Source organism: Paracoccus sp. R12_2, from assembly GCF_017744015.1.
GTDB lineage: Bacteria > Pseudomonadota > Alphaproteobacteria > Rhodobacterales > Rhodobacteraceae > Paracoccus.
Genome location: NZ_JAGHRA010000005.1, coordinates 1 through 55,122, shown reverse-complemented (window position 1 = coordinate 55,122; position 55,122 = coordinate 1). Strand labels below are relative to the sequence as shown.

The window sequence follows — 55,122 nt, the reverse complement described above, 5'->3', positions numbered from 1 at the left end:
ACCGCCCGCATCGACATAGCGGCGGGCAAGGCGGTCTATCTGTTCATGAACCGTCGGATCGCTGATCGGCGGCAGAACCAGTTGCGGGTTGGGCGCCATTCGGGGCCTCTCTGGGATGTTGGACTTCGGTGCAGTCCGATCCGATATGGGAAGCCGAAGCAAGTTCAGCCAGACCCGCCAGAATCTCGGGGGTTTCCTCACGCGTGACCAGACCTGTGACATCAACCCACGCCCCGGTCCGAAGTTCCAAGCCAAGCACCCGATCGGGGTTGGTCGGGGGCGGCATCTCGACCCCGTCCAGCTTGTGAAAGCCGAAGCGCGAATAATAGGGTTCGTCCCCGACCAGCAGCACCCGGCCCCAGCCCATCCGCCGCGCTCGGGTCAGGCTGTCGCGCATCAGCAGCCCGCCCAGACCCTCGCCCTGCGCGGTCGGATGCACGGCGATCGGCCCCAGAAGCAGCACGGAATGATCCCCGACGCGCGCCGGCCAGAACCGGATCGCGGCCATGACGTTCCCACCCGGATCGCGCAGGACCAGACACAGATCGGCGACGCGTGGCACGCCCTCTCGCAGGCGGTACGAGGAAAGCGCCGTGCGCCCCGGCGCGAAGCACAAATCGTAAAGCGCCTCGACCTCGTATTCGTCGGCGGGCGTCTCGGGGCAGATCTCGTACATCGCGCCTCCTGGTCTCGGCGCGCCCCTTAGCACGGGCGCGAAGCAAGCGGAACATTGCAGAGGCTGAAAAGCGGTGGCAGGTTGGGCGCGAACAAGACAAAGAGGCCGCCCATGTTCTACCGCCCCGAAGCCGGTCACGGCCTGCCCCACAACCCGTTCAACGCCATCGTAGCGCCGCGCCCCATCGGCTGGATCTCGACCCGGGGGCGCCAAGGCGACAACCTGGCCCCCTATTCCTTCTTCAATGCCGTGGCCTATGTGCCGCCGCAGGTCATGTTCGCCTCGACCAGCGTCAAGCCGGACCGGCAGGGCACCAAGGACAGCGTCGCGCAGATCATCGAAAGCGGCGTGTTCTGCGTCAATATCGCCAGCGGCGACATGCGCGATCAGGTCAACGCCAGCTCGGCCCCCCTACCCGCGGGCCGCAGCGAGTTCGAGGCTGCAGGCATTCGCGCCGCCGATTGCGACACAATCGACTGTCCGCGGGTGGCCGATGCCGTCGCCGCGCTGGAATGCCGGATGACGCAGGTCGTGCCGCTGGCGGGCGATGCAAATTTCGTCGTTCTGGGTGTCGTCACCGGCGTTCACATCCGCGACGATTGCGTGATCGAGGGCCGGTTCGACCCGCGCCCGGCGGGCGGCTGGATCTCGCGGCTGGGATACCGGGACTACGCCGCCGTCCATGACCTGTTCGAAATGGAGCGCCCCACATGAACAATCCGAATGTGCGCGACTATATCCGCACCATCGCGGATTTCCCGCATGAAGGCATCATGTTCCGCGACGTGACCACGCTGTTCGCGGACGCGCGCGGCTTTCGCATGGCGATCGACCAGTTGCTGCATCCCTATGCCGGCGTCCGCATCGACAAGGTCGTGGGGCTAGAGGCGCGCGGCTTCATTCTGGGCGGCGCTGTCGCACACCAGATGTCCACCGGCTTCGTCCCGGTCCGCAAAAAGGGCAAGCTGCCCGGTCCGGTGATTTCCGAAGCCTATCAGCTGGAATACGGCGAAGCGGTGATGGAGATCCATGACGACGCGCTGAAGGCGGGCGAAAGGGTGCTGATCGTCGACGATCTGCTGGCCACCGGCGGCACGGCCGAAGCCGGTATCGCGCTGTGCCGCCGTCTTGGCGCTGAAGTCATAGGCTGCGCCTTCGTGATCGATCTGCCCGAGTTGGGCGGTCGCGCGCGGCTTGAGGCAATGGGCATGCCGGTCCACACGCTGTGCACATTTGACGGCGACTGACCGCGCGATGCCGGGCGCACCGGTGCAGGGTTTACTGGGGCTTGGCGATCTCCAGCGCGATTGCCGAATACCATTCGGCCGCCGCGCGCAGCTGCGCATCATCCTGGCCTGAGACGATATCCTGCATCACCTCGCTTTGCCGGTCGCCCCGCTGAAAGGCCTTCACTTGCGCCAGAAGATAGGTGCTGTTTTCCCCGGCCAGGTTGGGCGCGCCATCTATCACCGCCATGCCGTCCGCACCGTGGCAGGACACGCATTCCTGCGGCGCGTCCGCCGGGTCTGCCGCCAGCGTCGCCGTCGCGTCCTGCGACGAATACCAGGCGGCCAAATCGGCGATTTGCTGATCCGTAAGGGCTGCGGCAACGACGGACATCATTTCGTTGCGCCGCTCGCCATCCCGGAAGGCGGTCAGCTGACCTCGGACGTATTCGGCGGATTCGCCACCGATATGCGGGGCCACCGGGATCCTGGCATAGCCTTCCAGCCCGTGGCAGGTCCGGCACTGTCCCGCCAGCTTCCGTCCCGATGCGGCATCGCCCTGCAGATCCTGGGACGACGCGGCGCCGGCGAGAATGATCCCGCCGGACGCCAGCAACAGACTTATACCCCTCATTCTTCGTAGCTGATCCGGTACAGCGCACCGGCCAGATCGTCAGAAACAAGGATCGACCCGTCGCGCAGCTGCGCGACATCGACGGGACGGCCCAGATACTCGCCGTTCTCGTCGATCCAGCCTTCGGCGAAGGGTTCCGTCGTGGCCATGCCCTCATCATCGACATGGGTGACCATGACCCGTGCCCCGACGGGCGTCGTGCGGTTCCATGACCCATGCTGGGCCGAGAAGATCGCACCCCGGTATTTTTCGGGGAACATCGACCCGGAATAGAAGGTCATTCCCAGATCGGCTGCATGCGCGACGGTCTCGACGGCGGGCATCACGACATCTGCCGGGATTTCCGCATCCTTGTATTCGGCCGTCCGGACATCGCCGCCGCCATACCACGGAAAGCCGAAATTCTGGCCCGCAGCGGTGATATGGTTGATCTCGCCGGGCGGAATGTCGTCGCCCATTCCGTCCACCTGATTGTCGGTGAACCACAGATCGCCGGTGTCCGGGTCGAAATCCATCCCGACGGAACTGCGGATACCGCGTGCGAAGACCTCGCGGCCGGTGCCGTCCGTGTTGATCCGGATGATACCGCCGATGCCCGCCTCGTTGTACTTGTCCAGCTTCTCGGGCGCGGGAACGTTGAAGGGCTGACCCAGCGCCACGTAAAGCTTGCCGTCAGGCCCGATATCGCAGACCCGCGCGGTGTGGTTGAAGCTTTCCTCGTCCGGCGGGATCAGATCGCCCTGTTTCAGGACATTGAATGCAGCGACATCGGGGCTTTCATAGAAGAACTCGGCTGCTGGAAACAGCAGGACGCGGTTCTGTTCGGCAATATAGAGAAACCCGTCCTTCGAGAAGCAGGGCCCGTTCGGAATGGTGAAGACCAGCGACGGGGCGAAGTCCTTGACCTCGTCTGCGACGCGATCCTTGTTGCGGTCGGTGACCGACCAGACCTTGTCCTTTCGTGTGCCGACAAAGGTGACGATGCCCTGCGGCCCCACCGCCATGTGCCGCGCATCAGGAACGACCGCATAAAGTTCGATCTTGAAGCCCGGCGGCAACGTGATCTTTTCCAGCGTCTTCCTGATCCCCTCCGCATAGTCGCCGGACTGCTCGATGAAGGTGAAGTCCGTCGTTCCAGTCGACTGGAAATTCGACAGCTTCTCGAGGTTGTCCGGCACTTCGGCATTCTGCGCGAATACACCGGTCGCGATCAGCGCGGCCGAAGCCGCCCCGAGCAATAGCTTGTTCATGGTTTCCCTCCCTGATGCCATCCCCATGGCGAGGGAAGGATGGGCCTCACCTGTCGTTACGTCAACGATTTCATACTCATACGAAAGTGTGGTGTGCCCCCGACCATCCCTCAGCCTTTAGTACGCATGTCGCCTAAGGTCTTGCCAGACCGGCCTTTTGAATTGCAGACTTGGTCACACGGTCACGAGAAGGGCATGAGGAGAGGCCCGGACCGAATGGGGAGGAAACAATGATGACGATGAAGAACGACACCGGCAGTGCCGTGTCGCGCCGCTCGTTCCTGCGGCGCGGCAGCGTGATGGCGGGGGGTGCGGCAGCCAGCACACTGGTCGCGGCACCCGCGGTCCTGGCGCAGTCGCCGATGGTGCTGAAGATGCAGACCAGCTGGCCCGCATCCGACATCTGGCAAACGATGGCGCAGCAATATGTGGAGCGGGTCGAGGCGATGTCGGGCGGCCGGCTGAAGATCGACCTTCTGCCCGCGGGCGCGGTCGTCGGCGCGTTCCAGGTCATGGACGGGGTCAGCGACGGGGTGATCGACATCGCCCATTCGGTCTCGGCATACTGGTACGGCAAGAACAAGGCAGCTTCGCTGTTCGGAACGGGTCCGGTCTTCGGCGGCGACCCGACCAACATGCTGTCATGGTTCTATCAGGGCGGCGGCAGGGAACTGTACCGCGAACTGACCCAGGACAACATGGGGCTGAACGTCATCGGCATGATGGGATTCCCGATGCCGGCGCAGCCATTCGGCTGGTTCAAGAACCCGATCAACAGCGCCGAAGACATCAAGGGCATGAAATACCGCACCGTGGGACTTGCGGCGGACCTGCTGCAATCCATGGGCATGTCGGTGGCGCAGCTGCCCGGCGGCGAGATCGTGCCCGCGATGGAACGCGGGGTGATCGACGCGTTCGAGTTCAACAACCCGTCCTCGGACATGCGTTTCGGCGCACAGGACGTGGCAAAGAACTATTACCTCGGCAGCTATCATCAGGCGTCAGAGGCGTTCGAGTTCCTGTTCAATCGCGACATGATGGAAACGCTGGACGAAGACCTTCGTGCCATCCTGGAACACGGCGTCGAGGCGGTCTCGACCTACAACACCGCCTACGCGCTGGACAATTATTCGTCCGACCTGCAGAAGCTGCGCGATTCAGGGGTCACGGTCCACAAGACGCCGGACGACATCCTGTCGGCACAGCTGACCGCATGGTCCGACATGATCGGCACGCTGGAAGAGGATCCGTTCATCAAGAAAGTGCTGGACAGCCAGCGCGACTGGGTCAAGCGCACGGTCTTCTATGAACTGATGGACAAGCCCGACTACACGCTGGCCTACGAACATTTCTTCCCCGGCGAACTGAAGCTGTAATCGGCAACAGGCCCTGCCCCGCCATGGCGGGGCAGGGCTGACCGAAAGGAATATCATGCGGTCCTTCATCCGGTTCGCCGACGGGCTGTCGGCGTGGTTCGGCAAGACGTTCGGCTGGCTGATCCTGCTGATGACCTTCGGCGTCAGCTATGAGGTCTTCGTGCGCTATGTCCTGAATAGCCCCACAAGCTGGTCGCTGGACGTGTCCTTCATCATGTACGGCACGCTGTTCATGATGGGCGGCGCCTATACATTGTCGCGCGGCGGCCATGTGCGCGGCGATTTCCTGTATCGCCTCTGGCCCGTGCGGGTCCAGGGTGCGGTGGATTTCGCCCTGTATCTGCTGTTCTTCTTTCCGGGCATAACCGCCCTGATCCTGTCGGGGTGGAAATATGCCAGCCGGTCCTGGCAATACGGAGAGGTCAGCGTCAACAGCCCCGCCGGCATCCCGATCTATCAGTTCAAGTCGGTCATCGTGGCGGCGGGCATCCTGCTGTTCATCCAGGGGCTTGCGCAATTGATGCGCAGCATCATCGCGATGCGTGACGGTGTCTGGGTTCAGGCCGAAGAGGATGTCGAGGAAACCGAACAGTTGCTGCTGCGCGAACAGGCGCCGCGGGCCGGCGTGCATGTCGACTGACATGCCCCACATCACCACGGAGACGCGCGCGTGACCGATCCGCAGATCGCCCTGTTCATGCTGGGCATATTCATCTTTCTGGTCTTTCTGGGCTTTCCCATCGCCTTCACGCTGATGGCGCTGGGAATAGGCTTTGGCTACTACGCCTATTTCGACGCCGCCCGCATGTGGCGCGGCATGGATCGCCTGCCCGAGGATGCCAGCTGGTTGACCCAGAAATGGGCCTGGCTGGAGGGCTTCTACAACAACCGAATATTCGATCTTTTCATCAACCAGACCTATACGGTGATGTCGAACGAGGTGCTGACGGCGGTGCCGCTGTTCCTGTTCATGGGCTATATCGTCGAGCGCGCCAATATCGTGGACCGGTTGTTTTCGACGCTGGCCATCGCGTCCCGCCGGATGCCGGGTTCGATGGGGGTCGCGGCACTGATCACCTGCGCGCTGTTCGCGACCGCGACCGGGATCGTCGGTGCGGTCGTGACGCTGATGGGCCTGCTGGCGCTGCCGGCGATGCTGAAGGCACGCTATGATCCCCGCTTCGCCAGCGGCATCATCTGCGCGGGCGGCACGCTGGGGATCCTGATCCCGCCCTCGATCATGCTGATCGTCTATGCCGCGGCGTCGGGGGTGTCGATCGTGCGTCTTTACGCAGGCGCGATGCTGCCGGGGCTGGTGCTGGTCGGCCTGTATCTGACCTATGTCATCGGCCGGTCGATCCTTCAGCCCTCCGTTGCCCCACGACCAAGCGAAGAAGAAGTGCCCTCGGTTCCGACCGGGAAACTGCTGCTGATGCTGGCGACGTCGTTCTTCCCGCTGGCCTTCCTGATCCTGGCGGTGCTGGGGTCGATTCTGTTCGGCCTTGCCACACCGACCGAGGCCGCCGCCATCGGCGCGTTGGGCGGCATGGTCCTGGCCGTGGTCTATCGCGCGATGACCTTTCAGCGGCTGCGCGAATCCGTCTACCTGACGGTTCGGACCACGGCGATGGTCTGCTGGCTGTTCGTCGGGTCCTACACGTTCTCGTCGGTCTTCTCGTATCTGGGCGGCGAACAGGTGATTTCCGAATTCGTCCGGGGAATGGACCTGACGCCTCTGCAATTCCTGCTGCTGGCGCAACTGATCATCTTCCTGCTCGGCTGGCCGTTGGAATGGTCGGAAATCATCATCATCTTCGTGCCGATCTTCCTGCCGCTGCTGGCGATGTTCAATATCGACCCACTTTTCTTCGGCATTCTTGTCGCCTTGAACCTGCAGACCTCGTTCCTGACGCCACCCATGGCCATGTCGGCCTATTACCTGAAGGGGATCGCCCCGCCCGAGGTCAAGCTGACCGACATCTTCTCGGGCGTGATGCCGTTCCTGCTGATGGTCTTCATCGCGATGGCCCTGATGTATATCTGGCCCGACATCGTCTACATGCTGCCAAGGATGATCTATGGTTCTTGATCCCGCTTCTCTGGGTGCGGTCGCGCTGCGCGACCTGATCGCCAGCGGCGCGCTGACGGCCGAGGCCGCGACCGCCGCCTGCCTGAAACGCATCGCCGAGACCGAGCCGCAGTTACAGGCCTGGGCCTATGTCGATGGCGAGAACGCGATCGCGCAGGCCCGCGCCCTGGACGCAAGGCGCAAGGCGGGCGCCGCGGTCGGATTGCTGCACGGCGTGCCCGTCGGCATCAAGGACGTGATCGACACCGCGGGAATGCCGACGCAATACGGCAGTCCGCTGGCCAAGGGCCGGGTGCCGCAGACGGATGCCCAACTTGTCGCGCGGCTGCGCGCGGCCGGCGCGGTCATCATCGGCAAGACGGTGACGACGGAACTGGCATTCCTGCAGCCTTCGGGCAGCCGCAATCCGCATGACCCGGCGCGCACGCCCGGTGGATCGTCGGCGGGATCGGCGGTCGCGGTCGCCTCGGGTCAGGTGCCGCTGGCGGTCGGAACCCAGACCGGCGGCTCGGTGATCCGGCCCGCATCCTATTGCGGGACGGTCGGCTTCAAGCCCAGCTTCGGGCTGATCGGTCGAACCGGCGTCCTGCCGCAATCGCCCTTCCTCGACACGGTCGGAGGCTTTGGACGGACGATCGAGGACGTGGCCCTGCTGGCCCAGGCGATGGCCGGGCACGATCCACAGGACGATGCGACGGACATGTGGCCCGTTCCGCGATTGCAGGAGGCCGCCGGCCAGCACCCCCCCCTGCCGCCCCTTCTGGCATTGGTGAACCTGCCCGGCGTCGAAGCCGTCATGGCCGATGCGATGTCCGAACTGGAAGGCGCGCTTGGCGATCGCGTCCACCGGGTCGATCTGCCGCCCGCGTTCACCGACGCAGAGCCGGCCCGGCGCCGGATCAATTTCGCCGAGATGGCGAAATGCTATTATTCGTTCGAACGACGTGGCGCCGCGCAGCTTTCGACGCAGATGCGGGACGCGCTTGAGGAAGGAAAGCAGATCCTTGCGCGCGACTATCTTGCCGCGCTTGACTGGCGGCAGGTTCTGAACGCCGGGATCGAGGAACTGCTGACCCGTTGCGACGCGATCCTGTGCCCCGCCGCCACCGGCCCGGCGCCGCTGCTGTCCGACAACACCACCGGGTCGGCGGCGATGAACGGTCCATGGACGTTGTGCGGCGTTCCCGCGATCACCCTGCCGCTGATATGCAGCGATGAAGGGATGCCGATGGGGGTGCAGCTGATCGGACGACGCGGCGATGATGCGCGGCTGCTGCGTGTGGCCTCGTGGCTGATGTCGCGGATGGCTGAAACGGATGATGCCGAACAAAGGAGAGTGGGGTAATGGACAGGATCATGGCGCTGGTCGCCTATGCCGTTCTTGCAGCCTTCCTGATCATACTGGTCTGGCATGTGCCACGGTTTGATCTGGGCGGGGTCGTTCTGCTGACGCTGGTCTTCGCGGGATTTGACGCCGCCGCCGTAATGCGCAGCCATCGCAAATCCGGTCATGTCGCAGGGGACGACGCGCAACGGCCCTGACAGGACCATACGTGCTGCCCGCGAAAGGCCAGCCATGACCTGAAACCCGACGCTATCTCCCGATTTTATTGGTGACCCCGGCAGGATTCGAACCTGCAACCTGCCCCTTAGGAGGGGGCTATTCAACACCATCTTTTCCTTTTCTTGTCATCAGCTTATGGGATTTCCGGCTTTGCTTCTGTTTAGGTTTTGTTCGAAACCGACGGCGAATTTCCTCTTCATCGGTCTCAGAATGGGCATAGATGCTTAGAGGAAGTGTTGGGTCTGACCATCGGCCAGCCTTGGCTGCTGTGACGGGATCAACCTTTTGACGCACCACCAACTCAGTGAAAAATCCATGACGCCCTGCGGCGTGTGCCGACAGATATGGAATTCCCGCCTGCTTACAGATTGTTATCCAACGTTTACGATACCCCGTGGGGGTTCCGTATCCAAAGAGACGCTCGTCTAACAGCTTGCCAGTTCGAGGATTCCTTGTACGCTTTGGCGGCAGAGCTTCAATTTCTGCCATCATCTCTTTGGTTACTGCTACCCAAACCTCTTTGTGGCCCTTTTGCGACTTTAGCCGTATTCTTAATTCTGCGGCGTTCACGTCGACGACAGGCCTGATGCTGATTGCCTGATCTATTCGAGCAGCGGTTTCGAACATAAAGCGGACAAGCGCCGCGTTGTGCGGGTCTGCAGCAGCACAAAATGCATCGACCCAAGCTTTGTTCGAAGGCTTTCTTTCGACCCGACTATTTTTCCCGCGCTTCTTGTCTTGGTAGTTACGTTCCTCAGGCGTGTAGTGACTTACCCGTATGGGAGGCGTTCTCTTCAGTTTATGCAAATTGTTTATGACGGCTCGTGCTGGCGTAACAATTTCACGCCACCAGGTATCTGTTGCGGCGTCTGGCTTAATGTCTGCCCCCAGCTGCTTTAGTTGCTCCTCGGTTATGTCAGCGACAGGTAAGTGCCCGATTATCTTGGTAATCGGAATTAGCTGCTTTGCCGACTTCTTGGTCGCGCGATAAGCGAGTACTGCTTCGGCAAACGTGAACATCTTTTCTTCTCCGAAAAGATGTCGGCGAATCTGAATTTCAGTTTCCCGGGCTATCCAGTCCCATGCGCCAGCTTCCGTAAGTGAGCCAGTGCTTTTGTAGTATGAGCGGGTGATTGGTCTTCCGTTATATTCGACTCTACCCTTCGCATAGAAGTATTTACTGTCTTTGCGGACGCACGGCTCGAGAGACATTCTGTACCTTCCGTCAAAATCGTATCCATTTGAGATGACGTAATAATCATCGCATTCCCGAGCTTGAGGCGTGCGCCCAGTCGGTTCGCATAGGCCCTCAGCGTACGCTCCGTAGTGAGAATGCCGCGCGTGGCCAACTCCTCTACCCACTGAGCAGGCGTCATGGCATTATCGAGAACTTCTGAGCTGACGCGAATGCGCTCCGATCCCGCTGTCTCTGGCCGCACGGAGGTCATTCGGTCGTCCCTCCTGTTCCGCGCGCAAGGTAGTGTTCCCATGCGCCAATCGGAATCTTGGGGTTTCGTTTCCCCGGTGATGTGAAAACGTGGGCCAGTTGCCCGGTCTTGATCAAATAGCGAACATTGCTCACGGGGATGCCGATGCGTTCCGCCATTTCCTTTGGTGTTTCGACCTTCTCCGTCGCCTTGAGTTGCTCTTGGGCCAAGCTTCTTCCTCCGATGCAAAGGTCATCAGACCACCAAACTAATGGCAGCAGAGGTTTCCGCTTTGCTCACAGTAGAAAGCAAAGCTACTCTAGAGATGACTGATTCGACGCTCAGAACGTCGTATGGCGTCTAAATGAGATAAATGACCACAAATGGGGTCATGTCAAGCATGGAGAACTCCTTTGGGAGACATTTCTGCACTAGGGGATCGACTATCAACGCTCCGAAAGGCTGCTGGTCTGTCGCAAAGCGAGATCGCCGAAAAGCTGGGTATCAGCCGAAGCAGTTATCAATACTACGAGCGGAACGAACGGGACCTGCCCGCTTCACTTCTGTTCAAGCTTTGCGAGTTCTTCGATGATGACGCCCATCGTATTTTAACTGGGCAGCCTTCTAAGCTCATCATGCGGCGGATCGAGGAGATTTTTACCTTGATCGACGAGTATGAGGAAGATGTCGATGTCGAGTTCAAACCCGACGCAAGGCTGCGGGTGCTGGTGAAAGTGCTGCGCGATGATTTTCGCACGCACCCTTCCACGACTCGCGGCGAAGTCAAAGACGAAATAGACAGCTTGTATAGGATGCTGAAATGATTGTTTTTCAAAAACTTACACGACTAGCCAATCGCGCAGTTTTTACCGAAACCGGCCCGAAAAGTGTCAAGCGAGGGCCCGGTGAAGCCAAGCCGCTAAGACCGCAAGCCAGCAGATTGCAAAAGGAACTCACATCCAGAAGGCTGCGCCATCATTACGTAGTGGCTCAGGTATGTATGGTGACGACTTTAGCACTTTGGGTAGCCGCTCCGATTTTGCCAAGCTCAAGTGAGCATCTCGATATGTCCGCAATACGCCTCAGCCTCCATTTAATCGCGCTGATGACAACTTTCGGAGGCTTGTTTCAGGCTTGGGCAATGAGCAGGACCACGATTACTCTCGATGCAATATGAACAGCACTTTCCATATATAGCCATTCAAATGCGGAAAGTTCCCAAAAAATCCCACGACTGACAGGAAGATAATTTGAAAATCATCGATAATATTTCTGTCCTCTTGGGAGATGAGCTGAAAGCAGGGTCTGAAGCGGGTGCAAAAGTTCGAGTGGCGGCCAGTTGTTTCTCAATATTTGCATACGAAGCGCTTCGGGATGAATTGGAAAACGTCGAAGAGCTCGAGTTCATTCTGACAGATCCGACATTTATTCCGAACGAAGCTCTCGGGCGTTCGAGAAAAGAGAAACGAGAGTTCTTTATCCCGAAACAGCTCAGGGAAACCGCGCTGTACGGCACCGAATTTGAAATTCATCTTCGGAATAAATTGACCCAAAAGGCCATTGCAAAACAGTGCGCGGACTGGATCCGGAGGAAAGCCACCTTCAAATCCAATGCTACTGACGCCCCGATGCAGCAATTCGCGACTATCGAAGCGCGCAAAGGAAACAAGGTTTTCTCGCCTATCAGTGGGTTTTCAGCGGTCGATTTGGGCTACCAGCCTGGCAACGCTGTTTCGAATTTCACGCATGCCTTCGAGGACGACCTTTCGGCAAGAACTTATCTTTCGTTATTTGATCAGGTCTGGGCCAACCCCGCAAACGTTCAAGATGTGACGGATCAAGTCCTTCAGCACATTGAGGCCGTTTACCAAGAGAATTCGCCGCAAAGGATTTACTTCCTGATCCTGTATAACATCTTCAGGGAATTCCTTGAGGAGGTCGACGAGGATGTGCTGCCCAATGATCAAACGGGATACTTGGATAGTCTCGTCTGGAACAAGCTGTTCAACTATCAACGAGACGCTGCAACCGGGGTAATTAACAAGCTGGAAACCTATAACGGCTGCATCCTTGCGGACAGCGTCGGCTTGGGAAAAACGTTCACCGCGCTCGCTGTCATCAAATACTATGAGCTACGGAACAAATCTGTCCTGGTTCTCTGCCCCAAAAAGCTTGCTGACAATTGGCGCAACTACAACACGAATCTCAAGACAAACCTGTTTGCAGCCGACCGCTTCAACTATGATGTCCTCTGCCACACCGACCTCTCCAGAACATCGGGTGAGTCACTGGGCATCCCACTCGATCGGGTCAATTGGGGTAATTATGATCTGGTCGTCATCGATGAGTCTCACAACTTCCGAAACAACGACGTCTACAAGGATCGAGAAACTCGGTACCAGAAGCTGATGAACAAGGTCATCAGATCCGGCGTGAAGACAAAAGTTCTGATGCTTTCCGCGACCCCCGTTAACAACAGGTTCACCGACCTTCGCAACCAGCTCGCATTGGCATACGAGGGGCATTCTGACACGTTGAGCCGCAACCTGAAGACCAAATCCAGTGTTGAAGAGATTTTCCGGAAGGCTCAAGCCGCCTTCAACACCTGGTCAGAGCTCCCCCCAGCGGAACGCACGGCACAATCCATTCTTAGAGCGTTGGATCTTGATTTCTTCGAGCTCTTGGACTCGGTGACAATTGCGCGTTCTCGCAAGCATATTGAGCAATTCTACGACACTGCCGACATCGGGCAATTCCCCGAGCGTAAGAAGCCAATTTCCCATCACCTCCCGATCACGTTCCGCGAAGATGTCGTGGGATTTGACGAGATTTACAGCGACCTATCCCTTCTAAAAATGGCTGTCTACGCACCGGTGAACTACATACAACCGAGCCGCCTTAGGAAATATGAGGAGCTCTACGACACCAAGACAGAAGGCTCCAAAGGTACGCTGCGCCAGGCCGATCGCGAGCGCAGCCTGCAAGCGCTGATGACGACGAACCTTCTGAAGCGCCTTGAAAGTTCTGTAGAGGCATTCCGCCTCACATTGGGTGCGCTGGACCGAAACATTGGCGCTATGCTGGAGGCCATCGACCGGTTCGAGGCGAGTGGCGGCAATGGCAGGATCGAAGATGTCTTCAATGACATGGACAACTTGGATACCGACGATGATGACCTGTCGGGACTTGGCGAATTCACGATCGGCAAGAAGATCCAAATCGACCTCGCTGATATGGATATCCCGACGTGGAAAGCTGACTTGGGCGGTGACCGTGAGATCATTCAGGGCCTCTTGGCTGAGATGGAAAAGGTTGGCGTTGAAGAGGACGCCAAGCTCCAGCACCTGATTGACGTCATCAAACAGAAGATGGCCTCCCCCCTGAACCCAGGCAATCGCAAGGTTCTGATCTTCACCGCCTACGCGGATACCGCCGAATATCTTTATCGCCACGTCGCGCCCGCTCTCAAAGGCGCGAGGGGGTCCGAGACGGGCATTGTCACAGGCTCAGGGAACCCCAAGACGACCTTGAAGCCACATTACGACTTCCAGTCGGTTCTGACGCTCTTCGCCCCCAAAGCGAAAGAGAAGGCGCTGATCATGCCAGAGGTGCCAGAAGAGCTGGACATCCTCATCGGCACCGACTGCATCTCCGAAGGGCAAAACCTTCAGGACTGCGACTACCTGATCAACTACGACATTCACTGGAACCCGGTTCGCATCGTCCAGCGCTTTGGCCGGGTTGACCGGATCGGCTCGCCCAACACCGCCATTCAGTTGGTCAACTACTGGCCCGACATCTCGCTCGACGAATACATCAACCTCAAGGAACGCGTTGAAAACCGGATGCATATTGTCGATCTGACTGGCACTGGCGAAGACAACGTGCTGACGGCGAAAAGCAGTGACGTCGCCTATCGCAAGGACCAGTTGCAGCGCCTACAGGAAGAGGTGATTGAGCTCGAAGACGTCAAAACCGGCGTTTCCATCACAGACCTCGGCCTGAACGATTTCCGCATGGACCTGCTGAACTACACCAAGGAACATGGCGATCTGGCGGGCCAACCCAAAGGCCTGCATGCCATCGTCCCGTCCAATCCTGCCAAGGGACTGCGATCCGGTGTGATCTTTGCTCTGCGCAACATCCACCCTGATGTGAACGTCAACCAACAGAACCGGCTGCACCCCTACTATCTGATCTATCTCGACAACGACGCGAACGTCATCGCCGACCACACCGAGGTGAAGCGCTTGCTCGACCTGATCCGCTCAAGCTGCAAGGGTCTGGACAAACCGATCAAGGCGCTCTGCGACGCCTTCAACGCGGAAACCAAGGATGGGCGTGAGATGGGCAAGTATTCCGAACTGCTCAGCGACGCGATCAAATCCATGATCGAGGTGAAGGAAGAGCGCGACCTCGACAGTCTCTTTTCCGGCGGGCACACCACGGCGCTGACCCACACCATCGCAGGGCTCGATGACTTTGAACTGCTCGCCTTCATTGTCGTGAGGGATCCTGCATGACCGCGCTCTACGACTACCCCAAATCGACGCTTCTGAAACGTGTCGTGCCCAAAACGCGGATCTACGACCGCGTGCAGGCCACCACCGCGCTCAAGGACAAATTCGTCGCGCAGGTGGACCAGATCACATGGCGCGCCAAACTGGCCTCGGAAACGATCAACCTGCCCGCCACCAAATCCGTGCCGGAAATACAGGTCTTCCGCGTAACGCTGAAAACCGATGCGGTGCAGGACGATGTGCTGAGGGCCATCGACCGCGCCATCCCCTTTCCGATCCTGTTCGAACTGGAACAGGACGGCCAGATCCAAATCGCCGCCGCCCATAAACGCCCGTCAGAGGCGGACGCGGGCAAATGGGTGCTCTCGGACTATCTGCGCTCGGATCGGTTGCCGATCGATACGCCGCGCAGCCCATTGCCAGTGGCGCTGAACCTTGGCGTGCTTTATGAACAGATCCTGACGGCGCTCATGCCGATTGTGCCGCAAACGGCGGAATCCTTGAGCGCGCGGATGGACCGGACGCACGCGCTGAAAACCAAAGAGCGTGAGATCAGCCAGCTGAAATCCAAGTTGAAACGCGAGACGCAATTCAACATCAAAATGACATTGCACGGTCAACTGCGTGAGGCGCAGGCAGACTTCGAGCATCTGAAAAAGCCGGAATAGGCCCAAGAAACGAACGTGGGGACGAGAATGAGTGACGAGATCGAAAAGCTGAAAATGCACAGCCCTGACCTGACGCAGGACAACATCGCCAAAATCCGCGCGCTCTTCCCCGGCTGCGTGACCGAGGCGGCGGGTGAGGATGGCAAACTGCGTCTGGCGGTGGATTTCGATCAGCTGCGGCAGGAACTGTCGGACAGCATCGTCGAGGGGCCGCAGGAACGCTATCACCTGAACTGGCCGGGCAAGCGCGAGGCGCTGATCACCGCCAACGCCCCCATCGCCAAAACCCTGCGCCCCGCGCGCAATGAGTCCGTGGATTTCGACACCACCCAGAACCTGTTCATCGAAGGCGACAACCTTGAGGCACTGAAGCTGCTGCAAGAGACCTATCTGGGCAAGGTCAAGATGATCTACATCGACCCGCCGTATAACACGGGGAATGACTTTGTTTACGATGATGAATTTACGGAAGAAGCTTCAGAGTTCTTCCGTAAGTCTTCGCAGATTGATGAACAAAGCAATCGTCTCGTTGCAAATCCGGAGTCGAAAGGCCGGTTTCACTCTGCTTGGTTAAGCATGATGTATCCACGGCTCCGTTTGGCGAGAAACCTCTTGTCCGATGACGGGGTAATCTTCGTTAGCATTGATGATGGCGAAGTCTCCGGCTTGAAGAAGATGTGCGACGAAGTGTTTGGCCCACAGCTGTTTATTGGGTGCTTCGTTTGGAAAAGTCGCCAAAATAAAGACAACCGAAACGTCACCAATGCCTCGATCGATCACGAGTACATTCTGTGCTACGGGCAGGCCATTCGCGGCGAAGCGCGAAACACGTCACAATACTCAAACGAAGACAATGATCCCCGAGGGGCTTGGACCAGTGCAAACATGGTCGGCATTGCTACCGCTGATCGCCGACCAAACCTTCATTACGACCTAATCGATCCTGCAACAGGAACAAATTACGGCTGTCCCCAAATGGGATGGAGGTATGATCGTAAGACAATGGCACGTCTCATCGAAGAGGAGCGCGTTCTTTGGCCTTCTTCTGCAGATGGCAGACCAAGACGGAAAGCGTTCCTTGACGACCTTACTTCTGACTTTACTGGGTTTTCGTCCTTGATTGCGCCGGGTGTCTACACGAGAGATGGCACCGCCGACATAATGGACCTATTTAACCTTAGGGTTTTTGATTTCCCCAAGCCCGTAGAGTTGATGCGCATTCTGGTTGAGCAAGCCTCGGGGCCGGGAGACATTGTGGTCGACTTTTTTGCTGGTTCTGGAGCAACCGCTCATGGCGTTCTTGCCCAAAATGCCTCTGATCATGGAAACCGGAAGTTTGTTTTGGTCCAACTGCCGGAGGTACTCGATCCTGAGAACGGGAACCAAAAAACAGCCGCGGATTTCTGCGTGTGTCATAGCCTTCCACAGAATATCGCCGAACTAACCAAAGAACGCATCCGCCGCGCGGGTCAGAAAATCCTCGAAGGGGAGTGTCACCCTGATTGGAACAAGGATGTCGGCTTCCGCGTGCTCAAAATCGACAGCTCCAACATGGCCGATGTGTTCTACACGCCGGATCAGACCGCGCAGGCCGATCTGCTGTCGCGCGTGGACAACATCAAACCCGACCGCACAGCCGAGGATCTTTTGTTCCAGGTCCTGCTCGACTGGGGCGTTGACCTGACCCTGCCCATCCGCCGCGAAACCGTTCAGGGCAAAACCGTCTTCTTCGTCGACGACACCGCCCTGATGGCCTGTTTCGACGATGATATCTCTGAGCAGCTGGTCAAAGAGCTGGCAGGCCACGCCCCCATGCGGATCGTGTTCAAGGACACCGGCTTTGCCGACGACCAGACCAAGATCAACGTGCGCCAGATTTTCAAAGCCATGTCGCCCGACACCGAAGTGAAGGCGATTTGAGTTCATGGACGCCACCGCCCTGAATCAAAAACTGACCGAACTGATTGCCACCTGGGAGAACGAGGTGGTCGAGTTCAAGGAAGTGTCGAATGACTATGACACCGACAAGATCGGGCGTTACTTCTCCGCCATGGCCAATGAGGCTAACCTAAGTGATGTCAGTACGGGATGGCTGGTGTTCGGTGTCAACAACAAGACCCGCTCTGTGGTTGGGACCGGCTACCGCCCCGAACGTGAACGCCTTGACGGATTGAAGCAGCAGATCGCCCAAGATGCCGACCCTCGGACAACCTTCCGGCAAATCCATGAGGTTGAAGTGGATGGTAAGCGGGTCGTCATGTTTGAAATTCCCGCCGCGCCGCGTGGTATCCCAATTGCGTGGAAAGGGCATTATTACGCGCGTTCCGGCGAAAGCCTCGCGCCATTGGGTATTCCGAAGCAGGACGAAATTCGTTCTCAGGCGTCAGCTGGTGACTGGACAGCACAGCTGGTCGAGGGGGCTACGCTGGATGATCTGGACCCCGCCGCAGTCGAGCGCGCGCGCGCGAACTTTGCGCAAAAGCACCAGAACCGCATTGATCCGGAGGACGTCCGGGGATGGCCCGTCGCAACCTTGCTGGACCGGGCCAAGGTAACTCAACGCGGACAGGTGACCCGCGCAGCGCTATTGCTGTTAGGGCGCGCCGAGAGCGCCTATTTGCTTTCCCCACACCCTGCGCAAATGACATGGAAACTGGTGGGCCAAGAAACCGCGTATGAGCATTTCGGCCCGCCCTTTCTTCTGACGACATCGCAACTCTATCAACGCATCCGCAACATCCAGCTGCGGCTCTTGCCCGATGATGAGCTGCTGCCACATGAGGTATCGAAATACGATCAGAAGGTTGTGCTTGAGGCGTTGCATAACTGCATCGCCCACCAGGACTATGGCCAAAACCAGAGGGTCATAGTTACCGAAAAGCCGGATCGGCTTGTGCTCGAAAATGCTGGCCGGTTCTTTGAAGGTGAACCCGAAGACTATGTTCGCGGCGACAAGACACCACGCGGATATCGAAACCCGTATCTGGTGCAGGCGATGGTTGAGCTGAACATGATCGACCAGATGGGCTATGGCATCCAACGGATGTATGAAACCCAGCGCAAACGCTACCTCCCCATGCCAGATTACGAGGTTTCCGGCGATGCCGTCGTGATGACACTCTATGGTGGCGTGGTTGATCCAGCTTATACCCGCGTACTGATGGAAAACGGCGGGTTGCAGCTGACGGACGTGTTGGCTCTGGATCGCGTACAGAAAGGCCTGGAAGTGCCGGACGCAGCGATTCAAGCGCTTAGGCGCAAGAAATTGATCGAAGGACGTAAGCCTCGTCTTCGGGTATCAGCAGCTGTCGCAGCGGCTTCTGCAAAGAAAGCCGAATACATCAAGACTCGTGCATTTGATGACCAGCACTACGCGGACATGGTGGTCGAATTTTTACGAAAGTTTGGTAGCGCTTCACGAAAGGACATCGACGCTCTGCTCTGGGACAAGCTGAGCGACGCTTTGGACGACAAGCAAAAAAGAAACAAAATTGGAAACCTTCTCAGCAACTTACGCGCAAAAGGGGTGATTTCCAACGCGGCCTCCAAGACTTCGCCGAAGTGGGAGCTACAAGAATGAAACAAGAACACCCTACGAAAGAAAGTAAGAAAGAAACGCTGAATTTAAGAAAGCGTCGCTCATGAAGATCAAGTTCAAGTCGCAACCCTATCAGACAGCGGCGGTCGAGACCGTGGTCGATTGCTTCGAAGGTCAGCCCAACACGGCGGCCCAAGTCTATCGGATCGACCCCGGTGTCCGCGCGCAGATGCGCTCCGACGAAGACGGCTTTCGTAATGCTGACATCGCACTGCCTGCGAGCCAGGTTCTGGAGAACATCCGTAAGGTACAACAGCGCCAGAACCTGCCCCTGTCCGAGAGCCTGAGCACCTTTGTCGATGACAAGGGCAAGCCCAAGAAGGCGAGCTACAAGGCGGGCGCGGCCATCAACCTCGACATCGAGATGGAGACCGGCACGGGCAAGACCTATTGCTATATCAAATCCATCTTCGAGATGAACAAACGCTATGGCTGGTCCAAGTTCATCATCATGGTGCCGTCGATTGCGATCCGCGAAGGCGTGGCCAAGTCACTGGAGATGACGGCAGAGCATTTCGTCGAAAGCTACGGCAAGAAGGCGCGTTTCTTCATCTACAACTCCAAGCGGCTACACGAGCTGGAGAGCTTTTCCTCGGACGCGGGCATCAACGTGATGGTGATTAACGTGCAGGCGTTCAATGCGTCAGGCGCTGACAACAGGCGGATTTATGAGGAGCTGGATGATTTCCAGTCCCGCCGCCCCATCGACGTGATTGCCAAGAACCGCCCCATCCTGATCCTGGACGAGCCGCAAAAGATGGAAGGCACGGCAACCCAGAACGCTCTGCCCAAGTTCAACCCGCTGTTCATCCTGCGCTATTCAGCAACCCACAAGACCATCCACAACAAGGTGCATCGTCTGGATGCGGTTGATGCATTCAGCCAGAAGCTGGTCAAGAAGATCGAAGTGCGCGGCATTCAGGCCAAGGGTCTGACAGGCACGAATGCGTATCTCTATCTGGAAGGCATCCAGATTTCCAAAAGCGACCCAGTTGCGCGAGTCGAAATGGAGGTGAAAACCAACTCGGGCATCAAGCGGGTGCTGCGGAAGATTGAGAAGGGCCGCAACCTATTTGATCTGTCCAAGGGGCTCGATCAGTACCGGGACTTCGTTGTCTCTGACATCGACGCGCGCGTGGATGAGGTGCATTTTACGAACGGAGCGGTTCTGAAGGCCGGTGAAGCCAGCGGCGACGTCACGGAGCGCGACATCCGCCGCATTCAGATCCGCGAGACCATTGCAGCCCATCTCGAGCGCGAAAAGCAGTTGTTCGCCAAAGGCATCAAGGTGTTGTCGCTGTTCTTCATCGACGAAGTGGCGAAGTATCGGGACTACGATGCTGAGGACGAAAAAGGCGAATATGCCCGCGTCTTCGAAGAGGAATACGAAGCGCTGAAAGCCGAATATCTTGGCGAGTTGCCCTTGGAGGATGAGGCCTACCGAAAGCACCTGGACAGCATTGACGTCGGCGCGACCCACAACGGCTATTTCTCGATCGACAAGAAGGGCAAGCTCGTTGATCCAAAGGTCAAAGCGCGCGGTGAGTTCGCCGGATTGACGGATGACGTTTCAGCCTACGATCTGATCCTGAAGGACAAGGAGCGGCTGCTTTCCTTCGAAGAGCCGACGCGGTTCATCTTCTCCCACTCTGCGTTGCGCGAGGGCTGGGACAACCCGAACGTCTTTGTGATGTGCATGCTCAAGCACAGCGATAATACCATATCGCGTCGCCAGGAGGTTGGCCGGGGTCTGCGCATTTCGGTCAACAAGAACGGCGACCGCATGGATCACGCAGCAACCGTGCATGACATCAATGTCCTGACCGTGGTGGCTAGCGAAAGCTACAAAGACTTTGTTGGCGGCCTTCAGAAAGAAATCGCCGAAAATCTGTCGGAGCGCCCACGCCAGGCGAACGCCGAGTACTTCGAAGGCAAGTCGATCACGGTCAACGGCAGTGAAACCACTGTGTCAAAGGACATGGCCAAACGCATCGAGCGGTATCTCGTCAAGAACGACTACATCGATGACAACGACGGCATCACAAAAGCGTATCATGAGGCGCGTGAGGCGGGCACGCTGGCTTCATTGCCCGATGAACTTCTCGACCAACAGGAACAGATCCTGCAGCTGATCGATACCGTCTTCAACGGAAGCCAGCTCGAGAACATGATGGGCGATGGCCGCAAGCCCAAGGCCATCCCGCGAAACAAGAACTTCGAAAAGAAGGAGTTTCAGGAGCTTTGGCAGCGCATTAACCGGAAGGCAGTCTATCAGGTTGAATTTGACTCCAACGATCTGGTCCAACGCTGCGTCAATGCTTTGGATCGGGATCTCGTTGTATCGCCTCTGCAATACGTCGTCACCGAAGGCAAACTTTCAGATGAGCTAACTGAGGCCCAACTTCGAACCGGAGCTGCATTTAAACAATCGGGTATCCGTAGTGAGGAAAGCAGCTCTGCTCACTCGCTCGTTTCATATGACGTCATCGGCAAACTTGCTGAAGGAGCGGATTTGACGCGTGGGACGATCGGGAAAATCCTGACCGGAATGAGCGCTGCGAAGTTCTCGACGTTCCAGGCCAACCCCGAACAATTCATCTCTGAGGCCTCACGCATAATCAAAGAGCAGAAGGCCACGACTGTCATCGAGCATCTTACCTATGATGCAACTGCCGACAGATACGACACCGATATCTTCCCCGCGACCCAGACTGGCACTGATCTGACGCAAGCCGTCGGGAAGTTGCGAAACCACATCTATGACTATGCCGTGGTCGACTCTGGGGTCGAACGCAAATTTGTCGAAGACCTGGATACAAGCGATGAAATCGTCGTCTATTCGAAGCTACCGCAGGGGTTTCTCATCCCCACGCCTGTCGGGGATTACAATCCCGACTGGGCGATAGCTTTCAAAGAGCAATCAGTCCAGCACATCTATTTTGTTGCGGAAACAAAGGGCTCCCAGCCATCCCTCAAGTTTCGCGAGTTGGAGCTAGAAAAAATCAAGTGCGCCAGAAAGTTTTTCGAGGAAATTGCAAACAGCGTCCCGAATGATCGGGTACAGTATGATGTTGTGTCAGACTTTTCTGAGCTCATGTCTGCAGTTCGGGGAAGATAATGCTAGTGAACGAGTGGGCTGAGTTAAGGATATATCCTGATTTTAAACGGAAGCAGGATGAAACTTGCTCATCCTTACCTCAGTATCCTTCATCTTCTTCACTGGGGATGACCAACTCAACATGACTGACCCCAAGCGCCTGCGCCAGCTCGTAGAGCGTGATCACGGTCGGGTTGCGCTTTCCTCGTTCCAGGCCACTCAGGTACTGCTGACTGAGGCCCGAGCGTTCCTCGATCTGCTCCTGCGTCAGGCCCTTCTCCCGACGCAAGCGTGCAAAATTTCGACCGACCAATTTGCGCATATCCATGCGCGACAAGGTCGCGGTTTACATACTTTATTGTTATCAACTATAATATGTAATTGATTGATTTTCTCGTTTATGGAAAGGCCGCCACATGATCCTCAAACATCTATCTGTGAGCCTGATTGCTGCCCTAGTCGCCCTGCCAGTCCACGCAGAGGACTCACTTGTGGTCATGCCCGCCCCTGCCGAACGCCCGTACCCATACGAAATCCTCGGCCTGCAACCTGGCGACCCACTGGACGATGTTCTGGCCGCCTACGCAGAACGCAGCGACGCTGCTCCAACAAGCGAGAGCGAAGTTCTGCGGGTGCAATCTCCGGATGGCTCTGTGTTCGAGTTTACCTATCAGCTTTTCACACGGATCGGGGATGTCGGCATCAATGGGCGGCTCGCCAAGGTCGCACAGGACCAGGTGACTGCCACGCTGTCTTCGGATGTCATGGAACAACGTCCGATGGCGATCCATCGCAGTATTCGCCAGCCAAGCGACGAGTTGCCGGAGCCACTGGCGCTCAAAGCGCAAATCGAAGAGACCTATGGCCCGCCTTCACGCGTTGAAATCAATGGACGTGAAATGGTTCTCACCTACGCCTGGAGCACAGAAGGCTTTATCGCTGATCTTGATGCACTTGGTTCGATCACTCACGAGGAAACAACGTCCTCGGGTGGCAAGAGCATCACGGAATACGAGCTTTGCGGCTCGGCCAGTCACTATCGCAACACTGTCGAATATCGCTTTGAGTATCCGCGCGACAAGCTCATCAAACCGGGCTGCCTCGCCACATTCACCGTCAGCTATCACGGCGATCCCGGCATGACCTCCATCGGCTTTTCACTGGTGGATTACGAACTTGGCCGTCAGCACATGGCAGAGCTGGATCGTCAAATCGTCGAAGCCCTGACCGGCAAAACGGTCGAAGCCTCAGACATGGACCTGTAGTCGTGGATGGCCAAATCTCTCGAACTGCGCTATGAAGCCCACATGATCACAGTACGCGCACATATCACCCTGATTTAGCGCCCGCAAAACGGCGGGCGGCTTCGAGCTGTTCGCCGAGAGATGATCTGCCATCACCGCAACGCTTCTGACGCCGCCGCCATCGGGTATGACGGAGGCAAGGACATGACCAACTGGTACACGGCAGACACCCATTTCGGGCATGAGAAGGTCATCTCGCTTTGCGGGAGACCTTTTCGTAATGCTGGTCACATGGACACGGTGCTGATTGAAAACCTTTGGTCCAAGGTCCGCCCAGAGGATGACCTCTGGATCATTGGCGACTTTGCCTTCGGCCCAAAGGCCAAAGAGACCAGCTATCTCGAAGCCATCTTCGGGCAGCTTCCCGGCGCGCGCAAACATCTGGTCGTTGGAAATCACGATCTGGAACCGACGCTGGCCTTACCCTGGGACAGCATCTCGCAACTTGCGGAGGTCAAGGATGGCCCCGACAATCAGGCGCATACCCTGTGCCATTACCCCATGATCACCTGGAACCGCGCCCGGCGTGGCGCGCTTCAGATCTTCGGGCACGTCCACAACAATTGGAAAGGCTCGCGCAACAGCGTCAACGCGGGCGTCGATGTCTGGGATTTCATGCCCGTTCGTTTCGAGGATATTGCCCGCCGCGCCAAAACCCTGCCCGTGAACAAGCATTGGGCGGATGTCGAGCACAAGGCGAAGGATTTCTGATATGTCCCGGTCCTACCGAAAAACCCCGATCTGTGGGATGACCATCGCCGCGAGCGACAAGGTATTCAAGAAAGCCGAGCACAAACGCGCCCGCCGCGCCGTGAACGCGCGCGACCTGACGCTGGATGACGCCCCGATGGGCAAAGAGTTTGGCAACCCATGGGGCGCACCTAAAGACGGGAAGCAATGGATCGACGCCAGTCGCTTCCCCAAGATCATGAGAAAGTAAGAGCTATGGCGAGGTTTCTGGTCTGGAGCGACCTGCATGACGAATTCTGGGAAGGTTTCGATCTGCCCGACCTGTCCGCGCCAGTGGACGGCGTGCTGATTGCGGGCGACACCCATACGATGGGCCGCCATCTGGAAATCCCTGCAAGGGCGGCGCGCAAATACGGCTGCCCGGTTGTGGTGATCTGGGGCAACCACGAACCTTACGGCTCGGTCTGGTCAGAGTTGTTGGTCGAAGAAGAACGGCAGCTTGCGGTGTTCCGCGCCGAAGGTCTCGATATCCGTGTGCTGCATGGCGCGGCTACCGAGGTCGCAGGGGTGCGCATCATCGGCGCGCCGCTCTGGACGGACCTGAAGCTCTATCCGGAATTGGAAGAACTGGCCTATCGGGTCGTGACGCAGGGACTCAATGATTACCACAATATTAGTATGTCGCCGGGCAAACTGATGACCGGCGAGGATATGTTGGCCTTACACAAGCAAGACAAGGCGGCGGTTTTCGATGCTTTGCGCCGCCCCTTCAGTGGTACAACGCTGGTCATGACCCACCATCTGCCCATCAGCAAACTGGTCCACCCAGGCCGCACAATCGGACGCGCCGAAAAGCGCGCCATGAACGCGGGCTTTGCCAGCGATCTTTGGGACGAGATCAAGCAGTTCGATATTCATAGTTGGATATGTGGGCACAGCCATGACAACCAAAATCGTGTTGGCGATGGCGATCATGGTTCGATCCATTTCGTGATGAATGCACGTGGCTACCCGGGCGAGGGCACGCCGTTCGACCCGGCCTATGTTCTCTCAACGGACATAGACGGCCCCGGATTGCCAAAGCCGCCACATAAAGCAAAGTCTGTTCGACCTGCGCCGGACGAGACCTATTTCGGGTTGGAGATCGTCAACGACAGATGCGTGCGTCAAGCAGATATTGCCAAACTGCCATTCTACGACTTTTGGCGTCAAAGCTCACTCGGATCGGGGCACCCCATGGACCGCGAAACGGGCGAACCTCTGGTCTGGCTGCACGATTGGGAATCCTTTTGCCGGATGTTCATCCTGACCGGGCGGCACCGGCTCATGAAGGATGATTGTAAACGATAGGCGGACACTTTAGTCCCGCCGGAAACCCCACAATCGCTCGATACCTGGCGTCTCGCTCATGTGGATTTTCCGGCTACCGTTGCACCCGGCCTCGCCTGACATCGCCCCCCATAAGGCAGGGGAAGGCGTGGCCCGGTGTTGACATGATAGTCAATGAATGTCCGCTTCACGACTAATCACGCTGGCGGTCCGTATCCTGCGGCGCCTCCGTTTCCTGTGCCTGCGGCGTTTCCGCCTTCTCTGGCGCTTTGGCAAGCTCTTCCAGAAATCCAGAGTCTTCCATGTCTCGCACGGTGTCCTGGATTTGCGCCACGATCTGATCGATGAAGCTCTTTTCGGTGCTCATGGTCATGTCCTTTCGTTTGCTTAGAATTTCGGGTCATAAGAGAAGGGCGCGGATGTCGTGCCTCTCGGCTTAGGTTTGCTCTGCTTAACTTCGTTCCGCTGCGCAGATCGCAGGGTCAGCCAGTCTCCAACAGCCGCCGCAACTCCGCCTGCTGCCGCTCCAAGGCGGTCAAGCGTTTCTCCAAGTCGATCGCGAAGCGATTGAATGCGCGATGCAAAGTCTCGAACTCGCTCGGTGAAGCGCTGGCGCTCCTCAAACCAGCCTCGAATGTCGTGTTCAGTTCTTCGACAGCGCGCAGCAATGCGGTCTCGAAGGGCGTCAGTTGCGGGTGTGCCATGGTTTACCTCGTTACTGCGGTCTCGACGCAGATTTCGCCGCCGTTCAGGTTGGGGATCGGACAATCGGCCAGCGTGACGCCACGCGGCAGGCTCAGCACCCGGCCCAAGCCGCCAGGGCCACGGCTCACCCTCGCCCCTTCCAGACCGAACATCGCCAGCCCCGGCTCGGGCGTCGTGTTCTGCGGCTCGGGAAAGGTCAGTTGCACCGCCATCAAGAGCACCCAAGAGGTCAGCAAGACCCCGGCCAGATAGCTCGGCAGCATGGTCTTCCATGTCACCGTGCGCCATTCCTTCCGGCTGGCTTCCAGTTCGGCTGTCGCTTGCCGTATTTTGCGCGCCTGTTCCTCGACCTGGGCGGCCGTCCGGTCGCGGATCATCTCGCTCAGCTTTTCGAGGTCGCGCATATCGCGCATGATTTTTTGCTGCGCGGCGCTCAACGCTTGCGACAAATGTTGCTCGAAGCCGTTCAACATCTCCTGGGTCTGGGCTTCGGTCGCGTTGGTTTGGGTCGCGACCTTCGCTTGCAGGCTTTGAAGCAAAGTATTCATCTGCGGTCCAGTCTTCATGGAATATCCTGTCCTCAAGGCGGAATGTGTTCTGGCTGTCCGAGGTGCCCGCGACGCGCATGGTGATGCGAGTGTCGTGCCTGCGGGGCTTGCCTCCTCGGGCCTCTTCCGCATCGGCCTTGCGGCGTTTCTCAAGCTGTTTTTCGGTCAGCGGTTTGAATTCGAGGCCGTCCAATTCGGTGAGGGCCGAGCGGACATCAGCATGGTTGCGAATATCGCCAGCTTCGATCTGCTGGACGATCAGCGTCTGGATTGTTTCCTTGATCTGCTTCCGGTCGCCGAAATCGAACACCGGCTTCACCATGCGCTTTAGGGAGTGTTCCTCTGGGCTAATCCAGCCCTCACGGGTGTTCCAGTAGTCTCGAAAGGCGTTGAAATACGCTTCCGATCCCGGCGGTGCCGGGTTGAACGAGCGGTTGCCGTAAAGTTCGACGCGCGGGATCAGGAAATGCAGCTCGACATTGCCCATATGTGTATGGCGCACCCAGAGAGCATTTGCCTGATCCCTCTCCAATCCTGCGAAGGCGGCTTTCTCGAAATCTGCCATCACAGCCGCCTGCTGTGCTTCGGAGGGATCGTCGTCAGCATGGAAGGCCACCACGCCGCTGGTGTAACGCCATCTCCGGCTGTTGCTGTCGATCAGGTGGCGGGTGAGGTCAGGGGGGCCCGCCAGAACCTCTGGCAGCACATCGCGGCGAACGGTCTGGCCCGCGATGCGTTTGCGGTCTTCGGTATAGGCGGCGACCTCCTCGGCCAGCAGGTACTCGACCGCCGCCCCACCCGAGCCATCACCATGGGCAAAGAAGCGCACCATCATCGCGAATGCTCCGCGACGATCTCGGCAAGCTGCCGGTCCAATGTCATCAAGAGTGTGCACACCGCGAGCAGGTCGATAGCGCGCCCCGCCTTGCGGTCTGTGTTGATGGCGCGAGCGATCTGGTTCAAATTGCTGCCCGCACGCCCAACCGCCGCCAGCAGCACGGGATCGACCTCTGGAGGTCGCGCCCGCCGCTGCATCGGTTCAGCGGACAGAACATGGCGGGCATACTCGGACAAGGATCGCTCTTGGGCGCGGGCTTTGCTGAGCCACGCCGCCCGCTCATCCGCAGTACAGCGCACCCGCAAAACCAGATCACGCACCGGACGCTGTGTCGTCTCTCGCGGGCTCATGCCAGCCACCTGAGGCGCTCTGCGCCGGGCTTGGGGTCGAGGGGAAAGGGCCTGCCCATTCCCTCGCAAGGTGCATGTCGCGTAGCTACATGCGTAACCTTGCTCTCTTTCTCTGAGGACAGACTGGGGCAATTCATGGGTTGCCTCCCGAACGAAGCAACGCATGTGTCAGCTCTCCTACCAAGCCGTCGAGAACGGCGATCTGTCTGGCTTCTTTTCGGGCCATCCCTGCAAAGGAAGCGGCTGCGTTCTTCCTGCCAAAAGGCCCATCTCTCTGCGAATTTCGATCTGCCACGATCAGGCAAAGCGCGGTCCTTGCCTCGCCAATCTGCGTGCATCTCTCTCGCCACAACCGGCTGGAAATGCCTAACTCGTAGACCCGATCAAGCACCGCCCGCATAACTACGTTCCAATCGGGCGGCCTACCGCAGGCATAAAAATCGATATACTCGCCCAGCTTCGTTCCGGCCAAAAGCCGGGCATGGGCCGGGCTGGTGTTCAACCGCCTCTCCTCCCTCGGCTTCTTGGCGATACGAGTTTTGTTTTTCTTTTCTTCATTCGTATTGAGTCGGACATTTTCGTCTGACTCGACGGTCAACTCTGGCTGACCGCCAACTGCCGAAAAATCTGCAAGCACGGCTTCCAGCGCCTCAGCGACTTCCTGCATTTTTTTGATGTCACTCAGCTCGGTGGGCCGACGACGCGGCAGAATGCAGGTCGCCGCCGCATCCGCATCAGCGCTATCCAGATCCCGTATTTGCCGAAAGAGGCCCTGAATATGCTCGCGCAACCGCTTGCGGTCTTCATCGGCCTGCATCTGACGGCTGACCAGCAACCGAATGTACTCCGCCTTCTCGATAAGCGGGGCCAGGTTGATGCCCGCTGCACGCTTGATCATACCATCAACGCGATCACCGGAGCGGCTTTTGCGCTCCGGGTATGTGCGTTTGATCAGGCCTACGTCAACCAGTTCAGCTTCAATCCTGGTAATCTGGCGCTTCGACAATCCAAAGAGATCGGCAAGCCGCTCCAGCGAATGCCAGATGGCGCAAATCCTGCCTTGCTGGAAATCGGACGGTTGGCAGTTGTCGATTGCGAATTCGAGATACTTGAGCGCGCCGCTCGACAGGCCAAGAGCGATCCTCGCCTGTAGTAGTAAAGGCTTCAGTCGGTAGGGTGTCATGTCGGCAGGTAAGCCGTTGTGCGTCAACCGAATACTCATGACGCGCCGCCCGGCAGCAGTTTGCGGCCTCGATTACTGGTTGCTTCAACGTCGAGATTTGGGGTAAAGTAGAGAAGAACGCTGGAGGCTTTTACTGTAGATTTGATCCCGGTTTCGGTTGCCGCCGAACCGGGATTTTTCTGTTCGATTGGCAGGTAAGAACCAGCGCTAGGCAAACTTGGCTGTAGAGGTTTTGTAGCGACGTTCTCTGCATGTTCTCGGAAAAAAGCCGCAAGATACTGCACAATCTTGCAGAGTGCGGGATTTGAATTCCCGCAAGTAATTGTATTTATTGGCAGGTTTGGTGACCCCGGCAGGATTCGAACCTGCAACCTGCCCCTTAGGAGGGGGCTGCTCTATCCAGTTGAGCCACGGGGCCTTGATGCCTGCCGTTTAGACCGTTCGCGACGCGTTTGGCAAGGTTGTCGCCGCCGTTGGCGTCCGCTAACATTCGCCATCGCATTCTCATTCCCGGATGGCCATGACAGTCCCACGTCCCCGACGCCCCCTGACCCTGCGTGATGTGTCCGAGGCGTCGGGCGTGTCAGAAATGACCGTCAGCCGCGTGCTGCGAAATCGCGGTGACGTGTCCGCGGCAACCCGCGAAAAGGTGCTGACCGCAGCCAAGTCGCTGGGGTACGTGCCCAACAAGATAGCGGGCGGGCTGGCCAGCCAGCGCGTCAATCTGGTCGCCGTCGTCATCCCATCGCTGTCGAACCTGGTCTTTCCGGACGTGCTGGGCGGTATTTCGGCGGAACTTGACGATACCGGACTGCAGCCCGTGATCGGCGTCACCAACTATTCCCCTGCGCGCGAAGAGATGGTGCTGTATGACATGCTGTCCTGGCGCCCCTCGGGGGTGATCCTGGCCGGGCTGGAACACAGCAATGCCTCGCGCGCGATGCTTGCGAATGCGGGCATCCCGGTGGTCGAAATCATGGACACCGATGGCGACGGCATCGATACACTGGTCGGCATCTCGCATATTCGCGCGGGGCGCGAGATGGCCGCGCGGATCGTGGCCGCAGGCTATCGCCGGATCGGCTTCGTCGGCACCCACATGCCCGAGGACCATCGCGCCCGCAAACGGCTGGTGGGGTTCGAGCAGGGCCTGGCAGAAGCCGGGGTTCAGCTTGAGGCGCGCGAATATTATCAGGGCGGATCGTCGCTGCTGAAGGGCCGCGAACTGACCGAACGCATCTTGGCCCGCGCGCCGGACCTGGATTTCCTCTATTATTCCAATGATATGATCGGCGCCGGAGGGCTGCTGCACTGTCTGGATATCGGCAAGGACATACCGGGGCAGCTTGGTCTGGCGGGCTTCAACGGCGTGGATCTACTGGACGGGTTGCCGGTGCGGCTGACCACCACCGATGCGCGTCGCGTCGAAATCGGGCGGCGGGCCGCGCGGCTTGTGGCGGGCAAGGATGCGCCTCCGCCCGATCGGCTGATCGCGCTGACGCCGACCTTCATACCCGGCGACACGATCCGTGCCCCGAAGACCTGAGCGGGAACATGATAAGGCGGCCTTGCCGGACGCAGGCCGCGGCACTATCTGAGGTGCCATGCAGATCCCTTTCCTGAACCGCCTTCTCAAACGCGGCCCACGCGTCTCAGTCATCCGCCTGCACGGGGCGATCGGCATGGCGGGGCGCAGCGGTGCCCTGTCTGACGCCGCATTGGCATCGGTGATCGAACGGGCCTTCCGCAAGGGCAAGCCCGCAGCCGTCGCGCTGTCCATCAACTCGCCCGGCGGATCGCCGGTGCAATCGTCGCTGATCGCGGCGCGCATCAGGCGGCTGGCAGTTGAGACGGATGTTCCCGTCCATGCCTTCGTCGAGGATGTCGCGGCGTCCGGCGGTTACTGGCTGGCCTGCGCCGGCGACCAGATCTGGGCCGATGACAGTTCGATCCTGGGGTCCATAGGGGTCATCTCGGCCGGGTTCGGCTTTCAGGATCTGATCGACCGCTGGGGGATCGAACGGCGTGTTCATACCGCCGGTCGGTCGAAATCGACGCTGGATCCGTTCTGCCCGGAAAACCGCGAGGATGTCGCCCGCCTGCACAATGTGCTGGAGCCGATCCACATCGCCTTCAAGGATCATGTCATCACCCGGCGCGGCGACAGGCTGAGCCGGGATCGCGACCTGTTTACCGGTGAATTCTGGGCCGGACGCGAGGCCGTCGCGCTGGGTCTGGCCGACGGGATCGGCCATCTGGTCCCGAAGATGAAACAGATCCATGGCGACAAGACCCGCTTTACCATCCACAGCCCGCGCCAGTCGCTGTTCCGCCGACTGGGCCTGTCCGCCGGAACACTGATCGACAGTGCCGCCGAACGCGCCGCATTCCAGCGCTTCGGGGCCGGGGGATGAGCGTTCGTATCGTCGTCCTGTTTCTTCTGGTGATCGTCGCGCTGGCCTTGTTCAGCGGTCCGGGCTTTCGCAAGTTCCTTCTCAAGCTGCTGGGGATCAATCGCCGTGATCGTTGACGTTCTTCTGGTGGCGGCGGGGCTGGGCCTCTTGGTCTTCGGTGGCGATCTGCTGGTCAAGGGCGCCGTCAACATGTCCCTGCGCCTGGGCATCACGCCACTGGTCGTCGGCCTGACGGTGGTCGCATTCGGCACGTCGGCGCCCGAATTGCTGGTATCCATGTCAGCCGCGCTGAAGGGATCGACGGACATCGCGATGGGCAATGTCGTCGGATCTAACATCGCCAATGTCCTGATCATTCTGGGCGCGACCGCACTGGTTTCGGGGATCGTGACGCGCGGCCACGATCTGCGGGAAAGCTGGGCGATGATGATCGCCGCGACGGTGCTGCTGATGGCACTGGCGTTTCTGGGTCCGCTTGGTGTGCCGCAGGGCATCATCTTGCTGGTTGCGCTTGGCCTGGTGCTGTGGCGGCAATTGTCCACCGCGCGGGCCGAGAACCAGGATGCCGCGGAACTGGAAGGCGCAGCGCTTGGGGCGCGCTGGCGGCAGATTTCGCTGTGGCTGATCGGCGGTCTGGTCGCCCTGCCCGTCGGTGCCAACATGCTGGTCAGCGGCGCAAGCGATATCGCGCTGGCCTTCGGCATCAGCGAGGCAGTGATCGGCCTGACGCTGGTTGCCGTCGGCACGTCCCTGCCCGAAATGGCCGCGTCGGTCGCGTCTGCACTGCGCGGGCGCGCGGACATGGCCCTTGGGAACGTCGTCGGATCGAACATCTTCAACCTGTTGTCGATCCTTGGCCTGACGGCGCTGGTGGCCCCCCTGCCCATCCCGCCCGAGATGCTGCGCCTTGACCTGTGGGTGATGCTGGCCAGTTCGCTTCTGCTGGCGCCCTTCCTGTTCCGCGGCATCCCGATCAACCGACCGGTCGGTGCCGTCTTCGTGCTGGCTTATTGTGCCTATGTCTGGGTCCTTCTCTAGCCGCCGCTGGCGCACGGCGCATGCCGGCCAAGGGATGTCGGAAACGACGCTTTGGCCATGTTTGTCCACCAACATGCGGAATCCGCGCAAACCTGCGGGATTCTTTGAATTTTTTGGTCCGGACCAGACGATGAAGAAAAATATCCTTTGTTTTCAATTACATTCGAAGTTGCCCATTTTACAGGCAGGTTCACGAAACTGTAACGATTGCTGGCCCGAAGCGCCGCCCCTCACAGCCCGCCCACAGAGTTATCCACAAGAGTCGTGGACAGCTTCACCCTTGCAATCGGTGATCGGAACTTGCAGCGAGTGCAGAGAATCACTTCATAACCACCCATGACGCAAAAGACCGGCCACGCGCTGATCCACGACTATCTGCGAACCCTTGATGGCAGCCCCGGCGTCTATCGGATGCTGGATGCCCAGGGCGCGGTTCTGTATGTGGGCAAGGCCCGCGATCTGAAGGCGCGGGTGTCGAACTATGCCCGCCCCTCGGGTCATTCGGCGCGGATCGCCCGAATGATCCGCGACACCCATTCGATGATGTTCCTGACCACGCGCACCGAGACCGAGGCGCTGTTGCTGGAACAGAACCTCATCAAGCAGCTGAAGCCGCGCTACAACGTGCTTCTGCGCGACGACAAATCCTTTCCCAACATCCTGGTCGCGAAAAGCCATGACTTCGCGCAGATCAAGAAACATCGTGGCGCGAAATCGGAAAAGGGCGACTATTACGGCCCATTCGCCAGCGCCGGCGCGGTCAACCGGACCCTGACCCAGTTGCAGCGCGTCTTCCTGCTGCGCAACTGCACGGATTCGACCTTTGAATCCCGCACCCGTCCCTGCCTTCTTTATCAGATAAAGCGGTGCAGCGCGCCCTGCGTCGGGCGGATCAGCCAGGAAGACTACGGCGCGCTTGTGGCCGATGCCGAACGCTTCCTGCAAGGCAAGACGACCGATATCCAGGCCGGACTGGCACGCGAGATGGCCAAGGCCGCCGAGGCGATGGAATATGAACGCGCCGCCGCGCTGCGCGACCGGATCAAGGCGCTGACCGCCGTGCAATCCGTGCAGGCAATCAACCCAAAGGGCGTGGCCGAGGCCGACATCGTCGCGCTGCACATGGAAAGCGGCCAGGCTTGCGTGCAGGTCTTCTTCATCCGCGGCAATCAAAGCTGGGGCAACCGGGATTTCTATCCCCGGCTCGGTGGCGCGGAAAGTCCGGACGAGGTGATGCAGGCCTTCCTGCTGCAGTTCTACGACGACAAGCCGCCACCGCGGCAGATCTTGCTTTCGCACGGCCCGGAAGATCCGGAGTTGACCGGCGAGGTGCTGTCGGAACGCGCCGGCCGCAAGGTCGAGGTGCTGATCCCTCAGCGCGGCGAGAAATTCGATCTGGTGACCAACGCCCTGCGCAATGCCCGTGAAAGCCTTGGTCGACGGATGTCGGAAAGCGCCGCACAGGCAAGACTGCTGGAAGGCCTGGGCGAGGCGTTCGCCCTGCCCGCCACGCCGCGCCGGGTCGAGATCTATGACAACAGCCACATCATGGGCACGAATGCCGTCGGCGGGATGGTCGTCGCGGGCCCGGAAGGTTTCCTAAAAAGCCAGTACCGCAAGTTCAACATCAAGGGCACCGAGATCACGCCGGGCGACGATTTCGGCATGATGAAAGAGGTTCTGACGCGCCGCTTCTCGCGCCTGCTGAAAGAAGATCCGGACCGTCAGACCGAGGCATGGCCCGACCTGCTGCTGATCGACGGCGGCGCCGGGCAGGTTTCGGCCGTGGACGGCATTCTGGCCGATCTGGGGGTCGAGGATATCCCGATCGTGGGCGTCGCGAAGGGCGTGGATCGGGATCACGGGAAAGAGGAATTCCACCGCCCCGGCCAGCGGCCATTTGCGCTGCGGATGAATGATCCGGTGCTGTATTTCGTTCAGCGCCTGCGCGACGAGGCGCATCGTTGGGCGATCGGCACCCATCGCGCCAAGCGCGCGAAATCGGTGATGGCCAATCCGCTGGATGAGATCGCCGGCATCGGCGCGGCGCGCAAGCGGGCGCTGCTGGCCCATTTCGGCAGCGCCAAGGCGGTCAGCCGCGCCGGGCTTCCCGATCTGCAGGCGGTGGACGGGATATCGGCGGCGATGGCGCAAAAGGTCTATGATCACTTTCATCCCAAGGCCTGACCGCGACAGGCCACCGGCGCAATCAGGCCGATCCCCAAAATACGGTAGCGTTCTACCGCATCGATTCCCGGTCTTCACGTTATGGTTGCGATCTGCTCACCCGCACCATTGATGAAGGAGGCTGCCATGCCCCACTTCCCGCTTTTCGGCCCCGCCGTGGTCCGCAAGCCCGCGCTTGCCCCGGACGACGCGCTGGTTCAGGACAGATGGACGGATTTCGACGATGAAATGATCCGTCTGGATGCCATCGTCATCGACAACAATATCGGCGGCAGCGATCCGACGCTGCAGGTTCGCGCCTGTGACGGCGTGAACTGGACGATCGAACTTGCCACCCGCAGCCGTAATCTGAAGGCCGGGCTGACCGAATCGCAGGCGCTGCCGGGCGACCCCGTCTCGGTCGTCGGCCGCCGAACGGCGCATTTCGGCGAAAACCGGATCAAGGCCACCCATGTCACCATCGGCGAGAAGACATTCGATCTTTCGCCCGATCGCGCGGCCTGACACCTGCACCATCCGGCGGGGCGTCACGGTTCGGTCCCAAGGGAACCAACCGTCTGCCCCGCCGCACGATCATTCAGCGCATTGCCATCCCGCGCCTCGGCGCAGCCTGACGGTCGATCTGCCGCCGAAGTGACGCTGCGGCCTCTTCCCAATCCGCGCGGCAGATACTAGCTTGCGGCCATGCGCTGGACCATTCCCAATATCCTGACCCTGTTTCGGCTGATCGCGGCGCCCGCCGTGCCGCTGATGTTCCTGTATTTCCAACGCCCCTGGGCGGATTGGGCGGCGCTGACGATCTTTCTGATCGCCGCGATCACCGACTGGCTTGACGGCTATCTGGCACGCGCCTGGCAGCAGGAAAGCCGGTTCGGCGCCGCCATGGACCCGATCGCCGACAAGGCGATGGTGGTCATCGCGATCGTCGTCATCACCGGATATTCGGGCATGAACCCGTGGCTGATCCTGCCCGCCGCCGTGATCCTGTTCCGCGAGGTGTTCGTGTCCGGGCTTCGGGAATTCCTTGGACCCAACGCCAAGCTGCTGAAGGTCACGAAACTGGCCAAGTGGAAGACGACCTTCCAGATGGTCGCGATCTCGGTCCTGTTTCTGGGCACCGGGCTTGCCTATGTCGAACATGGCCACCCGCCGCTTGTCGGCGAAGGACGGCTGCCCTGGTCGGATAGCTGGTCGGACCTGGCCAACCAGATCGGCCTTGCGCTGATCTGGCTTGCCGCGATCCTGACCGGCTGGACCGGCTGGGATTACTTCGTCAAGGCGATGCCCTACCTGAAAGAGCCCGCCCATGACGCTTGATGTGCTGTATTTCGCGTGGTTGCGCGAACGGATCGGCGTGCCGCGCGAGCGGGTCGAGACGCAGGCGGTCACCGTGCGCGATCTGGTCACGGAACTTGCTGCGCGTGACGACTGGCATGCCGCCGCATTTGCCGACATGGCGGCGGTTCGCTGCGCCGTGGATCAGGAACTGGTGGATCTTGACGCGCCGCTTGGCAAAGCGCGCGAGGTGGCGTTCTTTCCCCCGATGACCGGAGGCTGAGTTGCGCGCAAGGGTTCAGTCCCAGCCTTTCGATGCGGCGGCCGAACTGGAAGGCTTCGGCGCAGGTGCGGGCGCGATCGTTACCTTCACCGGGGTGGTCCGCGACGACACCGGCAGCATGGCAGCGCTGGATCTGGAACATTATCCCGGCATGACCGAACGCGCGATGGAAGGCCACGGCGACACCGCGGCGCGGCGCTTTGACCTGATCGACTGGCGGATCGTGCACCGCCACGGACGGCTGCGGGTCGGAGAGCCGATCATGATGGTCGCCACGGCCGCGCGTCATCGGCAGGCAGCGTTTCAGGCCGCCGATTTTCTGATGGACTGGCTGAAATCCCGCGCGCCGTTCTGGAAACGCGAGATCGGACAGGACGGAACCGCCCGCTGGGTCAAGGCGAAGGACAGCGACGAAGCGGCACTGGATCGCTGGCAGTCGATGCCACGCTGACAGGAACCACGACGGGTGACGCCCGTTGGTCCTGCAGGCACGCAATGACATGCGCCCGACACAGGCAGGTTCCTGATGACCAGATCCGCAACGCTCTACCGCATGGTGATGCCCGATCACATTTGTCCCTTTGGCCGCAAGTCAAAATGGCTGCTGCGGCGAAACGGGTATCGGGTCCAGGATCACAGGCTGCGCACCCGCAAGGAAACCGATGCCTTCATGGAAAGGCACAAGGTCGACACCACACCGCAGACATGGATCGACGGCAAGCGGATAGGTGGTTATGACGACCTGCGCGCCCATTTCGGTCGTCCCCTGCCGAAACCGGGCGACACCAGCTATACCCCCGTGATCGCGATCTTTGCTGTCTCGGCGCTGCTTGCGCTGGCGGTTTTCTGGATGGCAGATGGCCCGCCCTGGATGGTTCTGCCGCATTTCGCAGCCATGGCCATGGTGCTGCTGGGATTGCAGAAGCTGCAGAATGTGGAAAGTTTTTCCACGATGTTCCTGAACTATGATCTGCTGGCCCAGAGATGGGTTCCCTACGCCTATGCCTACCCGTTTCTGGAAACCGGCGCGGGGCTGCTGATGCTGGCCGGTCTGCTGCCTTGGCTATCCGGCCCGGTCGCGCTGTTGATCGGCGCGATCGGCGCATGGTCGGTCTTTCGCGCCGTCTTCATCCGCAAGCGACAGTTGAAATGCGCCTGTGTCGGCGGCAACAGCAACGTGCCGCTGGGTTTCGTGTCGCTGACCGAGAACCTGGTGATGATGACGATGGGCCTGTTCACACTGGCCAACGCGATGTGACACCCGTGATCAGTCGGGGATCACCCGCACCGCACCCTTGGCCGCGCTGGTTGTCATCGCGGCATAGGCCCGCAGCGCCGTCGAGACCTTGCGCTGCCGCGGCTTCGCCGGTTTCCAGCCTTCGGCCTCGCGTGCGCTGCGCCGCGCGACCAGCGTGGCATCGTCAACCTCAAGCGAGATCATCCGATTGGGAATGTCGATGCGGATCATGTCGCCCTGCTGGACCAGGCCGATCGTGCCGCCCTCTGCCGCCTCGGGCGACACATGGCCGATCGACAGTCCCGACGACCCGCCCGAGAAACGCCCATCCGTCACCAGCGCGCATGCCTTGCCCAGGCCCTTCGATTTCAGATAGCTGGTCGGATACAGCATTTCCTGCATGCCCGGTCCGCCACGCGGCCCTTCGTAGCGGATCAGCACCACTTCGCCTTCCTTGACCTTTCCGGTCAGGATGCCGCTGACCGCATCATCCTGGCTTTCGAAGATATGCGCCGGGCCGGTGAAGGTCAGGATCGACTCGTCCACCCCCGCGGTCTTCACGATGCAGCCGTCCTCGGCCAGGTTGCCATACAGAACCGCCAGACCGCCATCCTTGCTGAAAGCGTGTTCGGCATCCCGGATCACCCCGCCCTGCCGGTCCAGATCGACGCTGTCATAGCGGCGGTCCTGCGAGAACGCCGTCTGCGTCGGCACCCCGCCGGGGGCCGCGCGATAGAAATCATGGACGCTGGTTGCGTCGGTCCGCGCCACGTCCCAGCGGTCCAGCGCCTGCGCCAGCGTGCCGGAATGAACGCTGCCGACCGATGTATCCAGCAACCCCGCGCGGTCCAGTTCGCCCAGGATCGCCATGATGCCGCCTGCGCGGTGGACATCCTCCATATGCACGTCCGATTTGGCGGGCGCGACCTTGCACAGGACCGGCACGTTTCGCGACAGCCTGTCGATATCGGACATGGTGAAATCCACCTCGCCTTCATGCGCGGCGGCCAGCAGGTGCAGCACCGTGTTCGTGGACCCGCCCATCGCGATATCCAGCGTCATCGCGTTCTTGAAGGCGTTGAAACTGGCAATGTTGCGCGGCAGGACCGACGCATCGTCGCCCTCGTAATGACGCCGCGCCAGATCGACGATCAGATGTCCCGCCTCGACGAACAGCCGCTTGCGGTCGGCATGGGTGGCCAGGGTCGAACCGTTGCCCGGCAGCGACAGTCCCAGCGCCTCGGTCAGGCAGTTCATGGAATTGGCCGTGAACATGCCCGAACAGCTGCCGCATGTGGGGCAGGCCGATCGCTCGATCGCCTCGACCTGAGCGTCGGAATAGGAATCGTCGGCCGCCGCGACCATGGCATCGACCAGGTCCAGCGCCTTCAGCTTGCCGTCCTCAAGGACCAGCTTGCCTGCCTCCATCGGTCCGCCCGAGACGAAGACGGTCGGGATGTTCAGCCGCAGCGACGCCATCAGCATGCCCGGGGTGATCTTGTCGCAGTTGCTGATGCAGACCATGGCATCGGCGCAATGGGCGTTGACCATGTATTCGACGCTGTCCGCGATGATCTCGCGCGAGGGCAGCGAATACAGCATGCCGTCATGGCCCATCGCGATGCCGTCATCGACGGCGATGGTATTGAATTCCTTGGCGATCCCGCCTGCCGCCTCGACTTCGCGGGCGACCAGCTGGCCCAAGTCCTTCAGGTGGACATGGCCCGGCACGAACTGGGTGAAGCTGTTGACGATGGCGATGATCGGCTTGCCGAAATCGCTGTCCTTGACACCGGTCGCGCGCCACAATCCGCGCGCGCCCGCCATGTTGCGGCCATGGGTGGTGGTGCGGGAACGATAGGCGGGCATGGCTGATCTCCTTTGGCTGGCGATGTCCTTAGCACCGCCCGCGACGGAAGGAAATTGCCGAAAACCGCCCCGATCCTTGGCGTTCTGACCCGGAAGGCCGGATCAGGATGCCAGTTTCATCACCAGGATACCGGCCACGATCAGACCGGCGGCGAACAACCGCGTCACCGTCACCGCCTCGCCGAACAGGGCGATCCCAAGCACGAAGCTGCCCACCGCACCAATGCCGGTCCAGACCATATATGCTGTGCCAAGGGGCAACTGCCGCATCGCGACCGCCAGCAGCCAGAACGACCCGAACATGCCGACCAGCATGATAGCCGTGGGCACAAGACGGGTGAAACCATGGGACTGCTTCATGGCAGTGGCCCAGACAATTTCCAGAAGACCGGCGACGAAAAGGGTGATCCAAGGCATGGAAGACCTCCAGAATGAACCGGGTCGTCCCGGCGAAACTGCCCGATTCGGGGAGGTCGTCCTCGCACGAAAATATAGGCATCTGGATCGTGACCTGCAAGCCTGTCACCACGGACGGCAGACCTGTGCACAGCCCGCGCCGCCGGGGGTCCGGGGGGCGTCCCCCGGCCGTCGCGGGACGCAAGACCACCGGTCGCCGTTCAGTCCCCCGGCCGGCGGACCGCGTCAGCGCATCCCCAGCCCGGCGCGCATCATCAGGCGCCGCACGGGCGCAATTCCGTACAGCCCGCCCAACGCTGCGGCACGCAGATCGCGCAGCGGTCGCACGCCGGCCTGGCTGGCCCGGTTCAGCGCGTCTATCCCCAACAGCCGCGCATAGGCCTCGGGCCGTCGCGCGCGATCATAGGCCCGCAACGCGGCCGCGTTGCCCGGATCGGCGCGCGACAGGTCGACCAGCGCCGACAGGTCGGCAAGGCTCATGTTCAGCCCCTGCGCCCCGATCGGCGGCACGACATGCGCCGCCTCGGCGATCAGCGCGGTGCGCGGGCCGGCGAACCGGTCCGCGATCTGGCTGATGATCGGCCATTGCGTCAGCCGGGTCGCCTGCGTCAGATGTCCCAGCACGCCCGCCGAACGACGGTTCAGCGCGACCTCGAATTCCGCGCGCGGCAACGCCGCAAGGCGCGCGATCTCGCGTCCGTTTTCCATCCAGACGACGGCGGAACTGGCCACGCCGTCGCGGTCGGGCAGCGGGACCAGCGTGAACGGCCCGCCCGAACGGTGGACCTCGGTCGAGATATGGTCGTGCGGCCGCTGATGCGTGACCGCGAAGGCCAATGCCTTCTGGCCGTAGCGAAACCTGCGGACATCGATCCCCAGCGCCTGACGAACCGGCGAATCCCGCCCATCCGCGCCGATCAGCAGACGCGCGCGCAGACGCTGCCCGTCCGACAGCGTGACCAATGCACCCTCGTCCCGTGCCACCACCTCGGCCGTGGCGGTGCCGGGGCGAAAGCGCACCGTCTGCAGCTGCTGAAGGCGCGCCGCGATCTCGCGGCGCAGCAGCCAGTTGGGCAGGTTCCAGCCAAAGGGCTGATCGCCGATCTCGGATGCGTCGAAATCGCGCGTCAGGCGCGGTTCGGGCTGCGCGCCGCCCGCATCCACGATGCGCATGACCTGCAACGGCGTCGCAAAGGGCAACAGCCGGTCCCACACCCCGATCCGGTCCAGCAAGGCAACCGATGGCGCCAGAAAGGCGGTGGATCGCAGATCGGCGCCGGTTGCGGTCTCGTCGGTGACCGGCGGGGCCGGATCGACGCACAGGACCGAAAATCCTTCGGCCCCGAACGCCGCGGCGGCGATCAGCCCGGCGATTCCGCCGCCCGACACCAGAATGTCGATGTCCTCGATATCGCCTGCCATCCGTACCCTCGCGTTGACGCGCCGATCCTGCACCCGCGACCGGGCCGGGACAAGAAGACGCCCTGTCGCAGCCTAGTTCCCTGCCGTGAAGGCCAGCATGATCACGAACACGACCAGGGTCAGCACGATGCCGATGATGCCCAGCATCGGCAGGCCGAAGGCCAGCACCAGCAACACGGCAAGGACCAGAACGACGGCGACGGCAAGATAGATGCGAACGGCAAGACGGGTGCTTGCGGGATCGGCAGCATGGGACATGAAAGGTCTCCTTCAGGGATCGGCGCGTTCCCGGCCCCATCTAGCCCGGATCACGGCCCCGCGGCAATCGCCTGAAGGAACCCGGTCAGGTCGTCGGTCCGGTGCGCGACATGTTCGCTCCGGCCCGGCGCGGCGTCCGGACCGCGCCGCCCTTTCCCGACAAGAACCGTCCGCATGCCCAGTTCGTGGGGCACTTCAAGGTTGCGCGGATCATCCTCGAAGAACGCCGCCCGCGCGGGGTCAAATCCCGCCTGCGCGATCACCGCCTCGAACGAGGCGCGCTGCGGCTTGGGATGAAAGCCGGTTTCCTCGACACCGTAGATCGCCTCGAACAGATCCAGCCCGCGCGCCGCCAGAACCTTGGCGGCATAGCGCGAATCGGCATTCGTGTGAACGATCTTGCGCCCCGGCAGCGCGGTGATCGCCGCCGCCAGGTCGGGTGCTGCGGCAAGTCCGGCGAAGTCGATGTCGTGAACCTCGGCCAGATAGGCCAGTGGATCGATCGCATGTTCGGCCATCAACCCTGCCAGCGTCGTGCCGTGCCGGCGCCAATAGTCGCGGCGCAACCGGTCGGCATGCCCATGTTCGACGCGCAGCAGCCGCATGACATAGGCGGTCATGCGTTGCTCGATCTGCGGGAACAGCGCCATCTCGGGCGGGTAAAGCGTATTGTCCAGATCGAAGATCCAGACATCGACATGCGCGAAATCCATTCCTGCCGGATAGCCCGGCAACGCCGCGCTTGCAATTGGACCCGACGGGCGCCAATCCTGTCTGCCATGAAAGACGATGCCTATTCCCTGATCCTGGCCGCCATCGAGGCGGGCTCCTATCGCCCCGGCGACCGGCTGGTGGAATCCGAACTGGCCGACCGGTTCGGCGTCTCGCGCACGCCGGTCCGCGAGGCGCTGCAACGGCTGGAAACCCAGGCGATGCTGGTGCGCGATGGCCGCAGCCTGATCGTCGCCTCGCTGGATCACAACCAGCTGGCCGAACTGTATGTCGTGCGCGCCGAACTGGAGGCGCTGGCCGCCCGGCTGGCCGCGCGCCACGCCACCCCCGAAGAGGTGCGGGTTCTGGCGCAGATGCTGGCCGAGGATCAGAAGGCCGTGGACGACCCCGAGACGCTGGCCCGCGCGAACAAGCGGTTTCACCACCAGATCCATCTGGCCTCGCATAACCGCTATCTGGTCCAGCAACTGGATCTGGTCCATCGCAGCATGGCGCTGATGGCCAGAACCTCGCTTGCGGCCGAAGGCCGCAGCGAAACGGCGCTGTCCGAACACAAGCGCATCGTCGATGCCATCGCGGCGGGCGACGGCGATGCCGCGGACAAGGCGCTGCGGCAGCATATCTCGATGGCGTGGGAAACCCGGCTGAAGCTCGAGGCGCAGGGCGAACATGTCTAGGGTCAGGCGCATGGCATCGCCGCGCCCATGCGGCTGATCAGGTGCGGCTGATCCGGACCGAGGCCGACCTGGCCGAGGGCGCTGCGCATCTGGCGCGGGTCTGTCCGGTCTGGGCGCGCGTGCTGCCCCAGATCGGCCCCCTGCCCCTGCGGCGCCGCGAGGATGGATTCGAGGCGATCGCCGGCGCGATCGTCGCCCAGCAGATCTCCGTGGCGGCGGCCGCTTCGATCTGGGACCGCATGGTAGCGGCGGACCTGATCACCGCATCAGCGATCACCGCGGCCAGCGATGACGATCTGCGCGCCGCGGGCCTGTCGCGCCCGAAAGCCCGATATCTGAAAGCCATCGCCGCGGCGGGGCTGGACTGGGACGGGCTGCGCGACCTGCCCGACGATCAGGCCATCGCCACGCTGGTCGCGCTGCCCGGCATCGGTGTGTGGACGGCCGAGATCTATCTGAAGTTCGCGCTGGGTCGTCCCGATGTCTTCGCCGCCGGCGACCTGGCGCTGCAGGAATCCGCGCGGATCATGTATGGGCTGGACACGCGGCCCGGCCCCGCCGCGCTCCGCGATCTGGCCGAGCCATGGCGACCTTGGCGTGCGGTTGCGGCGCGGGGGCTGTGGGCCTATTACCGGCTGGCCAAAGGACGCGAGGGAATTCGATGACGGAACTGAAATCGGCCCGCAAGGGACCGCAGGACGCCGACGCGGTGGTGGTCTTTCTGCATGGCTATGGCGCGGATGGCGCCGACCTGCTGGGACTGGCCGATCCGCTGGCACCGCATTTGCCTGGCACCGCCTTCCATGCCCCCGATGCACCCGAACGCAGCATCAACAATCCAGTGGGCTATCAGTGGTTTCCGATCCCGTGGCTGGACGGCTCGTCCGAGGCGGACGCCAAGGCCGCCATGGATCGCTCGGTCACCGCGCTGAACGGGTTTCTGGACAAGGTGCTTGCCGATGAGGGACTTGATGCCAGCCGGATGGTGGTCATCGGCTTTTCGCAGGGTACGATGATGGCGCTGCATGTGCTGCCGCGCCGGTCCGACGAGATTGCAGGCATCGTCGGCTTTTCCGGTCGTCTTCTGGAAGCCGAATCGCTGGAAAGCGAGGCGAAGGTCAAACCGCCGGTGCTGCTGATCCACGGCGATCAGGATCCCGTGGTTCCGTTTCAGGACATGGGCCTTGCGGGTGATGCGCTGCTGGCGGCGGATTTCGACGTATTCGCCCATGTGATGAAGGGAACCGGCCACGGCATCGCCCCGGACGGGCTGTCGGTCGCGCTGAGCTTCATCAAGGACCGCCTGGGCAAATAGCCTGCCAGCCTGACGGCTGGCGATGGCCGGGGGGGTTGCCACCCCCCGGACCCCCTGCCTGGGATTACTGTCGGACCAGCCGCGCGCGACGTTGGCTCAGGACCAGAGGGCGGGATCGGCAAGTTCGATCGAATTGCCCGCAGGATCGCGGAAATAGATCGACCGCGCCCCGTTCGGCCAGCGGAAATCGGCCTCGATCGCGACGCCGCGACCGCTCAGGTGGTCGCGCCACCGGTCCAGCGCGTCGGGCGACACGGCAAGGCAGAAATGGCCGGGGCCACGCGCGCCATGCGGCGGCACGGGCAACCGGGCATCGGGTTCGGGCGGTCGCTGCGTGGCATCGGGGCGAAAGACCAGCAGAAGCTGCGGCCGGGGCTGATTGGTGATTCGAAAAAACACGTGACGCCCGGGCACCGACTGAAACGCCGTCAGCCCCATCACATCCTGCCAGAATGCCGTCGCGGCATCCAGATCATCGGCGTAAAGCGCCGTTTCCAGCGTCCCCAGAAGTTCCGGCATGCGATCTGTCATGGTCGCGATCCTGCCACTGAAACCGGCACGGGGCAATCTGTCACGGCGATGTCACCCAGTCAGGGTATTTCATCCCCAGATCGAATACATCCGGGGGCTTGCCAGAACCGGGACGCGATATATAGTCGGCCTTACGGATCTGACGGGCGCCCCGGCACTCCTTGCGGGGGCAGGCGGGAAGGCAACATGCTGGACGAACGACATCAGACGGATTTCAGGACGCAGTTCGTGCGCGAACCCGCCGGGCTTAGACACCACCCGGCGCTTGTCCTGAACGCCGATTATCGACCGCTGAGTTACTATCCGCTGTCGCTTTGGCCCTGGCAGGAAGCGATCAAGGCGGTGTTTCTGGACCGGGTCAGCATCATCGCCGAATATGACGAGGTGGTGCGAAGTCAAAGACAGGCCTTCCGAATCCCGTCTGTCGTGGTTCTCAAGGATTATGTGAAACCCCAGAAGCGCGTGGCATTCACGCGCTTCAATCTTTTTCTGAGGGATGAATTCTGCTGCCAGTATTGCGGCGCCAAGGGTGACCTGACCTTCGATCATGTCGTGCCGCGTTCACGTGGCGGGGTCACAAGCTGGGAAAACGTCGTCGCGGCCTGTTCGCCGTGCAACCTGCGCAAGGCCAATCGCAGCCTGCGCCATTCCGGTCTCAGTCTGCGGCGCAAGCCGTGCCAGCCCACGCCCGAGGAAATGCACGCCGTTGGCCGACGTTTCCCGCCGAACCATCTTCACGACAGCTGGATGGATTTCCTGTACTGGGACGCCGAACTGGAAAGCTGATCCAAAGGGCGCGGTTCTGCGCCATCGGTCGCGATGCCCGTCGGTCAGCCGCGATGATCGTGCCGGTTCCGGTGACCCAGATGAACCAGTGCCGCCGCGCTAAGCACGATCAGCGCCAAGGCGACCTCGGGCACACCCGCCGCGACCGAAACCCACAGTGTCAGGGCAGCAGCCAGAAGAACGGCGATCATCAGCAGCAGGAAATGCGGCAATGGCATGGTGGGCCTCCTTGACTTCAATATGAGGTCCAGGGGCCGCAAAGAAAACCCTGCCGTGAAAATCCCAGCGAATTTTGGCCGCCGCAGCGCGGGTTTCGGGCCATCACATCCGCGCGACCACCAGATGCCCCGCCGCAATCCGCGCGATCGGGGATGAACCGGTCAGGTTGCGGCCTGATGATTCGGCGCTACCAGCGCAAGAAATGGCGCCCAAGCAGCGCCCCGGCCGCGACCAGCCCAAGAATAGCCAGCCCATACCAGGTCAGAAAGAACAGCGGTGCATCCTGATTGCAGTGCAGCGCATAGAACGCCGCCGCCAGCCCGCCGGACGCCAGGCCCAGCATCGCCCCGCTGACCGTCGGGGACACGCATGCCCCTTCGCGCAGGATCCGCAGCCCGACCAGCAACGGCGCCAGCCCGATGAATGTCACAGAGGTCAGGCAGATCAGCGATGTCCTGCCCCGCATCTGCGGCCACAACTGGTCCGGCGCCGTCGATGCCGCCGCCAGCGCCAGCCAGACCAGCGCCAGCACACCTATCAGCGCGGGTATGAACTGCGCCGGCGTGCGCCGGATCTGTGGCCGGGTCAGTCGCAGCGCCGCGCGCAAGGCAGGGATCGCCACGGCCAGCGGCAGCAGCCATTTCATCAGCGTGGTTGGATTGGCCAGCGCCGCGCCCAGATCGGGACGGATACCCAGGATCGACAAGGCCAGAACCGCGGTGGCAATCAAGGCAGGCCCCGCCTGCAACATCAGCCTCGGCCCGATCGGGCGGGGCGCCGTGTCATCCACCGCAAGGACATCGATCAAACGGTCGGTCCGCATCACGTTTCCTCCTGCCGCAGCCGCGCCAGCCGTTGCAAAGCCCGGTGCAGCGCCACGCGCAGCGCCCCTGGCGCCAGGCCAAGCCGCGCGCCGCATTCCTCGCTGCCGCGTTCCTCCAGCGCCAGACAGCGCAGCAGCGCGGCATCGCGTTCGGGCAGGCGGCCGATCAGCGTTCCGGCATCGCGCCGTTCCAGCATGTCAGGCTCGGGCGGGGCCTGCAGCATGTCTGCGAAATCCTCGACCGGCAGATGGATCCGGCGGCCACGACGGCGGAACGCATCGACCAGCTTGTGGCGCGCGATCGCATAGACCCACGGGCGCAACGGCTGGCCGCTGTCCCAGGTCGCGCGTTTCACATGTATCGCCAACAACGTCTCTTGCACCACATCCTCGCACCAGCTTGCGTCCATTCCGGCCGCGCGTGCCCGTACCAGACCGCGCAGCACCGGAGTCATCGCCGTCAACAACCGACGATAGGCCCGCTGATCGCCCGCAATCGCGTCGCGCATCAGCTGTGACCAGTCGCCCTCGGCCTGTCCGGCGTCTTTCGTCATCGGGTGTCCTTACGCAATCCGGCATCCCAGCGTTACAGCATTCCCGGCGGCAGGTCTGCACATCACGTATCCGTGATGCGCGTAACGATCGGGACACCCTCTTCGAATGGCATTCCGGGACGGCGATGCCGCCCATGAAAACCACAAGGAGAGTTAGAAGATGAGCCCGAAATTCGCTGCAGCCCTTGCCACCGCCATCAGCCTTGCCGGCGTCACCGCACATGCGGACGACATGAAGAAGGATGCCGAGATGGAGAAATGCTATGGCGTCGCGCTGGCGGGTCAGAACGACTGCGCCGCCGGACCCGGCACGACCTGCGCCGGCACCTCGACCAAGGACTATCAGGGCAATGCCTGGAAACTGGTCCCGGCAGGCACCTGCGCCGAGATGGAGACCCCGGCCGGTCACAACGGCTCGCTGGAACCGATCGAGATGTGATCCAAGGATCGCGGGCGGGCCATTTTCGGCCCGCCCGGTTTCCCGAATTCCTGCAGTCAGAACGCCGCAGTCAGAACGAAGGACAGTCCGATGCCCCTGCCCGCCACGACCGGACTTGGTTTCAAACCGCAACATTTCCAGGACATTCGCGCCACACGCCCCGATCTGGGCTTTTTCGAGGTGCATGCCGAAAACTATCTGGGCGCGGGCGGTGCGCCGCATGCCATGCTGACCGCCCTGCGACAGGATCACGCGATCTCGATCCACGGGGTCGGCCTGTCGATCGGCGGGCCGCAGCTTGATCTGGCGCATCTGTCGCGGATCAAGGCGTTGTGCGACCGCTATGATCCCGACAGTTTCTCGGAACATCTGGCATGGTCCAGCCACGGCACGGAATATCTGAACGACCTACTGCCGCTGCCCTACACGCCCGACACGCTGGACCGGGTCTGCAACCATGTGGACCGGGTGCAAGAGGTGCTGGGTCGGCGGCTGCTGCTGGAGAACCCGTCAACCTATGTGATCTTCGCCCAGAGCGAGATCCCGGAAACCGATTTCCTGGCCCAGATCGCCCGCCGCACCGGCTGCGGCCTGCTGCTGGACGTGAACAATGTCTTCGTCAGCTGCGTGAACCATCGCAGCGATCCGCTGGCATGGCTGGACGCGTTTCCGCTGGATCTGGTCGGTGAAATCCATCTGGGCGGTCACGATCAGGAAGACCTGCCCTCGGGGCCGCTGCTGATCGACGCCCACGGCGCCGAGGTGGCCGAGCCGGTCTGGGCGCTTTACGCCGAAGTGCTGGACCGCGCCGGTCCCCTGCCGACGCTGGTCGAATGGGACAACGACGTGCCCGAATGGCATGTGCTGCTGGCCGAGGCGCAGCGCGCCGCGACCCTGCTGGCGGATCGGAGGCAGCATGCAGCCGCACAGTGACAGCGCCGCCGATTTCACCCCCGCCTTCCGTGCGGCGCTGGCTGGTGGCGACCTGCCCGATTTCGTGACCGCACGCGATCCGCACGAGGCCGCGATCCGGTTTGCCGTCTATCGCAACAATGTGGCGCACAGCCTGCGCGAGGCGCTGGCCAGACGATATCCGGTGATAAGGCGGCTGGTTGGTGCGGAGTTCTTTGCCGCGATGGCGGGCGAATTCATCGCGGCGCATCCCCCGGCCACGCCCGTCCTTCAGGAATGGGGCGACGCCTTCGCCGGGTTCCTTGCGGAATTTCCGCCGGTCGCGACCCTGCCCTATCTGGGCGATGTGGCGCGGATCGAATGGGCGCGCGGGCTTGCCTATCACGCCGCCGACGCCATGCCGATGCCCCCCGACCGGCTGACCGAAACCGCCCCGCTGCGCCTGCATCCATCGCTGCAACTGCTGCGGCTGACCCATCCCGCATTTGATATCTGGCAGGCCAACCAGTCCGGCCGCGATGGCAAGCTGCGCGGCACGGGGCCGCGCAACGTCCTGATCTGGCGTCGCCCGGATTTCGAGGTCGAGGCGAAGGCCATAGCCGACCCCGACGCCGATTTCCTGCAGGGGCTGATGCAAGGCCAACCGATCGCTCAGGCGGCTGCCTCGACCGATCCCGTGCCGATTTTGACGCTGCTTTTGCGCGACGGACTGATCTGCGACAAGGAGACAGGATCATGACCACGACAATTGCCACCAATCGCCCCGCGGCGCTGCTGCGAAGGGTGAACGGACTGGCCGATCACATGCCCTATGCGGTCGTGGCGCTGGCCGCGCGGCTGTTTCCTGCGGCGGTGTTCTGGGCCAGCGGACAGACCAAGCTGGACGGGCTGAGCCTCAGCCCCTCGGCGATCTATCTGTTCCAGAACGAATATGCGCTGCCATTGATCCCGCCGGAACTTGCCGCGCGGCTGGCCACCACCGCCGAACATGTGTTCCCGGTGCTGCTGATCCTTGGGCTGATGACGCGGCTTTCGGCGCTGGCACTGCTGGGGATGACGGCGGTCATCCAGATCTTCGTCTATCCGTCGGCATGGCCGACCCACGGGTTGTGGGCCACCTGCTTCCTGATCCTGATCGCACGCGGCCCCGGCGCCTGGTCGCTGGACGCGGTGCTTGGCCTTGACCGCGACGGCCGCTGATCCGGCCTGCTGCGCGCGGGACGGGTCAGATCAGCCCGGCATGTTCCAGCGCCGCGTCGATCAGCCGGCGCGTCGGATCGGTCAGCGGCACCAGCGGCAGCCGCACCCGATCGTCGCACAGACCCAGCCGCGACATGGCGTATTTGGCGCCCACCAGACCAGGTTCGACGAAGATCGCGTGATGCAGCGGCATCAGCCGGTCCTGATATTCCAGCGCGGTGGCATAGTCGCCGCGCAGCGTCGCCTCCTGGAACTCGGCACATAGTTTGGGCGCGACATTCGCGGTGACGCTGATGCAGCCCACCCCGCCATGCGCGTTGAAGCCAAGCGCGGTGGCGTCCTCGCCCGACAGTTGCACGAAGTCGGCGCCGCAGGTGATCCGCTGCTGGCTGACCCGTTCCAGCCGGCCTGTCGCGTCCTTCACCCCGATGATCTGCGGCAGATGCGACAGCACGCCCATGGTTTCGGGCAGCATGTCGATCACCGACCGGCCGGGAATGTTGTAGATGATGATGGGCAGGTCCACGGCCTCGGCCAGCGCGGTGTAGTGCGCGATCAGCCCGGCCTGCGTCGGCTTGTTGTAATAGGGCGTCACCACCAGGGCGGCATCGGCGCCGACTTCCTGCGCATGACGGATCAGGCCGATCCCCTCGCGGGTCGAGTTCGACCCCGCCCCGGCGATCACCGGCACCCGGCCCGCCACCAGCCGGACGACCTCTTCGACGACGATGCGATGTTCCTCGTGCGTCAGGGTCGGGCTTTCGCCGGTTGTGCCCACCGGCACCAGCCCGTGGCTGCCCTGATCGATATGCCATTCGACCAGTTTCTTCAGCGTGTCCATATCCAGTTCGCCGTCCGCAGTGAACGGCGTGACCAGTGCGGGCAAAGACCCCTTGAACATGACACGCTCCTTGATGATGTTTTTTCGTCGCGCCTAACTACGCCCGGGCGCGGAACTTGCCAAGGTTGTGAATTGCGTCCCGGCGATCTGGCGGCGACACAGGTGAATGATGCGACTTCTGCGCGACATGTTGGGGGCCGGGCTGCTGGCGATCCTGCCCCTTTCCACACCCGCCCTGGCCGAAGACCGGGGCGCGATGGCGCTTGCGCTGGCCGCAGCCGACACCCGCGACTGGGTCACCGCCCGCGACGCCGCGCAGCGTTCCGGCCCGGTAGCCGAGGCGCTGATCGGCTGGCAGGCGCTGCGCGCGGGCTTCGGAGAATTCGAGGATTACCTGCGGTTCATCCGCAACCATCCCGACTGGCCCGGCCTTGCGCTGCTGCGCGAACGTGGCGATGCGCGGCTGCGTCCCGATCTGCCGACCGGCCAGATCCGCGAATGGTTCGGCGACCGGCTGCCCGACACGCTGCGCGCCGAAACCGCCTTTCTAACCACGCTGGATACCGATGCCGCGCGCGCCGAACGGGTCCGCTTCTGGACCTCGACGCCCCTTGAGGCCGCCGAGGAAACGGCCTTCCTGACCACCTATGAACGCGAACTGACGCCGCTTCTGACGGCGCGTGCCACGGCGATGCTGGATCAGGGCGAATGGCGGCAGGCCGAACGGCTGATCGACCGGCTGCCCCAGGCGGACCGGGCGCTGCTGACGGCGCGAATCGCCCTGCAGGCACGGCGCACCGGCGTGGACGACCAGATCCTTGCCCTGCCCGATGCGGAACGCGACGATCCGGGCCTGACGATGGACCGGTTCCGCTGGCGGGTGCAGGCCAGGTTCCACGACGGCGCGCGCGAGTTGATGCTGGCCGCCTCGACCAGCGAACAGGCGCTGCGGGTGCCCGACGCTTGGGCGCAGATGCGCGTCGATTACGCCCGGCTGGCGATGCGCGGGGGCGACTGGGCGCTGGCCGAACGGCTGGCGGCGGCGCATTTCCTGCCAACCGACAACCGGCATTATTCGGACCTGGAATGGCTGGCGGGCTTCGCCGCGCTGAAGCAGGATGCGCCGGATCGAGCGCTGGCGCATTTCGAACATCTGGAAACCGTCGTCGGCAGCGCCATCAGCACGGCCCGTGCGCTGTATTGGCAGGGCCGCGCACACGAGGATCTGGGCGACGACACCGCCGCGCAGGCAGCCTTTGCCCGCGCGGCGCAGAAGCCCGGTGTCTATTACGGGCAACTGGCCGCCGAAAAGGTCAATGCGACACTGCCGCCTTCCTATGCGGCTCCGGGAAAGGCGGTCGAGACGCTGCCCGACTGGCGCGGGGCGATGCGTGAAAACAGCGTGTTTCAGGCCGGGCTGTGGTTGCTGGCCACCGGCCGCATCGATGAGGCGCAACGCTTCTTCCTGCATCTGGCCGAGACGGCCCCGCCCGACGATACCGCCCGCATGGCCCGGCTGATGATCGAGGCGCGCGCGCCCTGGCACGGGCTGCGTCTGTCCAAGCGCGCCGCCGATCGCGGGGTGATCTATCCGGCCGCGCATTTCCCCCTGACGGGCCTCGAACAGGCGGAACTTGACCTGCCGCCCGAACTGGTCCTGTCGATCGCGAGGCAGGAATCGGAATTCAACCATACAGTCAGCAGCCATGTTGGCGCGCGCGGCCTGATGCAGCTGATGCCCGGCACCGCCGAACAGATGGCCCGCCAGCTTGGCGAGCCGTATCAGATCGCCCGCCTGACCCGCGATCCGGCCTATAACGCGCGGCTGGGTGCGGCCTATCTGCAGGGGCTGCGCGATCGCTTCGGCACCTCGACGGCGCTGACGGCCTCGGGCTACAACGCCGGCCCCGGCAGGCCCGCGCGCTGGTTGCGCGATTTCGGCGATCTGCGGCGTGACATGGACCCGGTCGAATGGGTCGAACTGATCCCCTTCGACGAGACCCGCAACTATGTCATGCGGGTGACCGAGGCGATGCCGGTCTATCGATCCCGCATCCAAGGCAAGCCAGCCCCGATTGTGCCGACATGGGATCTGACCGGCGGCGGGCTGATGCCGCCACCCGTGGCACGCCTGACGCTGGCACTGTCCAGCCGGCCGCCGCTGAAACCCTTCATCGGTCCTGTCTTGCCGCCGGATGGGGTTGCACCGACATCGGCTTCTGCGCCGGATGTCCAGGGCCCGGCGGCGGATTCCGAAACCGCATCGACCGGCGAGACTGGCGGCTAGACGGGTTGTCTGGACAAAGACGATGCCGGCTCAGCCGGTGGATTTCACCCGCGCGCGCCACAGCGTGAACAGCCCCGCCATGACCACGATGACTGCGCCCACGACCACGTTCGGGCGCAGAACCTCGCCGAAGATCGTCACGCCGATGATGCTGACCCAGACAAGCTGCGTATAGGCAAAGGGCTGCAGGGCCGATGCCTCGGCCATCTCGTAGGCGCGGATCATCAGGTAGTGCGAGGTCATTCCGCAGACGCAAAGCCCGGCCATCCAGATCCAGTCGATCGGCGCCAGCCACTGCCAGTCCCAGATACCGACCAGCGTGATCGCGACCGCACCCGCGACGCCGGTCCAGAAAAAGCTGACCATCGGCGGGTCGTCGCGCGACACATGCCGCGTCAGCAGGCCGTAAAGGGCGAACATCAACGCGGCGACAAAGGGCAGCAGCGCCTCGATCCGCATGACACCGCTGCCGGGCTGCAGGATCACCAGGATGCCGACGAACCCGATCCCGATCGCCGTCCACCGCCGCCAGCCGACCTTTTCGCCCAGCACCGGCCCCGACAGCGCCGCGACCAGCAACGGATAGGCGGTGAACACGGCATGGGTTTCGACCAGTCCAAGGCGCACGAACGCCTCGACCATGATCAGCACCTCAAGGACCAGGATCACCCCGCGCAGGATCTGCGTGACCGGCCGTTTCGTGCGCACGGCGCGCTTCAGCCCGCCGGGCTGGCGCGCAACCAGCGCGATCACGAATAGCGCAAAGAACCAATAGCGGAACATCACCACCAGCACCGGCGGATAGGCCTGCCCCAGCACGCGCGAAAACCCGTCCTGCAGGGCAAAGATGAAGGCGGTCGCGCACATCAGCCCGATCGCCATTCCGGTCCGGTCGGTGCCCGGCGGCGGCAATCTGGGCGGCACCGGCGGCGGCGCCGATGCGCCCGCGGCCGAGGATGAGGAATACGGTCCCCTGACGTGCTGATCTGGCATGGCTGCGTTCCCTTCGACCCCGCCATGCGCCGCGCGCGTCGCCGCGTCAAGGCAAGCCCGCCTTGCGCCTGCCGCAACCCGGCACGACTACTGTTGATCACGCAAGCCGACAGCCCAGGCATCCGCTGCCATCATGATCGGTCAGCCAGGTTCGATACCGTCAGAAACATCGATAGCCGACGCGCAGATTGGCCAGAATGAGTGTCGGCTATGCGGGACTTTCCGGTCGTTCGCCAGCCAAACGATGCAATTGCAGCATGACAATGGAGGCGCTCGCAGCTGCAGCAAGCTCGGTTCTGCGTCGCGGCGCAGATCACGGAAGCGGTCGTTGAAGGCTGCGTCAAGCCGGGAAATCTAAACCCACCTTTCGCTGCGCATCGTCGCAGCGCCGCCGATGTGCACAAAGCACCAATTCGCTGCGGTGACCCGAGTGGCAGCTGTCGGCGCATCGCGGCGTTCACATGCCGCAAGTTGAGCGGGAGGTGTCAGTTTGCTAGCAGCGTGAACTTCTTGGCGCGTCATCAACGCGACGTTCTCAGCGATTCTGAGCCCTGTCACCGCGCAAAGTGGTTGATCGTATTGATGTCCGTCGGCAAGAGATCATGGTTCATTGCGTAAGGACAATTGATGGCTCATATCGGTATCGACCTAGGGACAACGAATTCATTGGTCGCGGTGCTGGAAGACGGTGGGCCTCGCCTGCTTCCGAATGCGTTGGGTGAGGTGATGACGCCGTCGGTCGTTGGACTGGCAGACGACGGCAAATCTTTGCTGGTTGGCAGAGCGGCTCGCGCGCGGTTGGTGCGTCATCCCGACCTTACCGCCGCAAGGTTCAAGCGTCTGATGGGAACCGAAAAAGAACTGCGCTTGGGGCGCAAGAGCTATGGCGCCGTCGAACTATCAGCGATGGTGCGGAAATCGCTGAAAGTCGATGCCGAGGCGGAACTGGGCGAGCCTGTGACCGGGGCAGTCATCTCGGTGCCGGCCTACTTCAACGGCCGACAAAGGCAGGCCACCAAAGATGCGGCTGAGATTGCCGGTCTGACAGTGCTTGGTCTGATCAACGAGCCGACGGCCGCCGCGCTGGCCGCAGGCGTTCATGACCGGAACGACGAAAGCACCTTCATCGTGTTGGATCTGGGTGGTGGCACGTTCGATGTCTCAATCGTCGAGATGTTCGAAGGCGTCATGGAGGTGCGCGCCAGTTCCGGTGATGCGGTAATCCCCCCATTTTTGTGGGGGCTTGGTCGTAGAATTTACGCGGCCATTCTCAGTTTCTGTGCGGGTGTCATCCCGCCGTTGCCCATGTTTGGGCGCTCATTGTTGTAGGACCAGAGCCAT

General features: G+C 61.4%; 59 protein-coding genes, 2 tRNA genes and 2 pseudogenes (1 of these 63 only partly in view). 37 read left to right on the top strand and 26 right to left on the bottom strand.

All coding sequences use genetic code 11. The features are described 5' to 3' along the window. Nucleotides 1-99: the beginning of an EcsC family protein gene (locus J7359_RS07985; protein ID WP_209056116.1), read on the bottom strand. It extends 696 nt beyond the left edge of the window; only the first 99 of its 795 coding nucleotides appear in the window; the start codon lies at nucleotides 97-99; its stop codon lies off the left edge, out of view. Nucleotides 100-199: 100 nt separating this feature from the next. Beyond that, a pseudogene (locus J7359_RS07980) lies at nucleotides 200-676 on the bottom strand (N-acetyltransferase); the annotation flags it as partial. A gap of 111 nt (nucleotides 677-787) precedes the next feature. Between J7359_RS07980 and J7359_RS07975 the strand changes: the two are divergent. Both J7359_RS07975 and J7359_RS07970 read left to right on the top strand, forming a co-directional pair. After that, the gene (locus tag J7359_RS07975) at nucleotides 788-1,390 is read left to right on the top strand and encodes a flavin reductase family protein (protein WP_209056114.1); all 603 of its coding nucleotides are present in this window, start codon (nucleotides 788-790) and stop codon (nucleotides 1,388-1,390) included. Further along, nucleotides 1,387-1,923 (top strand): adenine phosphoribosyltransferase, encoded by a 537-nt coding sequence (locus tag J7359_RS07970; protein WP_209056113.1) that lies wholly within the window; start codon nucleotides 1,387-1,389, stop codon nucleotides 1,921-1,923. Before J7359_RS07975 ends, J7359_RS07970 begins: the two co-directional genes overlap by 4 nt. A gap of 31 nt (nucleotides 1,924-1,954) precedes the next feature. Here J7359_RS07970 and J7359_RS07965 read toward each other — a convergent pair whose 3' ends face one another. Together J7359_RS07965 and J7359_RS07960 are read right to left on the bottom strand one after the other, a co-directional pair. Next, entirely contained in the window at nucleotides 1,955-2,536 is a 582-nt protein-coding gene (locus J7359_RS07965; protein ID WP_209056112.1) for a c-type cytochrome, read from the bottom strand. Next, nucleotides 2,533-3,786 (bottom strand): PQQ-dependent sugar dehydrogenase, encoded by a 1,254-nt coding sequence (locus J7359_RS07960; RefSeq protein WP_209056111.1) that lies wholly within the window; start codon nucleotides 3,784-3,786, stop codon nucleotides 2,533-2,535. Before J7359_RS07960 ends, J7359_RS07965 begins: the two co-directional genes overlap by 4 nt. Nucleotides 3,787-4,019: 233 nt before the next feature. Between J7359_RS07960 and J7359_RS07955 the strand changes: the two genes are divergently transcribed. From J7359_RS07955 to J7359_RS07935, 5 genes are read left to right on the top strand one after another with little or no spacing between them, the layout of a single operon-like run. Beyond that, entirely contained in the window at nucleotides 4,020-5,162 is a 1,143-nt protein-coding gene (locus tag J7359_RS07955; protein ID WP_209056110.1) for a TRAP transporter substrate-binding protein, read from the top strand. Between the two features lie 55 nt (nucleotides 5,163-5,217). Next, nucleotides 5,218-5,802, top strand: a complete 585-nt coding sequence (locus J7359_RS07950) for a TRAP transporter small permease subunit (RefSeq protein WP_209056109.1) — start codon at nucleotides 5,218-5,220, stop codon at nucleotides 5,800-5,802. A 30-nt stretch (nucleotides 5,803-5,832) separates the two neighbouring features. Then, nucleotides 5,833-7,251, top strand: coding sequence for a TRAP transporter large permease subunit (locus tag J7359_RS07945; RefSeq protein WP_209056108.1), 1,419 nt, complete (start codon nucleotides 5,833-5,835; stop codon nucleotides 7,249-7,251). Continuing rightward, nucleotides 7,241-8,596, top strand: coding sequence for an amidase (locus tag J7359_RS07940; RefSeq protein ID WP_209056107.1), 1,356 nt, complete (start codon nucleotides 7,241-7,243; stop codon nucleotides 8,594-8,596). Before J7359_RS07945 ends, J7359_RS07940 begins: the two co-directional genes overlap by 11 nt. Further along, nucleotides 8,596-8,793 carry a hypothetical protein gene (locus J7359_RS07935; protein WP_209056278.1) on the top strand — a complete coding sequence of 66 codons (198 nt, stop codon included), beginning with the start codon at nucleotides 8,596-8,598 and terminating at the stop codon, nucleotides 8,791-8,793. The genes J7359_RS07940 and J7359_RS07935 overlap by 1 nt, the downstream gene beginning before the upstream one ends. A 69-nt stretch (nucleotides 8,794-8,862) precedes the next feature. Here J7359_RS07935 and J7359_RS07930 read toward each other — a convergent pair. From J7359_RS07930 to J7359_RS07920, 3 genes are all read right to left on the bottom strand, one after another. Next, nucleotides 8,863-8,942, bottom strand: a tRNA-Ser gene (locus J7359_RS07930). Beyond that, nucleotides 8,912-9,835 (bottom strand): tyrosine-type recombinase/integrase, encoded by a 924-nt coding sequence (locus J7359_RS07925; RefSeq protein WP_247740261.1) that lies wholly within the window; start codon nucleotides 9,833-9,835, stop codon nucleotides 8,912-8,914. The genes J7359_RS07930 and J7359_RS07925 overlap by 31 nt, the downstream gene beginning before the upstream one ends. A 424-nt stretch (nucleotides 9,836-10,259) precedes the next feature. Beyond that, nucleotides 10,260-10,472, bottom strand: coding sequence for a hypothetical protein (locus J7359_RS07920; RefSeq protein WP_209056105.1), 213 nt, complete (start codon nucleotides 10,470-10,472; stop codon nucleotides 10,260-10,262). 183 nt (nucleotides 10,473-10,655) lie between these two features. Between J7359_RS07920 and J7359_RS07915 the strand changes: the two genes are divergently transcribed. From J7359_RS07915 to J7359_RS07890, 6 genes are all read left to right on the top strand, one after another. Beyond that, the gene (locus tag J7359_RS07915) at nucleotides 10,656-11,066 is read left to right on the top strand and encodes a helix-turn-helix transcriptional regulator (RefSeq protein WP_209056104.1); all 411 of its coding nucleotides are present in this window, start codon (nucleotides 10,656-10,658) and stop codon (nucleotides 11,064-11,066) included. 426 nt (nucleotides 11,067-11,492) lie between these two features. Beyond that, a complete protein-coding gene (locus J7359_RS07910) occupies nucleotides 11,493-14,765 on the top strand; it encodes a helicase-related protein (RefSeq protein ID WP_209056103.1) in 3,273 nt (1,090 codons plus the stop codon). Beyond that, nucleotides 14,762-15,430 (top strand): DUF4391 domain-containing protein, encoded by a 669-nt coding sequence (locus J7359_RS07905; RefSeq protein ID WP_209056102.1) that lies wholly within the window; start codon nucleotides 14,762-14,764, stop codon nucleotides 15,428-15,430. The genes J7359_RS07910 and J7359_RS07905 overlap by 4 nt, the downstream gene beginning before the upstream one ends. Nucleotides 15,431-15,457: 27 nt before the next feature. After that, the gene (locus J7359_RS07900; protein WP_209056101.1) at nucleotides 15,458-17,350 is read left to right on the top strand and encodes a site-specific DNA-methyltransferase; all 1,893 of its coding nucleotides are present in this window, start codon (nucleotides 15,458-15,460) and stop codon (nucleotides 17,348-17,350) included. 4 nt (nucleotides 17,351-17,354) lie between these two features. After that, complete coding sequence (locus tag J7359_RS07895; protein WP_209056100.1) at nucleotides 17,355-19,010, top strand: RNA-binding domain-containing protein; 1,656 nt, start codon at nucleotides 17,355-17,357, stop codon at nucleotides 19,008-19,010. A gap of 61 nt (nucleotides 19,011-19,071) precedes the next feature. After that, entirely contained in the window at nucleotides 19,072-22,146 is a 3,075-nt protein-coding gene (locus J7359_RS07890) for a DEAD/DEAH box helicase family protein (protein WP_209056099.1), read from the top strand. A gap of 79 nt (nucleotides 22,147-22,225) precedes the next feature. Here J7359_RS07890 and J7359_RS07885 read toward each other — a convergent pair whose 3' ends face one another. After that, nucleotides 22,226-22,453 carry a helix-turn-helix transcriptional regulator gene (locus J7359_RS07885; protein WP_209056098.1) on the bottom strand — a complete coding sequence of 76 codons (228 nt, stop codon included), beginning with the start codon at nucleotides 22,451-22,453 and terminating at the stop codon, nucleotides 22,226-22,228. Between the two features lie 88 nt (nucleotides 22,454-22,541). Here J7359_RS07885 and J7359_RS07880 point away from each other — a divergent pair, with 88 nt between their 5' ends. The 4 genes from J7359_RS07880 (at nucleotide 22,542) to J7359_RS07865 (ending at nucleotide 25,469) form a co-directional block, all read left to right on the top strand. Then, complete coding sequence (locus tag J7359_RS07880) at nucleotides 22,542-23,390, top strand: hypothetical protein (protein ID WP_209056097.1); 849 nt, start codon at nucleotides 22,542-22,544, stop codon at nucleotides 23,388-23,390. Between the two features lie 270 nt (nucleotides 23,391-23,660). Beyond that, on the top strand, nucleotides 23,661-24,140 hold the full coding sequence (locus J7359_RS07875; RefSeq protein WP_247740260.1) for a metallophosphoesterase: 480 nt from the start codon (nucleotides 23,661-23,663) through the stop codon (nucleotides 24,138-24,140). 37 nt (nucleotides 24,141-24,177) lie between these two features. Then, entirely contained in the window at nucleotides 24,178-24,369 is a 192-nt protein-coding gene (locus J7359_RS07870; RefSeq protein ID WP_209056095.1) for a hypothetical protein, read from the top strand. Between the two features lie 5 nt (nucleotides 24,370-24,374). After that, the gene (locus tag J7359_RS07865) at nucleotides 24,375-25,469 is read left to right on the top strand and encodes a metallophosphoesterase (protein ID WP_209056094.1); all 1,095 of its coding nucleotides are present in this window, start codon (nucleotides 24,375-24,377) and stop codon (nucleotides 25,467-25,469) included. Nucleotides 25,470-25,641: 172 nt separating this feature from the next. On the opposite strand, the gene J7359_RS07860 is transcribed toward J7359_RS07865, so the two are convergent. From J7359_RS07860 to J7359_RS19885, 3 genes are all read right to left on the bottom strand, one after another. Further along, complete coding sequence (locus tag J7359_RS07860; protein ID WP_209056093.1) at nucleotides 25,642-25,815, bottom strand: hypothetical protein; 174 nt, start codon at nucleotides 25,813-25,815, stop codon at nucleotides 25,642-25,644. A 115-nt stretch (nucleotides 25,816-25,930) separates the two neighbouring features. Further along, the gene (locus J7359_RS19890) at nucleotides 25,931-26,152 is read right to left on the bottom strand and encodes a hypothetical protein (protein ID WP_247740259.1); all 222 of its coding nucleotides are present in this window, start codon (nucleotides 26,150-26,152) and stop codon (nucleotides 25,931-25,933) included. Between the two features lie 3 nt (nucleotides 26,153-26,155). Continuing rightward, complete coding sequence (locus tag J7359_RS19885; RefSeq protein WP_247740258.1) at nucleotides 26,156-26,719, bottom strand: coiled-coil domain-containing protein 22; 564 nt, start codon at nucleotides 26,717-26,719, stop codon at nucleotides 26,156-26,158. Between J7359_RS19885 and J7359_RS19880 the strand changes: the two genes are divergently transcribed. Continuing rightward, on the top strand, nucleotides 26,718-27,032 hold the full coding sequence (locus tag J7359_RS19880) for a hypothetical protein (protein WP_247740257.1): 315 nt from the start codon (nucleotides 26,718-26,720) through the stop codon (nucleotides 27,030-27,032). The two genes, J7359_RS19885 and J7359_RS19880, sit on opposite strands and share 2 nt — an antisense overlap. A 500-nt stretch (nucleotides 27,033-27,532) precedes the next feature. Here J7359_RS19880 and mobC read toward each other — a convergent pair whose 3' ends face one another. The 4 genes from mobC to J7359_RS07835 form a co-directional block, all read right to left on the bottom strand. Next, nucleotides 27,533-27,889, bottom strand: coding sequence for a plasmid mobilization relaxosome protein MobC (mobC, locus tag J7359_RS07850; protein ID WP_209056091.1), 357 nt, complete (start codon nucleotides 27,887-27,889; stop codon nucleotides 27,533-27,535). A 133-nt stretch (nucleotides 27,890-28,022) separates the two neighbouring features. After that, nucleotides 28,023-29,111, bottom strand: a complete 1,089-nt coding sequence (locus J7359_RS07845; RefSeq protein WP_209056090.1) for a helix-turn-helix domain-containing protein — start codon at nucleotides 29,109-29,111, stop codon at nucleotides 28,023-28,025. Next, entirely contained in the window at nucleotides 29,108-29,356 is a 249-nt protein-coding gene (locus J7359_RS07840) for a hypothetical protein (protein WP_209056089.1), read from the bottom strand. The genes J7359_RS07845 and J7359_RS07840 overlap by 4 nt, the downstream gene beginning before the upstream one ends. A gap of 57 nt (nucleotides 29,357-29,413) precedes the next feature. Further along, nucleotides 29,414-29,490 (bottom strand) — tRNA-Arg (locus J7359_RS07835). A gap of 102 nt (nucleotides 29,491-29,592) precedes the next feature. On the opposite strand from J7359_RS07835, the gene J7359_RS07830 reads away from it, so the two are divergent. From J7359_RS07830 to J7359_RS07790, 9 genes are all read left to right on the top strand, one after another. Continuing rightward, complete coding sequence (locus J7359_RS07830; RefSeq protein WP_209056261.1) at nucleotides 29,593-30,618, top strand: LacI family DNA-binding transcriptional regulator; 1,026 nt, start codon at nucleotides 29,593-29,595, stop codon at nucleotides 30,616-30,618. Nucleotides 30,619-30,676: 58 nt separating this feature from the next. Further along, complete coding sequence (locus J7359_RS07825) at nucleotides 30,677-31,486, top strand: S49 family peptidase (protein ID WP_209056088.1); 810 nt, start codon at nucleotides 30,677-30,679, stop codon at nucleotides 31,484-31,486. A gap of 105 nt (nucleotides 31,487-31,591) precedes the next feature. Beyond that, nucleotides 31,592-32,524 (top strand): calcium/sodium antiporter, encoded by a 933-nt coding sequence (locus J7359_RS07820; RefSeq protein ID WP_209056087.1) that lies wholly within the window; start codon nucleotides 31,592-31,594, stop codon nucleotides 32,522-32,524. A 336-nt stretch (nucleotides 32,525-32,860) separates the two neighbouring features. Then, a complete protein-coding gene (uvrC, locus tag J7359_RS07815; RefSeq protein WP_209056086.1) occupies nucleotides 32,861-34,711 on the top strand; it encodes an excinuclease ABC subunit UvrC in 1,851 nt (616 codons plus the stop codon). A 126-nt stretch (nucleotides 34,712-34,837) separates the two neighbouring features. Next, nucleotides 34,838-35,215: a hypothetical protein gene (locus tag J7359_RS07810; RefSeq protein WP_209056085.1), complete on the top strand. Its 378-nt coding sequence runs from the start codon at nucleotides 34,838-34,840 to the stop codon at nucleotides 35,213-35,215. A 180-nt stretch (nucleotides 35,216-35,395) separates the two neighbouring features. Continuing rightward, nucleotides 35,396-36,028 carry a CDP-diacylglycerol--glycerol-3-phosphate 3-phosphatidyltransferase gene (gene pgsA / locus J7359_RS07805; protein WP_209056084.1) on the top strand — a complete coding sequence of 211 codons (633 nt, stop codon included), beginning with the start codon at nucleotides 35,396-35,398 and terminating at the stop codon, nucleotides 36,026-36,028. After that, nucleotides 36,018-36,269, top strand: a complete 252-nt coding sequence (gene moaD / locus J7359_RS07800; protein WP_209056083.1) for a molybdopterin converting factor subunit 1 — start codon at nucleotides 36,018-36,020, stop codon at nucleotides 36,267-36,269. Before pgsA ends, moaD begins: the two co-directional genes overlap by 11 nt. Before the next feature lies 1 nt (nucleotide 36,270). Then, nucleotides 36,271-36,720: a molybdenum cofactor biosynthesis protein MoaE gene (locus J7359_RS07795; protein WP_209056082.1), complete on the top strand. Its 450-nt coding sequence runs from the start codon at nucleotides 36,271-36,273 to the stop codon at nucleotides 36,718-36,720. 75 nt (nucleotides 36,721-36,795) lie between these two features. Continuing rightward, nucleotides 36,796-37,527, top strand: a complete 732-nt coding sequence (locus tag J7359_RS07790) for a MauE/DoxX family redox-associated membrane protein (RefSeq protein WP_209056081.1) — start codon at nucleotides 36,796-36,798, stop codon at nucleotides 37,525-37,527. 9 nt (nucleotides 37,528-37,536) lie between these two features. Here the strand turns inward: J7359_RS07790 and ilvD are convergent, their stop codons facing one another. The 5 genes from ilvD to J7359_RS07765 form a co-directional block, all read right to left on the bottom strand. Continuing rightward, the gene (ilvD, locus tag J7359_RS07785; RefSeq protein WP_209056080.1) at nucleotides 37,537-39,375 is read right to left on the bottom strand and encodes a dihydroxy-acid dehydratase; all 1,839 of its coding nucleotides are present in this window, start codon (nucleotides 39,373-39,375) and stop codon (nucleotides 37,537-37,539) included. A 102-nt stretch (nucleotides 39,376-39,477) separates the two neighbouring features. Next, on the bottom strand, nucleotides 39,478-39,792 hold the full coding sequence (locus J7359_RS07780) for a multidrug efflux SMR transporter (RefSeq protein ID WP_209056079.1): 315 nt from the start codon (nucleotides 39,790-39,792) through the stop codon (nucleotides 39,478-39,480). Nucleotides 39,793-40,017: 225 nt separating this feature from the next. After that, nucleotides 40,018-41,214 (bottom strand): UbiH/UbiF family hydroxylase, encoded by a 1,197-nt coding sequence (locus tag J7359_RS07775; RefSeq protein WP_209056078.1) that lies wholly within the window; start codon nucleotides 41,212-41,214, stop codon nucleotides 40,018-40,020. 72 nt (nucleotides 41,215-41,286) lie between these two features. Beyond that, nucleotides 41,287-41,472, bottom strand: coding sequence for a hypothetical protein (locus J7359_RS07770; RefSeq protein WP_209056077.1), 186 nt, complete (start codon nucleotides 41,470-41,472; stop codon nucleotides 41,287-41,289). Nucleotides 41,473-41,522: 50 nt separating this feature from the next. Beyond that, the gene (locus J7359_RS07765; RefSeq protein ID WP_209056076.1) at nucleotides 41,523-42,185 is read right to left on the bottom strand and encodes a pyrimidine 5'-nucleotidase; all 663 of its coding nucleotides are present in this window, start codon (nucleotides 42,183-42,185) and stop codon (nucleotides 41,523-41,525) included. 66 nt (nucleotides 42,186-42,251) lie between these two features. On the opposite strand from J7359_RS07765, the gene J7359_RS07760 reads away from it, so the two are divergent. The 3 genes from J7359_RS07760 to J7359_RS07750 are packed head-to-tail and all read left to right on the top strand — an operon-like array spanning nucleotide 42,252 to nucleotide 44,196. Next, nucleotides 42,252-42,881 (top strand): GntR family transcriptional regulator, encoded by a 630-nt coding sequence (locus J7359_RS07760; RefSeq protein ID WP_209056075.1) that lies wholly within the window; start codon nucleotides 42,252-42,254, stop codon nucleotides 42,879-42,881. Nucleotides 42,882-42,922: 41 nt separating this feature from the next. Beyond that, nucleotides 42,923-43,546, top strand: coding sequence for a DNA-3-methyladenine glycosylase 2 family protein (locus J7359_RS07755; protein ID WP_209056074.1), 624 nt, complete (start codon nucleotides 42,923-42,925; stop codon nucleotides 43,544-43,546). Further along, entirely contained in the window at nucleotides 43,543-44,196 is a 654-nt protein-coding gene (locus J7359_RS07750) for a dienelactone hydrolase family protein (protein ID WP_209056073.1), read from the top strand. Before J7359_RS07755 ends, J7359_RS07750 begins: the two co-directional genes overlap by 4 nt. A 96-nt stretch (nucleotides 44,197-44,292) precedes the next feature. Here the strand turns inward: J7359_RS07750 and J7359_RS07745 are convergent, their stop codons facing one another. Further along, complete coding sequence (locus J7359_RS07745; RefSeq protein ID WP_209056072.1) at nucleotides 44,293-44,727, bottom strand: VOC family protein; 435 nt, start codon at nucleotides 44,725-44,727, stop codon at nucleotides 44,293-44,295. 186 nt (nucleotides 44,728-44,913) lie between these two features. Between J7359_RS07745 and J7359_RS07740 the strand changes: the two genes are divergently transcribed. Further along, entirely contained in the window at nucleotides 44,914-45,513 is a 600-nt protein-coding gene (locus J7359_RS07740; protein ID WP_209056071.1) for an HNH endonuclease, read from the top strand. 44 nt (nucleotides 45,514-45,557) lie between these two features. Here J7359_RS07740 and J7359_RS07735 read toward each other — a convergent pair whose 3' ends face one another. The 3 genes from J7359_RS07735 to J7359_RS07725 all read right to left on the bottom strand — a co-directional run bounded on the left by J7359_RS07735 (nucleotide 45,558) and on the right by J7359_RS07725 (nucleotide 47,109). Next, nucleotides 45,558-45,731 (bottom strand): hypothetical protein, encoded by a 174-nt coding sequence (locus tag J7359_RS07735; protein ID WP_209056070.1) that lies wholly within the window; start codon nucleotides 45,729-45,731, stop codon nucleotides 45,558-45,560. Nucleotides 45,732-45,919: 188 nt separating this feature from the next. Continuing rightward, a complete protein-coding gene (locus J7359_RS07730; protein WP_209056069.1) occupies nucleotides 45,920-46,555 on the bottom strand; it encodes a DUF1109 domain-containing protein in 636 nt (211 codons plus the stop codon). After that, nucleotides 46,555-47,109 carry a sigma-70 family RNA polymerase sigma factor gene (locus J7359_RS07725; protein ID WP_209056068.1) on the bottom strand — a complete coding sequence of 185 codons (555 nt, stop codon included), beginning with the start codon at nucleotides 47,107-47,109 and terminating at the stop codon, nucleotides 46,555-46,557. Before J7359_RS07725 ends, J7359_RS07730 begins: the two co-directional genes overlap by 1 nt. Nucleotides 47,110-47,269: 160 nt before the next feature. On the opposite strand from J7359_RS07725, the gene J7359_RS07720 reads away from it, so the two are divergent. From J7359_RS07720 to J7359_RS07705, 4 genes are all read left to right on the top strand, one after another. Beyond that, the gene (locus J7359_RS07720) at nucleotides 47,270-47,548 is read left to right on the top strand and encodes a DUF2282 domain-containing protein (RefSeq protein ID WP_209056067.1); all 279 of its coding nucleotides are present in this window, start codon (nucleotides 47,270-47,272) and stop codon (nucleotides 47,546-47,548) included. A 90-nt stretch (nucleotides 47,549-47,638) separates the two neighbouring features. After that, nucleotides 47,639-48,481, top strand: a complete 843-nt coding sequence (locus J7359_RS07715; protein WP_209056066.1) for a DUF692 domain-containing protein — start codon at nucleotides 47,639-47,641, stop codon at nucleotides 48,479-48,481. Further along, a complete protein-coding gene (locus J7359_RS07710) occupies nucleotides 48,465-49,199 on the top strand; it encodes a putative DNA-binding domain-containing protein (RefSeq protein WP_209056065.1) in 735 nt (244 codons plus the stop codon). The genes J7359_RS07715 and J7359_RS07710 overlap by 17 nt, the downstream gene beginning before the upstream one ends. Continuing rightward, nucleotides 49,196-49,660 carry a DoxX family protein gene (locus tag J7359_RS07705; RefSeq protein ID WP_209056064.1) on the top strand — a complete coding sequence of 155 codons (465 nt, stop codon included), beginning with the start codon at nucleotides 49,196-49,198 and terminating at the stop codon, nucleotides 49,658-49,660. The genes J7359_RS07710 and J7359_RS07705 overlap by 4 nt, the downstream gene beginning before the upstream one ends. A gap of 25 nt (nucleotides 49,661-49,685) precedes the next feature. On the opposite strand, the gene dapA is transcribed toward J7359_RS07705, so the two are convergent. Then, nucleotides 49,686-50,561: a 4-hydroxy-tetrahydrodipicolinate synthase gene (gene dapA / locus J7359_RS07700; RefSeq protein WP_209056063.1), complete on the bottom strand. Its 876-nt coding sequence runs from the start codon at nucleotides 50,559-50,561 to the stop codon at nucleotides 49,686-49,688. Between the two features lie 106 nt (nucleotides 50,562-50,667). On the opposite strand from dapA, the gene J7359_RS07695 reads away from it, so the two are divergent. Beyond that, nucleotides 50,668-52,788, top strand: coding sequence for a lytic transglycosylase domain-containing protein (locus tag J7359_RS07695; protein ID WP_209056062.1), 2,121 nt, complete (start codon nucleotides 50,668-50,670; stop codon nucleotides 52,786-52,788). A gap of 30 nt (nucleotides 52,789-52,818) precedes the next feature. On the opposite strand, the gene J7359_RS07690 is transcribed toward J7359_RS07695, so the two are convergent. After that, complete coding sequence (locus tag J7359_RS07690) at nucleotides 52,819-53,781, bottom strand: DMT family transporter (protein WP_209056061.1); 963 nt, start codon at nucleotides 53,779-53,781, stop codon at nucleotides 52,819-52,821. Nucleotides 53,782-54,408: 627 nt separating this feature from the next. Between J7359_RS07690 and J7359_RS07685 the strand changes: the two are divergent. Further along, a pseudogene (locus tag J7359_RS07685) lies at nucleotides 54,409-54,987 on the top strand (Hsp70 family protein); the annotation flags it as partial. Nucleotides 54,988-55,122: the final 135 nt, after the last annotated feature.

Bases quoted from the DNA above. Each gene is read 5' to 3' on its own strand.
- J7359_RS07975 (WP_209056114.1), top strand. From the start codon at position 788: ATGTTCTACCGCCCCGAAGCCGGTCACGGCCTGCCCCACAACCCGTTC.
- J7359_RS07970 (WP_209056113.1), top strand. From the start codon at position 1,387: ATGAACAATCCGAATGTGCGCGACTATATCCGCACCATCGCGGATTTC.
- J7359_RS07965 (WP_209056112.1), bottom strand. From the start codon at position 2,536: ATGAGGGGTATAAGTCTGTTGCTGGCGTCCGGCGGGATCATTCTCGCC.
- J7359_RS07960 (WP_209056111.1), bottom strand. From the start codon at position 3,786: ATGAACAAGCTATTGCTCGGGGCGGCTTCGGCCGCGCTGATCGCGACC.
- J7359_RS07955 (WP_209056110.1), top strand. From the start codon at position 4,020: ATGACGATGAAGAACGACACCGGCAGTGCCGTGTCGCGCCGCTCGTTC.
- J7359_RS07950 (WP_209056109.1), top strand. From the start codon at position 5,218: ATGCGGTCCTTCATCCGGTTCGCCGACGGGCTGTCGGCGTGGTTCGGC.
- J7359_RS07940 (WP_209056107.1), top strand. From the start codon at position 7,241: ATGGTTCTTGATCCCGCTTCTCTGGGTGCGGTCGCGCTGCGCGACCTG.
- J7359_RS07935 (WP_209056278.1), top strand. From the start codon at position 8,596: ATGGACAGGATCATGGCGCTGGTCGCCTATGCCGTTCTTGCAGCCTTC.
- J7359_RS07925 (WP_247740261.1), bottom strand. From the start codon at position 9,835: ATGTTCACGTTTGCCGAAGCAGTACTCGCTTATCGCGCGACCAAGAAG.
- J7359_RS07905 (WP_209056102.1), top strand. From the start codon at position 14,762: ATGACCGCGCTCTACGACTACCCCAAATCGACGCTTCTGAAACGTGTC.
- J7359_RS07900 (WP_209056101.1), top strand. From the start codon at position 15,458: ATGAGTGACGAGATCGAAAAGCTGAAAATGCACAGCCCTGACCTGACG.
- J7359_RS07895 (WP_209056100.1), top strand. From the start codon at position 17,355: ATGGACGCCACCGCCCTGAATCAAAAACTGACCGAACTGATTGCCACC.
- J7359_RS07890 (WP_209056099.1), top strand. From the start codon at position 19,072: ATGAAGATCAAGTTCAAGTCGCAACCCTATCAGACAGCGGCGGTCGAG.
- J7359_RS07885 (WP_209056098.1), bottom strand. From the start codon at position 22,453: ATGGATATGCGCAAATTGGTCGGTCGAAATTTTGCACGCTTGCGTCGG.
- J7359_RS07880 (WP_209056097.1), top strand. From the start codon at position 22,542: ATGATCCTCAAACATCTATCTGTGAGCCTGATTGCTGCCCTAGTCGCC.
- J7359_RS07875 (WP_247740260.1), top strand. From the start codon at position 23,661: ATGGACACGGTGCTGATTGAAAACCTTTGGTCCAAGGTCCGCCCAGAG.
- J7359_RS07870 (WP_209056095.1), top strand. From the start codon at position 24,178: ATGACCATCGCCGCGAGCGACAAGGTATTCAAGAAAGCCGAGCACAAA.
- J7359_RS07865 (WP_209056094.1), top strand. From the start codon at position 24,375: ATGGCGAGGTTTCTGGTCTGGAGCGACCTGCATGACGAATTCTGGGAA.
- J7359_RS07860 (WP_209056093.1), bottom strand. From the start codon at position 25,815: ATGAGCACCGAAAAGAGCTTCATCGATCAGATCGTGGCGCAAATCCAG.
- J7359_RS19890 (WP_247740259.1), bottom strand. From the start codon at position 26,152: ATGGCACACCCGCAACTGACGCCCTTCGAGACCGCATTGCTGCGCGCT.
- J7359_RS19880 (WP_247740257.1), top strand. From the start codon at position 26,718: ATGGAATATCCTGTCCTCAAGGCGGAATGTGTTCTGGCTGTCCGAGGT.
- J7359_RS19885 (WP_247740258.1), bottom strand. From the start codon at position 26,719: ATGAAGACTGGACCGCAGATGAATACTTTGCTTCAAAGCCTGCAAGCG.
- mobC (WP_209056091.1), bottom strand. From the start codon at position 27,889: ATGAGCCCGCGAGAGACGACACAGCGTCCGGTGCGTGATCTGGTTTTG.
- J7359_RS07845 (WP_209056090.1), bottom strand. From the start codon at position 29,111: ATGAGTATTCGGTTGACGCACAACGGCTTACCTGCCGACATGACACCC.
- J7359_RS07830 (WP_209056261.1), top strand. From the start codon at position 29,593: ATGACAGTCCCACGTCCCCGACGCCCCCTGACCCTGCGTGATGTGTCC.
- J7359_RS07825 (WP_209056088.1), top strand. From the start codon at position 30,677: ATGCAGATCCCTTTCCTGAACCGCCTTCTCAAACGCGGCCCACGCGTC.
- uvrC (WP_209056086.1), top strand. From the start codon at position 32,861: ATGACGCAAAAGACCGGCCACGCGCTGATCCACGACTATCTGCGAACC.
- J7359_RS07810 (WP_209056085.1), top strand. From the start codon at position 34,838: ATGCCCCACTTCCCGCTTTTCGGCCCCGCCGTGGTCCGCAAGCCCGCG.
- pgsA (WP_209056084.1), top strand. From the start codon at position 35,396: ATGCGCTGGACCATTCCCAATATCCTGACCCTGTTTCGGCTGATCGCG.
- moaD (WP_209056083.1), top strand. From the start codon at position 36,018: ATGACGCTTGATGTGCTGTATTTCGCGTGGTTGCGCGAACGGATCGGC.
- J7359_RS07790 (WP_209056081.1), top strand. From the start codon at position 36,796: ATGACCAGATCCGCAACGCTCTACCGCATGGTGATGCCCGATCACATT.
- ilvD (WP_209056080.1), bottom strand. From the start codon at position 39,375: ATGCCCGCCTATCGTTCCCGCACCACCACCCATGGCCGCAACATGGCG.
- J7359_RS07780 (WP_209056079.1), bottom strand. From the start codon at position 39,792: ATGCCTTGGATCACCCTTTTCGTCGCCGGTCTTCTGGAAATTGTCTGG.
- J7359_RS07775 (WP_209056078.1), bottom strand. From the start codon at position 41,214: ATGGCAGGCGATATCGAGGACATCGACATTCTGGTGTCGGGCGGCGGA.
- J7359_RS07770 (WP_209056077.1), bottom strand. From the start codon at position 41,472: ATGTCCCATGCTGCCGATCCCGCAAGCACCCGTCTTGCCGTTCGCATC.
- J7359_RS07765 (WP_209056076.1), bottom strand. From the start codon at position 42,185: ATGGATTTCGCGCATGTCGATGTCTGGATCTTCGATCTGGACAATACG.
- J7359_RS07760 (WP_209056075.1), top strand. From the start codon at position 42,252: ATGAAAGACGATGCCTATTCCCTGATCCTGGCCGCCATCGAGGCGGGC.
- J7359_RS07750 (WP_209056073.1), top strand. From the start codon at position 43,543: ATGACGGAACTGAAATCGGCCCGCAAGGGACCGCAGGACGCCGACGCG.
- J7359_RS07745 (WP_209056072.1), bottom strand. From the start codon at position 44,727: ATGACAGATCGCATGCCGGAACTTCTGGGGACGCTGGAAACGGCGCTT.
- J7359_RS07740 (WP_209056071.1), top strand. From the start codon at position 44,914: ATGCTGGACGAACGACATCAGACGGATTTCAGGACGCAGTTCGTGCGC.
- J7359_RS07735 (WP_209056070.1), bottom strand. From the start codon at position 45,731: ATGCCATTGCCGCATTTCCTGCTGCTGATGATCGCCGTTCTTCTGGCT.
- J7359_RS07730 (WP_209056069.1), bottom strand. From the start codon at position 46,555: ATGCGGACCGACCGTTTGATCGATGTCCTTGCGGTGGATGACACGGCG.
- J7359_RS07725 (WP_209056068.1), bottom strand. From the start codon at position 47,109: ATGACGAAAGACGCCGGACAGGCCGAGGGCGACTGGTCACAGCTGATG.
- J7359_RS07720 (WP_209056067.1), top strand. From the start codon at position 47,270: ATGAGCCCGAAATTCGCTGCAGCCCTTGCCACCGCCATCAGCCTTGCC.
- J7359_RS07715 (WP_209056066.1), top strand. From the start codon at position 47,639: ATGCCCCTGCCCGCCACGACCGGACTTGGTTTCAAACCGCAACATTTC.
- J7359_RS07710 (WP_209056065.1), top strand. From the start codon at position 48,465: ATGCAGCCGCACAGTGACAGCGCCGCCGATTTCACCCCCGCCTTCCGT.
- J7359_RS07705 (WP_209056064.1), top strand. From the start codon at position 49,196: ATGACCACGACAATTGCCACCAATCGCCCCGCGGCGCTGCTGCGAAGG.
- dapA (WP_209056063.1), bottom strand. From the start codon at position 50,561: ATGTTCAAGGGGTCTTTGCCCGCACTGGTCACGCCGTTCACTGCGGAC.
- J7359_RS07695 (WP_209056062.1), top strand. From the start codon at position 50,668: ATGATGCGACTTCTGCGCGACATGTTGGGGGCCGGGCTGCTGGCGATC.
- J7359_RS07690 (WP_209056061.1), bottom strand. From the start codon at position 53,781: ATGCCAGATCAGCACGTCAGGGGACCGTATTCCTCATCCTCGGCCGCG.